The sequence below is a fragment of the Metabacillus indicus LMG 22858 genome (assembly GCF_000708755.2).
In the GTDB taxonomy this organism is placed as follows: Bacteria; Bacillota; Bacilli; order Bacillales; family Bacillaceae; genus Bacillus_P; species Bacillus_P indicus.
Genome location: NZ_JGVU02000002.1, coordinates 859,737 through 913,541 on the forward strand (window position 1 = coordinate 859,737; position 53,805 = coordinate 913,541).

A 53,805-nucleotide genomic window follows, 5' to 3' on the forward strand; every position below is an offset into this window, starting at 1 on the left:
CTTGCCGGCGGAGAGCCTGCTCTTGAAGCACTTGTTCTTGCTGATCCGGCAATGATGCCTTCTGAAATGCCGAAAACAGGAATGGGCGGCACATCTGAAACTGAAACAAACTACTTGCCAGTTGCAGCAGCAGCTATCCTTGGATTAGGTACTTTGATGGTATATGGAATCAAGAAAAAAGCAAGCAGCCATTAAATCGGCTGCCCTGATTCTCCTATTGGCCGGATGTGCACAGACTGGCGAAAACGCCTCACCGGATAAAAAAGAAACGCGTACAGAACAAGCCTCTGCCGTCTCCGTTTCAGCTGAGACTTCAGGGGCAAAGCCTAAACCCGTTCAGCAAAAACAACCCGAAGGAATTAACCCAAGCCGAATTTCTATTCCGTCCCTTAATATCAGTGCAGGCGTCGAATCTGCCGGCCTGAGTGAAGACGGGATAATGGAGCTGCCTTCAAGTGACTCGCTCACTGCATGGTACGAAAACGGCGCGATGCCAGGCGAGCAGGGAAACGCTGTTATTGCAGGGCATGTGGATAACAAAACAGGCCCGTCAGTGTTTTTTAATCTCAAAGAGATCAGCGCCGGAGATGAAATCATCGTTTCCGGAGAAAATGGCGAAGCCCTGACATTTGTTGTACAGGAAATCAATTCGTACCCGTATGATGATGCTCCTCTTCCCGCTATATTCGGGTTCAGTCAGCAGAGAAAGCTGAACCTGATTACATGCACAGGCGAATTTGACCGGAAGAAGAAAACGCATTTGGAAAGGCTGGTTGTCACCGGGGTTTTAAAAGAAGAAAGCTAGACTCATGGACTTGCAGAATTGAAGTCTGTATGAAAACCCCGAACCGATTGATCGGTTCGGGGTTTCTCTGTATTTTAGAATCATTTGCGGCTATACTACACAAATGCTGCCACTTTTTTTCATGTCTTCACGTCATTTGTGGTAGCACTATCCAGAGTGCTGCCACTTTTTCTCGTGTGCTTACTTCATTTGTGGCGCCATTACCCAGAGTGCTGCCGCTTTTCTTCATGTCTTCACGTCATTTGTGGCACCACTATCCAGAGTGCTGCCACTTTTTCTCGTGAGTTTACCTCATTTGTGGCACCATTACCCCGAGTGCTGCCACTTTTTCTCGTGAGTTTACCTCATTTGTGGCACCATTACCCCGAGTGCTGCCACTTCTCTTCATGTCTCCCCTTCGTTTGTGGCTCCACTACCTTTTCTGTCCGTTCTTTTTGTTCAAATCTATTTTCAAAATGAACAAGTGTCGTGAAAAACGTTGAAATTTATACCCTTCCTTTTATTCAGCAGCCAGAAACCTCCTTGCAGACTTAAAAAACAGCAAGGTAAAAAAGATCATGCAAGCAGTGCCGATAAGGACCAGTGAAACACCCGGGAAGGACATAAAAGTGAAGATAACACTTCCGGCAACAACCAGATAAAGAAAACCAAGCATCTTTTTCACATGTGCTTCAGGGAATTTTTTAAGCTGCATGGAACCGGCCGGCGTTCCAATCATAGCACCTATAATGAGAAGGGCGCCGTGTGTGTAATCCAGTTCCGCTCCGCTGAAAAAATATGAGCCTATTCCTGACAGGACAATAACGGATGCTGCGGCAATGCTGGTTCCAATCGCTTTATTCAGTTCCATTTCTCTAACATTTTTTAATAGAGGAGTCATAACAAATCCTCCGCTGACTCCCATCAATGAAGAAACAGCACCGGTAAGAAGTCCGATCAATGGAATTGATCCCTTTTTTTGTTTCTTTACCTCTTTCTCCCTCCGTAAAAATTGATATGAAAACCATCCTAAAATTCCGATATAAGCAAGTGAAATGACAGCCGATGCCGAATGAACCTCCTCAAGCAAGCGGACTGCAGGAGCAGTGGAAACTGCCCCAATCATGCCAAACAGGCCAAGCCTTGCCGCTAAAGAGACATGTATATGTTTAAGACGGAAATGCGTAATCGTTCCAGTTATCGTTGAACCCAATGTAAGCATGAGAGACAAAATGACGGCTTGACTTGGGTCATACCCAAGGATCAACAGAACCGGGGTAAGAATAATTCCTCCCCCAATACCGAAAAATCCGGACATGATGCCAATTGCCGCTCCCCCTGCGAGAAATAAAATGGTTTCCATTTCACGTCACAACCTTTCTCTTTCATTGTATCTCTCTCTTCTTTATAATAGAAATAAATAAATACAATGTAATTTATTACGTTTTATAATTAATGGAGGGTACTATGCAGCTAGACTGGATTCGAACCTATGTAACGCTTGTACAGCTTCGCCACTTTACAAAAACAAGTGAATTCCTTAATCTGTCACAGCCTACAATCAGTATTCACCTGAAGAAACTGGAGGACTTTCTCGGAACAAGTTTAATAAAGAGATCGGCACCAAACCGGCCATTTGAATTAACGGATGCGGGAAAGCACGTTTTTGAAGAAGGAAAAAAAATGCTTGAGATCAGCATGACCATCGAGAGAATAAAAGAGAAAAATAACGAGGTATTATTAAAACTTGGAGCAACGCATACAGTCAGCGACGTCCTTCTTCCTGATTTTGTTAAAAAAATAAAAACCATCTATCCTCATGTGCGTCTGCAGCTCACCATCAAAAATCATGAACAGATTGTTGACGGGCTTAAGCAGCACAAGCTCGACCTCGCCCTAGTTGAAGGAAAACGAGGACTTGAGCCATTTAAAGTGAACGTTATCAGCAGGGATGAACTGCGATTTTATGCCAGTCATCACATTTCAATCAGGACTTCTCCTCTCCTCCTCAGAGAGAGAGGCTCAGGCACAAGAGAATACGCTGATCAATTTCTTCTGTCTGAGAGAATCGATCCTGTTGAAGTGATTGAGGCAGGCAGCCACTATCTCATTAAACAGCTTGCAGTAAGAGGGCTCGGTGCGGCGTTTCTGTCCCATTCTATGGTCAAAGATGAAGTTGAAAACGGAAAGCTCGTTCCCCTTGAATCTCATGTCGTATACCGGCCGTTTTATGCTGTTCATGATGAAATAGCTGCAGCTCCTTTCATAGAAGAACTGCTTCCCTTGCTTCTATATGCATAATTGGTTTATGAAGACGAAAAAAAACCACCAGAACCGGAGAATGACACCTCCGGCTGCTGATGGTTTCCATCACTCTAAAGCACTTTTCTGCAAGAGCTTCCTTACTGAAATAGCCCTGAAAATTTACCATATCCCTCTTTTTCGAGGTCTTCCTTTGGGACAAATCTGAGAGCTGCTGAATTAATGCAGTATCTTAAGCCGTCTGGACCCGGACCGTCGTTAAACACATGCCCTAAATGAGAATCCGCAGATTTGCTTCTTACTTCTGTACGGATCATAAAGTGAGAGAAATCCTTTTTCTCGACAATTTCATAATCTGACAGCGGACGTGTAAAGCTCGGCCAGCCGCAGCCTGCATCGTATTTGTCTGTTGAACTGAAAAGAGGTTTTCCAGAGACGATGTCCACGTAGATGCCGTCTTGTTCGTTGTCGTAGTATTCATTTTGAAACGGGCGCTCCGTTCCGTTGTTCTGAGTGACTTCGTATTGAATCGGCGTCAGTTTTTCTTTCAGGCTGCTTTTATCCCAGTGTTCTTTAATATACGTGTCGCGGCCTGAGCCTTTGCGGTACTGATTATAGCGAACCGGGCTTTTTTGGTAATAGTCCTGGTGGTACTCCTCTGCCGCGTAAAACGTTTTTGCCGGCAGAATTTCAGTCACAATCGGCTTTTTGAAGCGGCCGCTATCTGCAAGTTTTTGTTTTGATTCTTCGGCAAGCTGCTGCTGCCTTTCGTTATGGAAGAAAATAGCTGTGCGGTAGGAATCCCCGCGATCAAAGAATTGGCCTCCAGCGTCTGTCGGATCAATTTGCTGCCAGAATGATTCAAGCAGGCGCTCATACGGAAAGATGTCAGGATTAAATGTAATCTGCACAGCTTCATAATGGCCTGTCGTTTCACTGCAGACTTCTTCATAAGTTGGGTTTTCTTTGTGGCCTCCAGTATAGCCGGAAACGACTTTTTCAATGCCGGGCAGCTCGTCAAACGGCTGCACCATGCACCAGAAGCATCCTCCTGCAAAGGTAGCAAGTTCAAATGTTTTTTCAGTCATCCTGTTTCCTCCTCCTGCACTGTTCTGTGACTTCACCGGCCGCGCAGTCAGAGCTGCTGCCGGGACCGGGTTTGTCCGTTATTTAGCTTCATTATATCATTTCCATTCCATAATCCCAGAATTCTGCTCTCTGGTCCGGGTTTTCCTTGACAAGACAGACACGTTTCTTTACATTAAAATTATTTAATCAGATGAACAGTCTGATTTCAGCTGTTCTCCACCCGGAGGTTTTGTAGTGAAAAAACGCGAAGATAAAATGTATGAATTAGAGTCGCTCATGAGAAGCATTTTCCGCCAGCTGCGGAATGAGATAAACGTTGTCCTCGGAAGCGTTCTGTCAAGGAATGAATTTATCATCTTAAAATCACTGAAAGAAAACGGACCCCTGAATGCGTCGAATCTTGCAAAAGAGCTGGACGTCTCCGCAAGCCATATTACTGCCGTAACAGATTCCCTGCTGTCTAAAGAACTGATTACGCGCAAACGCTCTCCCAGCGACCGAAGAATTACATTAATCGATTTGACCGATGCAGGTCAAACCGTCCTGCACGAGCTTGAAAAGAAGAAAACGGAGTACTTCTCCGAAAGATTCGACTGCTTCTCTGATGAGGAGCTTCAAAACCTTATCCTGCTGTTTGGAAAGCTCGACCGGACAAAACCATGATACATAGTCCTGCCTCCTTCTGGAAAAAATAAATCCATCGACAGAAGGAGGTCCTTTTATGACTGCACCATACTTATGCCCGAACTGCAAGACAAACCGCACCCGCTTTAACCTAATTGAACAGACGCCAAAGTCTGTCAAGCTGGATCCCCAGACAGGCGATGTCATTCAGGAATTTTCTCAGGAAGCCCTTGATCCGTTTCATCTCGCATATAAAGGGCCGCATTATAAAGTGCAATGCGGTGTGTGCGGACTGATTGAAGATGAACTGACGTTTGTAAAGCTTGCCGAATTAAACCAGAAATAAAAAAAACGCTTATTTCTAAGCGTTTTTTTCGTGGTACGGCTTCGTTATGTTCAATCCCGGGCCCAAGCGGCTATTTTCCGTTCTTTTTAATAAATGTCAGCAATGCCTCTGATACTTTATCTGGCTCCTCTAACATTCCCATGTGCCCGCTGTTTTCAAGAAGGACTTCTGTTATATGGTCCCCCCTATGCAAAAAGGTTTTCTCAGTCGGTACAACCTGATCTTTTTTGCCGGCAATCAGCAGGACAGGCAAGTCTTCATTATGAAGGACCTTTTGCCTGTCCGGACGGTTTTTCATCGCGTGCAGCGCGCCTGCTGCCCCTGTTTCAGGTGTTTTATATCCAATCTGCCTCACTGTCTCCATTTCAGCATGGAATGAGTCCATGTTTTCTTCGGCAAACAGCTTTGGCACTAAGTCATTAATAAAGCCTTTCATTCCTTCTTGTTCAATTCTCGCAATACCTTTTTCCCGGCCCGCTTTCCCGTTTTCATCATCCGGGAGCGCTGTAGAATGCAATAGCCCGTAAGAATGGAGCATGTGCGGATATTTTTCAGCAAATGCAAGGGCAATATATCCTCCAAGCGAGTGTCCGATCATTGTGACTTTCTCAATTTCAAGGACGTCAAACAATGTGGCCAGATCATCCGCCATTGATGTGATGCTGTATTCATCTTTCACTGTGCTTGAATGACCGTGTCCTCTTAAGTCACAAGCGATGACTCTGTAGTTCTCAGAGATGTCCGGTATGATTTTGTTAAAATATCCCCTGCTTCCGCAAAACCCGTGAAGCAGCACGATGCAATGGCCCTCGCCATCATCTGAATAAGATAAAGATACGTCTCCGATATTCTGTTCATAATTTGCCATATGATCTACCTCCGGATTTAGACATCAAACCTATATTTTCCCTTCTTGGATTCATTTAAAACTACATTCACATCACTTTTTTGTGACAATCACCCATCTCCTTTCATATGTTAATGACGAATGAATAGATGGGAGTGCGCGCTAATGAACGAACCGAATAAGTATGCCGAAAAAGCGATGATGTATGACCTGCTTGCCTGCTACTATAAATATACAGACCCGCAGAAGCATGTCATGTATTATCAAAAACACTTGAACGCCATGCAGAAATGGATGTACAGCATGCAATATCAGGCAGCCTCGAGAGTTCCGCAGGGAGGCCAGCTTGAGCCTGGCATGTCACGTGTTAGAGTCATCCATGCTTCACCTGATGCCCCGGCAGTTGATATTTATGTAAATGGGAAACTGACCCTCCAAAATGTAAAGTATAAGGAAATCAGCGACTACCTGAAGCTGCCGACCGGCCAGTACCGCGTGGATGTCTACCAGGCAGGAACGACGAACGGCCCTGTACTGAGTGAAATGTATATGCTTCTTCCAGGCATCACGTATACGATCGCTGCCGCCGGAAACCTGAATTCCATCAGGCTGCTTCCGTTTGTGGATAAAACGTTTGTGCCTGCAGGAGAAGCAAGCGTGAAATTTGTCCATCTTTCACCTGATGCACCTGCCGTTGATATTGCGGTTAAAAACGGGGATATACTCTTTAGTAATGTTCAGTTTACACAGGCAACCAAAAACGTGAAAGTTCCTCAGGGAAAATACGATCTTGAAGTGCGTGTTGCCGGCACAGACAATGTCGTGCTGACGGTTCCAAAAGTACAGCTTAAAAATGATACTGCCTACACGATTTTTGCCGTTGGCTTTGCTAATGGTACACCTGAGCTCGAAGCACTTGCTGCAATTGGATAAAAATGTTTAACGTCATGTAAAGATGATAAGCCAATGTAAAAAGCATGTTCAATTTCTGTAAAATCTCTATTTTTCCTCCCGGAATCGATTATGATGAGGTTGACCAGCAGGAATGCAGGTTAAAAAACTTATTCAGACAGGTTACAAGGGAGGAAAAAGAAAATGAAGAAAGACATGCTGTTAAAAGTTGGGGCTTCTTTATTGGCTATCTCATTAATGACTGCTTGTAACGACACAGAAACGGATGCACCTGAGGAAGACAACATGGAAGAAACAGAAGGCACCGAAGAGGAAACAACTACTGAAGAGGGTACTGAAGAAGAAACAACTGAAGAAGCACCAGAGGAAGAAGAAGGCGCTGAAGAAGAAGAAGGTCAATAATTTTACCATAAGCAAAAAGGAGGCTCACAGCCTCCTCTTTGTCCGTTAATTATTTTTCTGCGCTTTCTTTTTTTCATCTTTCAAATGCAGAGAATAAATCGAAGCACTTAGAAAAATGGCACAGTACGATACGTTCATAAATACTTCATTGTACTTTTCTTCTGCATAGGCAAAGTACGCCATTCCCCCAAAATACAAAGAAATCATCAGCCCCGCTGCGCTGATCATCAAAAAAAGATCCTTCAACCCTTTCACCTCTTATCCTCTTTTATCTCCTGGTCAATAATTTTGGCCTGTTCGTTTTCATAGGCCACTGTATAGGAAGCTTTTAACATCTGTTCCGAAGGCTTTCCGCCCGTTTTTGGCTGTACAGTAATGTCTGCATGCACGATGATTTCCTCACCTGATTTTTCTGTTGTGATTGTCTCAATTGACATAGATGAAAAACGGTTAAACTGCTCTTTGAATGCTTCATAGGTCAATTCTGTCTGCAGTTCGCTTCCAAGCAGAGAATAGGCCGTAACATAGTCATGGAAGTCAAGACTCTCTATGTAATAGCTGACCAGATAATCGGCCGTTTCTGACTTTTTATTTTCACTCATTTCTCCTGAATCGTCAAGACCTGTATATGCAGGCAATGACTTCATCGGATTTTGCGCCCATGTTTTGGCAATAGGCAGTATATCCTCAATCGGTATGCTGAAGCCAATTTCCCCGTCTTCCATTCTCGCAGAGTTCATGCCGACGACCTGTCCGGTTTTTCGGTCAATAAGAGGCCCCCCGCTGTTTCCCGGTGCAATAGGTGCAGATATTTGATGTACGCCTTTGTACGTATACGGAGGAAGATCAAAATCTCTGTTTGTTCCGCTGATAATACCTGTTGTCACCGTGTTTTGAAACCCTAAAGGACTTCCAAGAGCCAGAATTTCCTGTCCAAGTTCAGCATCGAATTCTTCTGCGATCCGGACCGGTTCCTGCCCTTTAAGCCCCTCCACTCTTACTAATGCAACATCTGTTTCAGTGCTGATGCCAATGACTTTCCCGTCGTAGCCTTTCGCATCCGTCGTTCTCACTTTAACTTCGTCTGTTCCGGCAACCACATGCGCATTTGTGAGAATGTCGCCTTCCATGTTGAAAAGAAATCCTGACCCAACTGTTCCATCTGCAAGCTCAACCATTACTGTTTTTTTCTGCGTTTCCCTGATAATCTCCTTTAAATCCAGCTGCATTTCTTCCTTTTTTGATTCACGGAGAATAGAAGGCTCAGAAAAGATGTTTTCTGCAGCGTCACTTTTAATTTGAACATATCCTGCTGCCCCTGCTGAAAAGATAAGGAGTGACAGCGAAATGCTGATAATCCAATTCTTTTTCATATACGTCCCTTTCTTATTGGTGCTTAGTGACCGTGTTTTTGCCTGCATGCCATGTCATGCGTTCAATGGCAAACGAAACCTCTTGTTTCACTCCATATGAGATATGTGAGTATTCAGCTTCTTCACCAGGCTTAAGTTCATTTGGAAATACATTTGTTTTTCCTTTTTCAATAAGTGTTCCCTCTTCATTCTTTACAGTAAAATAAATCGTGATGGACTGGACGGGAGCACCTGAAATGTTTTTGACTTTCCCGGTTATATGAGCATCGCCGAATTCGTCTTCTTCCACAGCGGGATTCGACGTTTTCAGGACTTTGTCCGTCCGTTCCTTCTCTTCATTTGCTGCCATGGCTATCTGCTTCAGCCTGTTCTGTTCAGCCTGTTCAAAATGGGTCCGCTCTGATAGAATCTTCTCCTTTAAGGAAAGAAGTTTTTCGTTGTCCCCATCATACTGCAGGGCTTTATCAACAGACACAATGGCTGCATTAAATTGCTTTTCTTCAAGATCTTCTTCTGCAGCTGATGAACCGATCAGAACCATTTTGGCCTTTATCTGTTCTTTCACTTTACCTGCTTCCGCTGCATCTAAAACAGTCACTTCTTTGAGCTTTTCAGAAAGCTCCTCAATCGTGTTAAGCGTTTCTATTTCTTTTTTCACTTCGGCCACTGTCACATTTCTGTCTGCCTGTTCAAGCTCAGCTTTAAGTTTCGCATACAGAGGCGATGAATGTCCGCTGAACGTTTTAGACAGTACGGCTATTTGCTTTGCCGCCTGATCCAGATTTCCTTTTTGGATATGGGCATTGATCTGATCCAGGTCTTCTTTATCCTGAAGAACTCCAAGAAGCAGTTCTTTTTCCTGTTCAAGAATCCGGTAGTCTTCTCTAAGGGCAAGTCCTTTATCTGCAAAATCAAGTGCTTTCTCATACTCTCCTGCAAGGGCTGTATCTTCCGCTTTTTGCTGATAGGAAATCACTTTATCATTAATCGCAGCCTCATGCTTATCCGCTGCCGTCAGAAGCATCCATACAAGACCGATGCTTGCAGCTGGAAGAATAATCAGGGCACGCTTGGATATCCGGTAATGCTTCCATTCCTGCTCGTTCATAAATACTTTTTTTCCGCAAAATGGACAATAATTCGAAAGGGGATCTATTTCTTTTTCACCGCAATAATGACACTCCATGTCCGGCCTCCTTTTCTGAGTACAGACGCCTTATTTCGACTCAATCTCTATTAAGTATACATGGTTCGCTATTTTCGCTCTACTTTCATTCGTGCCGCGAAGCTTCATGATGGCAGGCCTATTTTACTAATAATCAGGTTTATAAGACAGCTTCTTGCGGCTGCATTCTATCTATTACTGTTACACCTGATCACTGTTCAGCTTAACCGGTGTCAATTGACTCATTTTTTAAAAATAAAAAGCACCGTATCCGTTTTAAGATACAGTGCTACTTTTCGAAGTCCGCCGGCACAAAAAGCTTGAACCGGATATCATCATTTTTCAGATTGAATGATTCTGCCTTAGCCTTGAGATTGTTTTTAAACTTCAATTCGGTAATCTGAACGGTAACACTTTCCTTTTTTGGATCAATGTATACATACTCGGGCAGCGGATATGTCTTTTTAATATAGCTCATAACATACGGCACAGGAATCGGCAGCCTGCCGATTGACAGACGTTCAACCTTTAACAGCAGGTTCCCGTTCTCGTTCACCTGAGGCTCAAATGAGAGCGTCAAATCAACATCTTTACCAAAAGCCTTTACCGAACCATACAGGTTTACCTTATCTTCAAGCAGAACCTTGTAATTCAGTTCCTCTGCTTTAGCTTCTTTCACCAGATAATAGTTAATCAGCCGGTTCAGGTCGTTCTTTGAAGAACTGACGGTAAGAGGAATCGTATCCCCTGCTTTGAAATCTGCTGTTTCTGTTTTTGGCTGTTCTGCGGGCAAAAACGGAGATACGGCCAAAAACAGCAGAAATACCAGATTTAATGTGAGCAGTACGATAAATGCGAGTTTCCATTTTCCCATTGATATCATCCAATCCTATTCGTTCTGTTCAGACAAGCTTGTATAAACTCTGTCTGCAATTAATGAATACCCTGTTTCACTGGGGTGAAACTCGTCTACATACAGCAATTTGCCATAAGATCTGGTTGCAAACAAATCTTCTGTCGGAACAAATATAGCATTTCCGTCAGCCATAATCATCCTGTTTGACGCCTGATTCCATTCCTCGACAATCGTATCAATCTCGCTCAGTTCAGGAAGCATGAATTTAAATGGATTGTAAAGTCCTGTATAAACAATAACGGCATCCGGATTTGCGCTGCGGATCGTATTTAAAATTTTCTTAAACCGCTTCTCAAAACGCGGCTGTTCCTCTCTGTACGGCTCAAGCTGAAGATCCATAATATGATTGCGGGTAACTTTCATGATATCATTTCCGCCGATTGTCATCAAAATGATGTCTGCTTCTCTCAGCTTTTCAATCACGTCCCGTTTGCCCAGTACTTTTAATAAGTCATTCGTTTTGTGTCCCCTGACGCCGAAGTTGGATACATCTACTGAGGAAACCTCTTCCTCAAGCTGGAGAAGGTCGCTGACATCCCCTACATATCCACCATTGTTGTCAGCGTCCCCGACTCCTGCTGTCAGTGAGTCTCCTACTGCAACCACGTTTAAATTGCTTTCGATAAAGTCAGAGGGGATAGTTTTTTTCGTATAAGGGTCCTCAGCTGCTTCAGGTTTCATAGCCATATTAGCAGGCTTTGCAGAAAAAACGTCACATCCGGCAAGCATGAGACATAATCCTGTAAGAGCTAAAAACGATTTCCGCATGTTGTTATCCCCCTTTCCTCGTTCTTTTAGCCTATGATTATACCATGCTTTTGCTTACAGTTACAGCGCAGAAATCTGTACAATGTACTCTGTAAATTAAAAATACCCGCATTTTGCGGGCATCAGTCATGAATTTTCTTAGCATCCCCGATGATTTCTTCATACGGCACATTCTCAACGCCGTCATAGTCCTTCATCACTTTGCCGTTTTGGTCTACTAGATAAAAAAGCGTTCCATGTATCACCTGATCTTGTCCTTCAGGCTTCTGAACAATTGTTTTAAAGCTGTTTTTCGCAAAAGCGTCTATGTCGCTCTGTTTATATCCGGTAAGGAAATCCCAGTTATCTAATGACAGCGGATACCTTCCTGCATATTCCTTCAGTTTTTCAGGGGTGTCCACTTCAGGATCAACACTGAAAGAAACAAGCCTTACGTCATCAAGGCCCTCCGCTTTCAGCTGCTTCTGAAGCTCTGTCATATGGGCAGTCATTGGAGGACAAACGGTGTCGCAGCTTGTAAAAATAAAATTCGCCACCCAGACGTCACCCTTCAGATCACTCAGTCCAACTTTTTCCCCGTCCTGATTTGTATAGGAGAAATCTTCAATTTCATAATTGAGCGCCCCCTTAATGCCTCCGGTTCCGCACCCGGTTAAGAGAGTAAGAGATACTATAAGCCACAGCCATTTTTTCATCACGGGTTCACCTTTCCTTATCTTTCAATAAGGGTAGTGTATCAAAACATGCCTGGCATGAAAAGGATTTCATTTCTTTCTCATAATCTTTTGAAAATCAGACACAAATGCCCCGTAATCAAATTTGACGGCAATTCTGTGCACAGGGTAGTCCGCGAGCGTTTTATACGGCCTGAAATCTGCAATGCTCTGGCCTCTGGCATACTCTGATTCTACAATTACTTTCACAGGCTTTTCTACAAAAGTAATCTTTTCTTCCCTGACTGCGCCCCAGAATGCAAGAAGATCGTGAAGCGGGCCGCCTTGAATTTCCGGGTTGTTTTTTTTATAAAAATTCGTATAGTAATCAATCATAGGCTTCAAAATCTGGCCAAACTGATTATCGGTCTCTTTGTAGAATTGATCCAGTTCCTGAATAATCTCATCCGGAATGATGGCGTAATTTGTGACATTCAGCGGAAAAATGGAGACCATATTCGCAAGGGTCAAAACAAGATTGGCTGCTGCAGGATCGCCGTAGAAGTTTGCTTCTGCAACGGGTGTTACATTGCCGGGGTATAAAAAGGCGCCGCCCATGATAAAGATATCCTTCACCCTTCCGACAATGTTCGGAAAAAGAACGAACGCCGTTGCGAGCGACGTAAGACGCCCTACATTTACGATTGTTACATCATAGTTATACGTAACGATCAATGATCGGATCATTTCAAAATTTTCAAAATTGCCATCTGGGAAATCGCCTTCGGGCACAATGGGTCCAAGCCCTTGTTCGCCGTGGATTTCCGGATAGTAGACAGGTATTTCTCCAGTAAGGGGCCTTGCTGCGCCTCCAATAAGGGGAATGTTCTCCGTTTTTGACAGCTTCGCCAAGTATTGCGCTGTTTTTAAAGCCGTCTGCTTGGAAACGTTCCCGTAGTCTGCCACAATGCCAATGATGTCTGTATCATCATCAAAATAACTGAACATCAGCGCCGTGATATCATCCACTCCAAAATCGCCAAAAAACAGCACCTTCTTAGTTCCCATCTCTTCCCCCCCTTTTCTTACTGTATGAGAAGAAATTCAATATTTGTTCAAAAGTTTGGAAGGACTGCCTCATCTGAAATGTGTTAGAGTAAAGGTAATCAAGCAAAGCAGGTGACCGAATTGAAAAAGAAAATACCATTCTTCATGACCGCTTTTCTGTCTTGTTCTCTTATTCTCTCAGGCTGCCAGGAATCTGCCGGCAAGGAAACACATGAAGACCACAGCAGTCATTCAACGTTTAAAAACAACGGAGACATCCGCGAGGAAACCCCTTCAGCGGACATTCTCCCTGGATTTTTGGATAAGCAGCCAGACGAAATCAAAACTCTATATGCAGCGGCAGCCAGACATGAAGATCTGCTGAGCTATATGCCTTGCTACTGCGGCTGCGGCGAATCCGCCGGGCATAAAGATAACGGGGACTGCTTTATCAATGAACGGAAAGAAGACGGCACCATTGTCTGGGACGACCACGGCACAAAATGCGGAGTATGCCTGGAGATTGCAGCTAAAGCCATTATCGAACGCGAAAAAGGCACCTCTGTAAAAGAAGTGCGTCAAATGATTGATGAGCAGTATAAGGAAGGGTATGCAGAACCTACGGATACTAAACTGCCGGGAGTATAAGCAGAGGCAGCTCATTTGTGAGACAACACCCGGGAATAGTGATATTCCCGGGTCTTTTTATAGAAGAGGCTGCGGAGGCTAGTTTGGGGGACCGTAAGAATTCATTGTTGAGCCTGAACCGGACAGAAAACCAGATTGCTCATCCTGTTTAGAATCTTCAGGAAGAGTCATTCCGGATTTTCTGCTGAAATAAATGGCAATAGCCGACAGGATTAAAACCGGGGACAGAATCATCAGCCAAAGCATAGTTGTTTCACCTTCTTTCTATAGGTTAGTACTAATACGGATGAACCGAAAATAAGTTTCAGAATATTCAAAAAGGCGCATGATTGCTCATGCGCCTTTTTTTATCTATTCAGCATAGTACATAAATCCGATAGCTCCGGGACCGGTGTGCGTTGAGATGACCGGGGTAGTGTAATGGACATCAATCGGATAATCTGCGTTCATTTCATGCAGGGCATTTTTTAAGTTGGTCGCAAGCGTCAGTGAATCCGCGTGCACAATTCCGACAGCTTTAACCGTTTTGTTTTTTACATCCTCCGCAAATTGTTTTGCAAGATACTTAACAATTTGTGAGTGGCTGCGCACTTTTGTAACCGGCGTGTATACACCGTCTGCCAGTGAGGCAATCGGCTTGATGTTCAGAAGGGATCCAATCATGGCTTTTCCTCTGCCGATACGGCCTCCCTTTACAAGGTTCTCAAGCGTGTCAACCGTTACAAACAGACTTGTATTGCGGCGGATTTCATCCAATCTCTCAAGAATTTCTTCTTTAGAAGCTCCGTCCTGTGCCATCTTAGCGGCTTCTATCACCTGAAAGCTTAGCGCTCTTGAGATGAACATAGAATCAACAACGGTCACATCTGCATCCGTCATTCCGGCTGCACTCTCTGCAGAACGGACAGTCCCGCTCATGCCGCCTGTCATGTGGATGGAGATGATGATGCTTCCGTCAGATGCCAGCTTGTCATACATTTCCACAAACTTTCCTGCAGGCGGCTGAGAGCTTTTTGGGAGCTCGTCCGCTTTTTTCATCTTTTCAATAAATTCAGCGGGCTGAATATCTACACGGTCAAGGTACGATTTTCCATCTATCACAATCGTCAGCGGAACAACGTTAATCTCATATTTCTCAAGAATGTCCTGACTCAAATCTCCGGTTGAATCAGTCACAATTTTCACTTTTGTCAACGGTATCACTTCCCTATTATTCTTGCTACCTTGTATTATACATTCAAATAAAGATGTTTCAATCGAAATCGCATACAAACTTATGGAAACTGCCAATTTTGCAGGCATCAGACTTTTTTCTGTACACAAAAGACTGTTTTTTCATCATACCAGTCTTTGTTTTTTCTGACAAATATCTGTATAAAATAAGATCGTGCGCGATCTTGCTTACCCTCCCAGATCGTTTCTCGGTTTGCGAGGGTACGATTCACGCCTTTGCTTACCCTCACACATCGTTTTTCGGTTTGCGAGGGTACGATTCACACCTTTGCTTACCCTCTCAGATCGTTTCTCGGTTTGCGAGGGTACGATTCGCGGCCTTGCTTACCCTCCCACATCGTTTTTCGGTTTGCGGGGGTAAGATTCGCGGCCTTGCTTACCCTCCCACATCGTTTTTCGGTTTGCGAGGGTACAATTCGAGACGTTGCTTACCCTCCCATATCGTTTTTCGGTTTGCGAGGGTACGATTCGGGCGCTTGCTTACCCTCTCACATCGTTTCTCGGTTTGCGAGGGTAGGATTCGAGACGTTGCTTACCCTCCCACATCGTTTCTCAGTTTTCCAGGGCATGAATTAAAGATACAGGCTAAAAATGAAAGAGCGCATGCCCGGGGCATGCGCTCTTGTACTATGCATTATGCTTTAGTGTGACTGGCTGATAGATTGCTTCATAATCGGTCCATTTGACGGTTCTTTTTAAGTACTCTTTAAATGAGTAAACAGCGTTTGGTTGCGGTTTTGCAGTGATCTTTCTGAGGAACGACTGCAGACGGCTTTGAACGAGAAATCGGTATTGATTATCTTCCTCCAATACTGGAATATCTGTGATCTTTACCTTATGTCCATTTAACAGCTTGAACTCTAGGCTTTTGAATAACAAGTTATCAATCCTCTTTTTCACCCGTTTCTTATATTATACCCCAACAGCTTTAAGAAATCTGTCTAATTGTGTCAGGAAGAATGAAATTTTTCAGATGAAAAGATGGAACAGGCTGCTGTCTTTTTTCACTTCTGTGTATGGGAATCCTTTGCGGTTCATTCTTTCGATCAGGCCGCTGTAATCTTCCCTTTTTTTCAGTTCAATCCCTACAAAGGCAGGGCCGCTGTCACGGTTGTTTTTCTTTGTATATTCAAATCTTGAAATGTCATCATCCGGGCCGAGCACTTCATCCAGAAATTCTCTGAGTGCGCCTGCTCGCTGAGGGAAGTTGACAATAAAGTAATGCTGCAGGCCTTCGTACATGAGTGACCGCTCTTTCATCTCCTGCATCCGTCCAATGTCGTTGTTCCCTCCGCTTACGATGCAGACAATGTTTTTCCCTTTTATCTGGTCGCGGTAAAAATCCAGGGCGGCAATCGGCAAGGCTCCGGCAGGCTCTGCCACGATCGCATTTTCATTGTAGAGGCTGAGAATGGTCGTGCACACTTTCCCTTCCGGAACAAGTACCGTGTCATCTACAACGGACCTGCAGATGGAAAAATTGGTGTCCCCAACTCTTTTTACTGCTGCTCCGTCTACAAATTTATCAATTTTATCAAGCTCAACCACTTTGCCGGCTGAAATGGATTCCGCATATGACGGAGCTCCTTCCGGCTCAACTCCAATGACCTTCGTTCCTGGGGAAACCTGCTTAAAATAACTGCCGACGCCTGAAATCAGGCCGCCGCCCCCGATGCTTGCAAACACATAGTCCATCTCAGCATCAGCGTCATTTAAAATTTCAAGGGCAATCGTCCCCTGGCCTGCTATCACGTCGAGATCGTCAAACGGATGGATGAAGGATCTGCCTTCGGCCTCGCTGCACTCTCTCGCTTTTTTGTAGGAATCATCAAACGTGTCGCCTGTGAGAATGATTTCAATATGCCCGCGGCCAAAAAGCTCAACTTGTGAAACCTTCTGCCTCGGGGTGGTTGAAGGCATATAGATTTTGCCGTGAATGTTCAGCTGTTTGCAGGAATAGGCAACGCCCTGTGCATGATTCCCGGCGCTTGCACAAACAATACCGTTAGCCGTTTCCTGTTCAGACAGCTGCTTGATCTTGTTGTATGCCCCTCTTAATTTGAATGATCGGACAATCTGAAGGTCTTCTCTTTTCAAATAAACGCTGCATTCATATTTTTCAGAAAGACGCTCGTCTTTTTGGAGAGGCGTGTGGACGATTACATCCTTTAACAAATGGTGCGCCTTTAGGATGTCAGCCACATGAAGTGAGGGTTCAAGATTCATCATTTGTTTCATTCGGAAAATCCTTTCTGCAACTAGAGTTTAATTGAAACATTATATCATGAATATTCAAAATTAAAAGTTATTATTAAAAAATTCACACAATTATTTAACAATGGAGGTTTTATGATGGAGTTTGAATTAAAATCACCAGGCAGCGCCATTCCCTGCCTGGTCACAGCAGACGCAGATAACGGACGGTATATGATCAGGAAAGAGGATACGAGCGGAGAAGTGTTTAACTCCGTGCAAGAACTCAAAGAGTGGATCAGGCTGAACTGGACGGAATCTCAATTTGAAAATCCGAAGCAGTTTACATACATGCTTGAAAATCTTAAAGCGATGGAGCAATAGCTTGCATTTTTATTAATATTCTGTAAAGATGTTTTTATTGGTTCCATTTAGTTGCATTTGGGTGTTATAATGAAACCAATTAGAACATTCAAGGAGCAAACATATGACACTTGAAAAATTGATTGGGGAACACCCGCTGTTTATTGAAAAAAAATCACTTGCAAAAAAAATGGCTGCAAATGATCTGCCCGTCATGCTGGAAGGCCCCGTAGGAAGCGGCAAACAAACATTTGCACACGCGATTCATCTGGCTTCTGAGAGATCTGCCCGCCCTATCGCTTCTGTTAACTGCAGTACATATTCTGAAGCTGCTCTTTATGAGGAACTTTTCGGCTCAGATCAAAGGAGCGGTCTGATCGAATCTGCAGATGGAGGAACTGTTTTCCTTCATGAAATCTCAGGTTTAAGCCTGGACCTTCAGGCTCAGCTTCTGAGAGTTCTTCAGACGAAGCAAACAAAAAGAACAGGTTCTTCAACGTCTGTCCCGTCAGACGTCCGGATCATTGTCTCTTCTTCTCAGGATTTAAAAGCTCTTGTAGAAAATGGAACTCTTCGTCAGGATTTTTATTATCATGTAAATGTACTAAGACTGACGCTTCCTCCATTAAGTGAGCGAAAGACAGACATCCCGCTTCTCTCTGCCTTTTTTATAAAGGAAAGAGGGCATGAGCTGCGCATTGATAAGAGGGTCAGTGAAATTCTTTCAGGGTATCCATGGCCCGGCAATATTCTTGAACTCAGAAACACGATGGACTACTTGCTTACGGTTTGCGACGGCAGATCCATTCAGCTGCATGACCTCCCGAAGGATCCCTTCCTTTCAAAGGAGACGGTGAGCAAAAAAGAACCTAAAAAAACAAAAGATAAGCCCTTGACGATGATGGATAAACAGGAATACCTGTTCATCCTCGAGTCGATCCGGGATTCAAATGAAGACGGGGACCCTGCCAGCAGGAGAACCATTTCCGACAGCAGCAAACAGACAAAAAACCCGCTGACACCCCAGCAGGTCAGGCACAGACTGGATTTTCTCGAAAGAAATGAGTATGTGACAAAGGGCCGCGGACGTGCAGGAACTAAAATAACGCTTGAAGGCCTTGATTTCCTGCAGTCATTGAGCCAGAATCTTGAAACGATTCAAAAGGAGGCAGCTAAAGATGGAATACTCGATTAAAGAAGAAATTGCAAATGCGATCACACATGGAATCGGCGTGCTTCTAAGCATCCCGGCTCTCGTTTACCTGATAATCTATGCCGCTAAATACGGAGATGCATGGCACATTGTCAGCTTTTCCATTTTTGGGGCAACGATGATTCTGCTTTACTTGTTCTCAACACTTCTCCATGCCATTCCGCACAGAAAGGCAAAGGACGTTTTTGAGATACTGGATCACTCGGCCATCTATCTGCTGATTGCCGGAACGTATACTCCGTTTCTCCTTGTTCCGCTTCGGGGAGCGCTTGGATTTACGCTGCTCGGCATTGTATGGGGTCTCGCGATTGCTGGCATTGTGCTGAAGATCTTTTTTGTAAAGCGATTTATCATCCTTTCAACACTTGCCTACATTCTGATGGGCTGGCTCATTATCATTGCGATTAAGCCTTTATATGCCTATTTAAGCCCTGAAGGGTTCGGACTGCTGCTTGCGGGCGGTCTGCTCTATACAATCGGCGCTGTCTTCTACGTCTGGAGAAAGATTCCCTACCACCATGCAATCTGGCACGGATTTGTTCTTGCAGGCAGTGCGGCTATGTTTTTCTGCGTACTCTTTTATGTAACGGATGTGCCATTTATTTAAAAATAGAAACAAAAAACACTCAGGAGGAATTCCTGAGTGTTTTTGCGATGGTCTGCCTTAATTCTTCAGCCGTAGTCTTTAAATCCCGGCCTGTATACTCCTCTGCCTGGACCGGCTTGCAGACAATGACTTTAACTTTTGACGGCTTAAATCTCCATCCGCCCTGTTTTTCCATAATGTCATACGTACCGTCAATCGCAACCGGCACAATCGGAACCCCCGCTCCTGCAGCCATACGGAGAGCACCTGTCTTAAATTCGGCCAGATCGTCCCCTTTGCTTCTTGTTCCCTCCGGAAAAATAATCAGGGAGTGGCCCTCTTTCAGTTTTTCGCTTCCTTCTTTCAAAGACAGCAGAGCCTGGCGTTTATTTTTGCGGTCAACAAAAATGCAGTTCATGACTTCCATCCATTTTGGAAGAAGGGGCAGTTTTTTCACTTCTGTTTTCGAGAGAAATCCTGCCGGTTTTTTAAGCGAACTCATTAAAACCGGTATATCAAAATTGCTTTGATGATTGCTCACAATGAGTACAGGACCGTCCGGCATGTTATGTTCCCCTTCTAGCGTCACCTTGGAACCTGAAGACCTGATTAACGATGCTGCCCAGTTTTTAGGGAGTGTGTGTGCCGCTTCGTCTCTTTTTTCGACGGAAAGACGCGGGTCAAGCTTTTTCACACGGCTGAGTTCCGGCAGGCTGCAGATTAAATAGCCAATTCCGTACAAAACCGTCACTAACATTCTGATCATTAGATTGTTCCTCCTGATGTCCCGATAAGAAGCCTCCCTATTATACGGGAGGCTTTTTTCATTTTCTATTTCTCAAATATGATAAATTCATAATCATACGGATTCTTCTCGTCTTTCGGCCCTTTTTCACGGCTGATGACACGGTAGTTTTCTTCTTTGAATTCCGGAAAAAAGGTATCTCCTTCAAAGGTATCATGAATCTTCGTTATATACAGCCTGTCTGCAAGATGCAGGCATTCTTTGAAGATTTCTGCTCCGCCGATGATGAACAGATTCTTCTCTTGTAGTGACTGGTCACCCAGCACTTCACCCAGCTCATGAATAACCTTTGTGCCTTCCTGAGAGTAATGCTTGTTCCGTGTAAGAATAATATTTTCTCTGCCTGGCAGAGGCTTTCCAATCGATTCAAAGGTCTTCCGCCCCATCAGGACCGGATGGCCGAGCGTCACCTTTTTAAAGTAGGCAAGATCAGCGGGGATTCGCCACGGCAGATCATTGTTGCGTCCGATGAGATGATTTTCATCCATTGCGACAATCATCGAAATCATACGCTGACAGCCCCTTTAATATGCGGATGAGGATCATAGTCTTGAAGTGTGAAATCTTCAAATGAAAAATCAAAGATCGATTTCACGTCCGGATTGAGCTTCATTTTCGGAAGCTTTCTGACATCGCGGGTCAGCTGCAGGTCGACCTGCTCCAGGTGATTTTTATAAATGTGAACATCTCCGAAGGTATGAACAAACTCACCCGGTTCCAGGTCCGTCACATGGGCCACCATCATCGTCAGCAGCGCGTATGAGGCAATGTTGAACGGAACGCCGAGAAAGACATCAGCTGACCGCTGATAAAGCTGGCATGATAGCTTTCCATCGTTTACGTAAAACTGAAAAAAACAGTGGCATGGCGGCAGTGCCATCTTATCGACATCTGCCGGGTTCCAGGCGCTCACGATCAGCCGTCTTGAATCAGGGTTGTTTTTAATCTGATCAATCAGTTTTGCGATCTGATCCACCGTTTCACCATTTGCACCCTCCCACGAACGCCATTGCCTTCCGTATACAGGGCCAAGCTCGCCGTTTTCATCAGCCCACTCGTTCCAGATGCGCACTCCGTTGTCCTGAAGATACTTTACGTTCGTATCTCCTCTCAAAAACCAGATCAGTTCGTGAATAATCGATTTTAAGTGAAGCTTTTTCGTTGTCAGAAGAGGGAATCCTTCGCTTAGGTCGAATCTCATTTGGTAACCGAACGTACTGATCGTTCCGGTGCCTGTCCGGTCTTCCTTTACTGTCCCATTTGAAAGAACATGCTTGCATAAATCCAAATACTGCTTCATTTAAAGACACTTCCTTCGTATTTCATCTAGTGATAATTGTATCGGAAGTCCGCCCCGTTTTCTACCGTTGATTTATAAAGATTCGCGATAAACTGATAAGAAAGCGGCGCCATTTCCTTCAGCTTTATTCTTGTCTCCCTGCTGTAATAATACATCGCAAAGATTTCTGCAAAATACTCTTCCGGAAATCGTTTGAAATAGGTCTGGTCTGAAAACAGCATGCCGGCTTCTTTTTTCCATATATTCAAATAAAGCGGATTGCTTCTGACCCGGGAAAAAACGTTGAGATCTGCAGCATGAGCAAATTCGTGCAGCTCAAGGGACACCGATCCGTGACCCATACCGTATTCACTCATGCCGATTTTCACGTATACTCTGTTATCCTCTGTCATGCCCGGAACGCTTTCCCAGCCTGCTTTTTCACTCCGCCCCTTTGGCGTTAATCCATCCAGATGCTTAAGCCCTTTTTCTTCCGTCAATTTTCCTTCAAACAGCTTAATGACGACACCCTGATCTTTTGCAGCTTTAAGAATGGCAGGATGGATTTGATGAAGGTTTTTCAGCATCTTTTCTGCTTCCTGCTCCTCTATGCTTTGTTCCGGCAAATAAACCATTTCGTTCAGCGGGGAGTCTGCAGGTATCGCTGTTGTTTCCTGAATGAGAGGATGTTCTTTCAGAAGCTGACCGGAGGGGATACTTACGGACGTATAGAAATAAAAGGCAAAAGCTGCTGTAATGGCAAGGCTTGCCAGGATAAGATTTCGTTTCATCACATATGTATACCTCCTTCATTCGTTCTATATACTTATGAAAATAGTAACATACTGAAAAGACCCAGCCCATATACTCTGTCCTGTCACTTTTACGGCGATTCCGCCATATGATGGAAATTATCATGGAAATTAGGTGATCTTGATGAGGATGCTAATAAAGCGGAACATTCCATACAGAGAAAGGCAGCAGCTGACAGAAGAAGTCATTGAAGTTATGACGCTTAAGAGCTACATGGTCCTTGACGGCCTTACTTCAATCGGATTGATTGCGCTGTTTTCAATGCTTTTTATGGGATAGAAAAACAAAATAAAAAAGCCGCACGAATGCAGCTTTTTCACTTTGAAAATTATAAGCCAGTGCTGTTGCTGTGGCTTGATTTTTTGCGGAAGTAGTTAAGAGCGAATGTACCTGCAAACATCACAAGGATGACGATGAAGAATACAGAGTGCTCAATGTGAATGTGCGCTACAGCCAGACCCATTTTAACTGCAATCAGAGCAATAAGAATGTAGGCAGTTGTTTCAAGCTCAGGCACTTTGTCAATCAATTTGAGGAATACGCCGGCAACTCCGCGCATCATAAGTACCCCAAAAATTCCTCCAAGAAGAAGAACCCATACTTCTTCGCTGACGCCGAATGCTGCAAGGACGCTGTCTACAGAGAACGCGATATCCATTAATTCTACTGCAACAACTGTACCCCAGAACGTACCGAAAAGACGGATAAGCAGGCCGTTTTTGTTGATGCCGCCGTGCTCTTCATCACCTTCGGCATTTTCTTTTCGTTTATCCATGAAATATTTAATTGCAAGCCATGCAAGATAGGCTGCACCTAATATTTTTACCCACCACAGTTTAATCAGGAATACCCCGACGCCAATAGCGATGAAGCGGAAGACGTATGCTCCAAGTAAACCGTAAAATAACGCTTTTTTGCGCTGCTTTTCAGGCAAATGTCTTACCATAACAGCCAGTACCAGCGCATTATCTGCTGATAAAAGACCTTCGAGAATAATCAGTGTTCCAATCAGTCCCCATGAAACCGGATCTGTAAGTACCTTAACCCACATATCCCAATCAAAAAAAAGTGCGTATGTTTCAAGCATGCCTTCCAAAATTGCCATTTGCCATTTCCTCCTAAACTTCACATTAACTTTTTCATTATACTGAAAAATAGATTGCTTGTTAAGTATTTTCACCTTTCTTCATGAAAAAGACACTTTTAAGCAGCCTGCCCAACTTAATACGATTGAGCCCGGAAAAGGTTTCAAAAAAAAATATGCACCATAGAGGTGCACAATTTTTATACTGTAGCTTTTGCATCGCGGCCATCCGCTATATCCCTTGCTCTGTGCGCCATTCTGCTTGCTGCGGCAGCGGCAAGTGCAGCCACAAGATCATCGAGAAAGGTATTGACGCGGTTTCCGCCATGTTCATCAAGCGCTTTTATAATGCCGAACTTTTCTTTGTCCAGATATCCGAAATTGGTCAAGCCTATGGAGCCGTACACATTCACGATGGAAAGCGGAATGATTTCATCGATGCCGTAGAGCGGTTCGTCTGTTTCAACAAGATGCTGAAGCGGCTGCGGAAGCAGGTTCTGCTCCGCGAGCTGATCAAGCGCAAGCCCAGTCAGGACGGCATGGACAATTTCCCGCTTGTTCAGAACTCTTTCTACGTTTTCTACACAATCTTCAAGTGTAATGTCAGGGATATATTTCTTCTGCAGCGTCATGACAATCTCTGCGATATCCGTCAGCGCTACTCCCCTGTCATACAGCATTTCTTTTGTTGTTTTCACCATTTCATCAATCGTGTATTTGCCCACTAGACATTGCACCCCTTTAATGTGTCATCCAGTTTGGAGGCATATTCTGATTCCAGTAGATGCTTCCAAGTTCGTGATGCTTCTGAAAAGAATCATGGTGCGTGTGGTAATGAAAGTTAAACCAGTAACCCTGTTTTGGCGGGTGGTCACGGCGAACATGAAATCTTAAGATATCTTCACCGGTTTCTTTGTTATATAGGTGAAAGATTTTTTCGCCCTTCCCGTCAGCAGGCTTTTTAGAAATAACTAGATCCCTGATGTCCTCATCCGAATAGTCTTCCGCATACTCCCTGATGGCTTCTTCCATTTTAGGAAGAATGATCTGCCTGAATTCATCTTCAATTTTAGTGCCGATTTTGTCTCCGAATTTCTCAAAAGACTGAATTTCTGCCGCTTCTAAAAAGGAGGAAATGTGTTCTTCTTTAGACGGGGCTTTCCAGTAAGCGGTTTCATCCTCAAATAAATGTTTTTGCGGAACGTTTAAATTAACAGCAGAATCTTCAGATGAGCGGTTTTCAACTGTCAGGGCTGCAGGAGGCGCAACCATTCCGAAGGTTGCAATTGTAAATAAGATGACAAGCGTTTTACGCATCCATTTGTTCATCATGCCGTGTCTTCCTCCAAGTCTTCCTATAATACTATTATTCTATCATAAATAAATTCTTTATTTATAGAATTTTTTTGCAAAAGCGACCTTCTAATGGTTTTAAATCGGGATGAAAACGTTTAAACTAAAGGGGAAGCTGGAAATAAAAACCTAGAGTGTTTGGAGTGAATCAGAATGGAATCCGTCTTTATTATTGCATCATTCGTGACACTGGCTTATTTTATTTTCACTGAAATTACAGATTGAAAAAAGCTCATGGCTGCTGCCATGAGCTTTTTCGTTTTAACGCTTTTGCTTTTTGGATGCAGAAGATTGTTTTCTTCCTGCCTCAGAAGCCGTTGTTCCCTGTCCTTGTGTTTCAGGTGAACCAAGCTGAGATTTCGATGGATCGCTTTTATGTTTTGACATTGGATGAGCACCTCCTCATCCTATTTTTCACAGATCTTTTGTTTCTATCACACCATAGTGAAATTTTGCTGATTTTCTTTTAAAAACTTGAAAGCCGAGTTGATGAAATGACGGGCTTTTCCAATGATCCTTTAACACAACCCTTTTTGCGGCAACCCTCTTGGCTTCCTTTACGGTGTCCTCCGTTATTGGAGAATACTCACTCAGCGCCCTCAATTGGCCGATTCCATCAGATTCGGTGATAGCTTCTTCAAACATGGGATCGAAGTAAACGACATCGTAAGAATTCGCATCAAGTTCCTTGAGCAAATCAACATGATTCCTGCTTTCAACTTGTATTCTCCGCATGCAGGCATCAAACTCATCCACTCCCGTTTCCCACGTTTCAAGGCCTTTTTCTACGAGATAGGCTACGAGCGGATTCGCTTCCGCTGCTGTTACATTCCCCTTTTCTCCGACTGCATAGCTTGCTGTGATGCTGTCAGAGCCAAGACCAAGCGTGCAATCCAAAAACGTGTCGCCCGGTTTCAGGTCAGCTGCAGCAATTAGGGGATCATGCTCTCCTTTTTGAAGCCTCTTGAGTCTGAACATCGCTGAATTGGGATGAAAGAAAAACGGCTCCATCCCGCCTTTTTTATGCCATTCAAGCCTGTCCTTTCCGACCACTAGCACATCTCCGTGCACTTCTGACAGCGTCTGTACGGACTGTTTCTTCCGGCTGATATAAGCTGCCTTCAGGTCATTCGCTATTCCTTCTGCAAGCCGGATCATGGAAGGATTCGTCCTTCCGGCAGTTGTGACAATCACAGGTTTTCACTCCCATTCAAAGCATAAGCGCCGCGGCCCGTTTCTTCCGGACAGGAGCTCGGGGCTTGCAGACTAGTCAATTTTTCATGACAAAGGGATGCCTGTTTCCAGGCATCCCGAGAATTTTTATTTAGCTGCTTCAAAGGCACCGAGAAGATTTTCCATAATGTTCTCGATCGTGTTTCCTTCGATTTCATGACGCGGGATAAAGTGGACAACTTTATCTCCCTTTAAAAGAGCCATTGATGGAGAAGAAGCTTCCAGCCCTTCAAAGTAGCCTCTCATTGCAGCCGTAGCTTCTTTGTCCTGCCCTGCGAAAACTGTCACAAGGTGGTCAGGCGCATTTTCAGCCTGCATAATCGCCTGAGTGGCAGCCGGTCTTGCAAGTCCTGCCGCACAGCCGCAGACAGAGTTGACTACTACAAGAGTCGTTCCCTGTGCTTTCTCCATGAACGCTTTTACATCTTCTTCAGTCGTTAATTCCTGAAACCCTGCATTTGTAAGCTCTGCTCGCATTGGTTTCACCATTTGACGCATGTATTCTTCATATGCCATTGACATTTGTCATTCCTCCTAAGCCTTCGCATGTAGTAAAAGAATACTACAGGTAGAATGACAATTCAACAGACGGCCCTCAGCGGGTTTTGGCAGGTTCTTTTGCCTCTTCAAATGCATCTGTCACCGCACCCTGTGATGCGCAGGAAACGGTTCTTGCATATTTCCCGAGTACACCGCGGTTTCTGAGAGGTGGAGCCGTCCATGTTAATTTTCTTTCAGCAAGCTCTTCATCAGACACATGCAGATGAAGTTCGCGCTTATCGCTGTCAACCGTAATCAGATCACCATTTTTCACAAGGGCAATCGGGCCTCCGACCTGTGCCTCAGGCGTAATGTGTCCGACAACAAGACCGTGTGTCCCTCCGGAGAAACGGCCATCTGTCAGCAGTGCTACGCTCTCTCCAAGGCCTTTGCCGACAATGATGGACGACAGGGACAGCATCTCAGGCATACCAGGTCCCCCTTTAGGGCCCTCATAGCGGATAATGAGCACATCACCTGCGGTCACTTCGTTTGACATCACAGCTTCTGTCGCTTCAATCTCTGTATCAAATACCTTTGCAGGCCCTGTCATTTTCGTTACTTTCAGGCCGGAAACTTTCGCAACCGCCCCGCTTGGCGATAAGTTCCCTTTTAAAATCACAAGAGGTCCGTCTTTTCTCAATGCCTGCTCAAGAGGATAGATGACGTCCTGTCCTTCTCTCAGGCCTTCCATTTCGCGAAGGTTTTCTTCTACTGTTTTTCCTGTAACTGTCAGACAGTCTCCGTGCAGAAGCCCTTCTTCAAGGAGAAGCTTCATCACAGCAGGTACTCCGCCTGCTTCGTGCAGATCCTGCATAACATATTTTCCGCTCGGCTTCAGATCAGCGATATGAGGCACTTTGCGCTGCAGACGCTCAAAATCCTCAAGCGATAATTCTACGTTGATTGAATGGGCAATGGCCATGAGGTGAAGGATGGCATTTGTTGATCCGCCAAGCGCCATCACGACCGTAATCGCATTTTCAAATGCTTTTTTCGTCATGATGTCTTTAGGGTAAATATCCTGCTCAAGCATACGGTATACGGCCTGTCCAGCCTCATAGCAGTCATTTTGCTTCATTTCTGTTTCAGCCGGATTTGAAGAGCTGCCCGGCAGACTCATTCCCATCGCTTCAATCGCAGATGCCATCGTATTCGCCGTGTACATGCCTCCGCAAGAACCTGCGCCTGGGCATGCATGACATTCGATTTGGTGCAGTCCGTCTTTGTCGATGTCTCCGTTGTTGAATTTTCCGACCCCTTCAAACGCAGATACAATGTCAATATCTTTATCATTTAAGCGGCCCGGTTTAATCGTGCCGCCATATACAAATACTGCCGGCACTTCAGCGCGTGCAATAGCAATCATACATCCCGGCATATTTTTATCGCAGCCCCCGATGGCAACAAATGCATCGAGATTTTCTGCTCCGACTACCGTTTCAATAGAGTCCGCGATGACATCGCGGCTAGGCAGGGAGTAGCGCATGCCTTCTGTTCCCATTGAAATGCCGTCTGACACTGTAATTGTGCCGAAAATCATCCCTGCGCCGCCTGCAGTGTTTACGCCTTTTTTAGCCAGCTGGGCAAGTTTATCAATATGTATATTACATGGAGTTACTTCGCTCCATGTAGAGGCGATGCCAATCATCGGTTTCTGGAAATCTTCATCTTTTAACCCAACCGCACGAAGCATGGCACGGTTCGGCATTCGTTTCATATCGTCGCTGATTACTTTGCTCTTGATTCTCAAATCTTTTTTGCTCACTTACATCACCCCGTTAAATTGGTATTGTTATATACTATAGTCCGAATTCTACTGTATTTCAACAATATTCGAATAATTTCTAAAAATAAAATTTCTGCCATTTTTTATTCAGCTGAAATAGTTTTAGGGAGAAGGCCTATACTAGCTACCAAAGGGGTGACTGCTTTGGAAATTGCGAAAGACATAGGTATTGTAGCGGTTCGAATAGTTACCATCCTCCCGCTTTTATTATTTTTCACTCTTTTTATGGGAAAGCGGTCAATCGGAGAACTGCCGGTTTTTGATTTTTTAGCCATTTTAACACTTGGTTCAGTAGTAGGGGCAGACATTGCAGACCCTGAAATTGAACACCTGCCTACTATCGCAGCCATTTTCATGATTGCGCTTTTGCAGAAGATATTAGCTAAATGGAAAGTTTCAAACAGAAGAATGGAAAATCTCGTAACGTTTGAGCCGAATGTCATTATCGAGAATGGGGTTCTTCTGTCGGATGCAATAAAAAAGAATCAATTCACAATCGATAATGTTCTAGCTCTTTTGAGAGAAAAAGACATCTTTCACCTTTCTCAAGTAGAACTTGCAGTCATTGAAGGCAGCGGTAAACTATCTGTCTTTAAAAAAACAAGCGGCCCTGTCATTAAAGAAGCCGGATTTCCATTAATCGTTGAAGGGAAAGTCTTTGACGAAGTACTTGAATTTTTTGAAACTGACAGGAGTTGGCTGGATGGCGAGTTATTAACGCAAGGTTTTGAATCTACGGATGACGTTTTTTTTGCTTCTATTACTAAGAACAAATTTCTTCAGGTCAGCCCAAAACATGCCCAAGCAGCCAATTATCCTCCTTTCCTAATATAAATCATCAGCAAAAAAAAGCGATTTCTGAGTGAAATCGCTTTTTACTGCTTTTCAGTCAATATAAGAGGCCCATCTTTCGTAATGGCCACAGTATGCTCATATTGGGCTGAAAGTTTTCCGTCAACTGTGCGGGCAGTCCATCCGTTATCGTCCATTTTTGAATACCACGTTCCGGCGTTCACCATGGGTTCAATGGTAATGACCATTCCTTCTCTCAGTCTTAATCCTTTGCCTGGCATCCCGTAGTGCAGAACAGTAGGTTCCTCATGGATGCTCGGACCGATGCCGTGGCCGGTAAAATCTCTCACAACCGAGAAAGATTCACCTTCTGCATAGTCTTGAATGGCATGCCCAATATCCCCAAGCCTGTTGCCGATCACTGCCTGCTCAATCCCTTTATACATGGCCGTTTTTGTGACATCCATTAATTTCAGCGCCTGATCGGACACATTTCCCACTGCATGTGTCCACGCCGAGTCTGCAAGAGCACCGTTTAAATTCACGACAAAATCAATCGTTACAATATCACCATCATTTAGGGGCTGATTTCTCGGGAAGCCGTGGCAGATTTCGTCATTGATCGATGCACACGTGGCAAACTCGTAGCCTTTATAGCCTTTTTGCTCAGGGACCGCTCCGTGGTCAGCAAGGTACTTATCCACGAAGGAATCGATCTCAAGTGTCGTTACACCTGGTTTCAACAGCTTTGAAACCTCTTTATGGCACAAAGCAAGCAGCTTTCCCGCTTCGTGCATCCGGCTGATTTCTCTTTCGCTTTTTAGAATAATCATCGAACGTCTCCTCTTGGAATTGGACCTCTTCTTATGATCTTGCAGTTGCCCTAATCATTATAAAATGAGGGTTATTCGTCAAATATTCATAGTTTGCAGGATGTTTTTCATACAAACTTTCAGCAGGCTTAGGTTCAATCAGTTTATCTATTGAAAAAAAGCGGCTCGTTTCTGTGACGATTTTTTCCAGAGGTTTTCTGTAAAAACTCACATCAAATGTCTGACCTGATTTTTTCCAGGTGTCATGCAAAAGTTCCTCGCTGAAATAGTTTTTGCACTCAAACAGTTTCCAGTCCATAAATGGATGGTGAGTGGAAAAAAGAAGCCAGCCTGATGGTTTTAGAACTCTGGAAAATTCACTTAAAACAGGCCTCCAGTCTTTGCAGTAATGAAGCGTAAGTGAACTGACAATACCGTCAAACGAGGCATCAGCAAAAGGAAGGGTCTCTGAGAGGTCGTGACAGATCATTTTTGCACGCCCTCCCGTTTTCCTGATGGCTGCTTCAATCATATTGGGGCTGATATCAACGCCCGTCACATGCGCTCCTCTTTTCAGCAGCTGATCCGAATACCAGCCGGCAGAACAGCCGGCATCAAGGATACTAGAGCCGTTCAGGTTTTCAGGGATATTAGCCACCATAGCAGGCCTTTCATAATCTGTATTATAAAGACTGTCCGTTTCGGTTTCATAGATCCTCGCAAGTCGGTCAAATGCTTCTTTTGTCTTATTCGGCATATAAGATTTTCCCCCATCGTTTTTTCATCAAGCGCTAAGAAACCGCGCTAAAATAATATGGCTAAAGTCCAGAATGGGTCTTTGCATTTCAGAAAAAAACTCTGCAAAAAGACTAAATCCACTAAGTGATTTAGTCTTTCGGCCGTCTTATTGCTGTCTGCTTTCTGTCATCTGTTTCCAGACGGAGCCTTTTGCCTCTTCTCCGCCTTCAATCCGTTCGATGGCCATTTTCACTTGAAGGCTGACCTCGAATTCAGGATCGTTTTCGGCCTCTTTTAGGGCGCTCAGTGCCCGCTCGTCGCCGACTTCATAAAGGAACATGGCTGCACGCCATCTGACAAGCTTGTTTTTGTCTTTAAGGGCAAGCATCATCTCTTCCATAGCTGCAGGGTCACCGATGTCTGAGAGGCAGTCGCCGGCCGTTCTGCGAACGGTAACCGATTTGTCTTTCAGGGCTTTGTACAGGTAAGGAAGCACAGACGGTTCCTCGATCATCCCCAGATATACTGCCGCAAGTCTTCGGATTGATGCCTTTTCATCTGTTAATGCTTTATTTAAAACAGGAAGATCGCTCTCTTTTGGATCCATTTGCTCGAGATGCGCATAGCGCACCGTCCATTCCGGATCCTCAAGCATGTCCTCTGTCACCGTGTAAGATTTGCGGGATGGAACCGGTTCAGACTTGTCCTTTTTCAAAAGAGCTTCTGTAAGCTTTGTCAGCCGCTCCTCTGTATAGGCTGCCTGCAGCTCTTCCGTGACGTCTTTTCCAATTTCATCAAAGTCGCCATACCTTACTCCCTGTTCCTTCCACTTTCTTTCAAGCACAACGTTGTCTGCGTTCTGCTGCGCAGCAAGAACCGCTTTTTGAAAACGCTCGGGAAGTCCGAACCGTTTTTCTGTCTCGCCGTCAGAAAGCTTAACCTGCATCGGGATGCCGCTGAACATCTGGACGTGGACATTGACCTCGCCGAAATGATCATTGATTTTTGAGCCGGAGTCAGCTTTTTCTTCCGTCTCTTCGCCGAATGCAGCACGGACTTTGGGCAAAATCTCTTTCCAGTCGTATTTGGCATTGCGTTCTACTGCCAGAAAATCCGCCACATGATAGACGCCTTTTACGCCTTCCACTTTAAGAATCTCCTGAATGACGCCCGGTGCACCCTCAGCTGTTTCAGGCTTATAATTGCTGCTTTTCCCGCCCGGCAGCTCCTCATCCAAAATGACTTTCATTGTATTTGGGCTCGGTGTCGGTTCAATTGATTTAATATTCAAGCCATGTCACTCCTTGTTTCGTGTCTGCACCTATTCTAACATAGCTGTAATTGCTCTTTCCATTTAGAGAAACCGTCCCTCACGAGTTCCTTCCCGGCCCTTCCCATTCAAGGTAAAATTGCTTGAGATAGGCAACCATAAACTGATGGCGCTGCAGGGCAAGAACCCTTCCTTCCTCTGTATTCATGAGATCTTTCAGCTTCAGCAGTTTTTCGTAAAAATGATTGATGGACGTAGAACGATCCGAGCGGTATTCTTTTTCCGTCATGCTGCTCCTGACATGCATGTCCGGATCATGGATGAGGCTGCCTTTTGATCCTCCGTAGGAAAAGACTCTTGCAATTCCTATTGCCCCCATTGCATCAAGCCTGTCGGCATCCTGGACGATCTGTGCTTCTATGGAAGAAACCTTCTCCCTGCCCCCTCCCTTAAATGATATCGATGTAATGACCGCCAGAATATCACTGATAGACGACTGATCGAGTCCTTCCTTTTCAAGCAGGGCTGCGACTTCTTCGGTACTCATCCGGATTTCATCTGACAGCTTTTCGTCAATCACATCATGAAGGAGAGCAGAAAGTTCAACAACAGATTGGCTGCACGCGTATTTTTTCGAAAGATTTACAGCCGTCCTTCTTACCCTTTCAATATGGTGCCAGTCGTGACCGGTGCCTTCTTTTTGGAGACGCTCTTTTACGATGTGTTCGATGTTTTCAATGATTTCTTTCAATTTAAGACACTTCCTATTCTTGGAACCAGGATACGCCGGCTACGTCCTCGCCTGTATGTACACCGATTGTTGTGCAGAGCGGCACAAGCTTAACCGGAATTTCGGGAAATTCTTTCGCAAGCGTGTCATGCAGGCGGTCGGCCTTGTCGCGTTTTGAAGTGAACATCACCGCAATTTCACGGATTGAATGTGTTTGACTGCCTTGTTTGATTTGACCTGCTATATACTGAAACGCCTTCTTTTCAGACCGGACTTTTTCTTCGGTAGAAAGCGACCCTGACTTAATGCGGATGATTGGCTGAATGTTTAAAAGACTTCCAAGGTAATATTGAGTTCCGGTCATTCTTCCGCTCTTGTGAAGTCTTGTAAGGTCCCCGATCAGCACGTATGTATGGTGTTTCTCCTTCAGACTCTCAAGCTCTGCAACAATTTGTTCCGTCTCCATGCCTTTTTCGTGCATGCGAACGGCTGCTTTAATAATTCTTGTCAGAGGTTCTGACAAAATGAGAGAATCAATGACCGTAACCGGTATTTCTGCTTCGCCTGCTGCCTGAACAGCAGAAGAGTAGGTACCGCTGAGAAGACTTGACAGGTGGATGGAAATCACTTCGTCATAGTCTTCTGCAAGCTTCCTGTAAAGCTCTGCAAAAGCTCCCGGCGGCGGCTGTGATGTGGTAATGGCATTTTCCGGTTTTTTAAGTAGCGGATATAATTCTTCCGGTGCTAGAGTCACACCGTCCAAATAGTCTTCTCCATTGATGCATACAAGGAGAGGCACCCAGTATATGTCGGGGTGATCCCTGATTTCCTGATCAATGCTTGCCGTGCTGTCTGTTACCCATGCAATTTTTCTCCCCATCATCGTATTCCCCTTTCTCTTTAAGCTTTCAAACCCCTATTCTTAGTATTAGTCGAAAGAGTTTAGGATTCCTCTTTTAAAAACTCATTTAATTTTGGAAACAGACGCAGGGCGTTATCGTAAAAAAAGAGCCCGTGATGTTCCTCGGGAATCAGTTCGCAAAACAGTTCAATGTATGGTTTTATCCCTATAAGCGGCCAGTCTGTCCCAAATAAAAGCCTGTCATAGTGATCGCAGTAGGAAAGCGCATGAATCAGGTGATCAAAGAACCTGGTCTTCTTTTTGGCTGCAATCGTCCTGTCAGTGCCGACAAGCAGTCCGGATAAATCGGCATGCATATTATGGTTTTTATTAATGACCTCAGCACCGTCAAGCACCCAGGGGTCTCCGAGATGCGCCATCATGAACTGGATATTCCGGTGTTCAACTGCCACTTCATCAAGAGTGAGAGGGTGGCTGTATTTGAGAAGACCTCTGTCTGAATATGTATCGCCCGTATGAAAAACAACCGGAAGGCGGAATGCTTCAGCAAGCTCATAGACTGGTCCGTACACTTTGTCATAGGCATAAAAAGGATAGTATCCGAGATAAATTTTAATCCCGGCCGTCTGTGGGTGCTGGAGGGATTTCTCGAGCATCAGAAGATTTTCTTCGCTGAGCTTATACGGATTAATTCCCTGACAGACGAAAAAATTATTGGGCACACTGCCTTCAATGTCGACTCCCATTGGTGTCTCTGCAGCTTTATCCGGAAAAGCACCGCCGGCTGTTTCAGTCACACCCATGGCAATGGCAGCTACAACTCCTGCATCTTCATATTCTTTCTGCAGCCCTTTCAGGGAATAATCCACAAGAGAAACGTCATCCCCTGTTTGCCTAAAGCTTTGAATCTCTGAAATATGCATATGGGCATCAATGATTTTCACTGCACGTTCCTCCTTTATAAACGAAAAGAAGCCGTTATTGGCTTCTTTCCGGCAAATTTACTGCTGCAGCAGCTTCTGAATCGTTTCTTCCATTTCTTTAGGGTCTGTATTTGGAGAAAAACGTTCAACAGCTTTTCCGTCACGATCCACTAGAAACTTGGTGAAATTCCATTTAACAGCCTTTGAACCGAGCAGGCCAGGCGCTTCGTTTGTTAGATGGGTAAACAGCGGATGAGCTTTCGGGCCATTGACATCAACTTTGGCGAACATTGGAAAAGAAACACCATAGTTCAATTCGCAAAAGCTTATAATGTCCTCTTCCGTCCCAGGTTCCTGGCTCATAAACTGATTACATGGAAAGCCAAGAATTTCAAGCCCCTCCGGCTGATACCGTTCGTAAAGCTCCTGCAGCGCTTTGTATTGCGGAGTAAATCCGCATTTGCTCGCTGTATTCACAATCACAAGCACTTTTCCGCGGTACGTATCCATTGATTTTTCATCACCATTAATTGTTTTTACATGAAGATCATAAATACTCATAGTCAGCTTCCTCCTTCAGCTATTTTTTCGAGGGTTGTAATGGCATGTTCTGTCATCGCCATCAGATCATCCACATGATCTTCGCTTATGCTCCGCCCGAACTGAACGTGATAAACATGGCTGTACTCTTTAAACGGTACATCATACATCACCTGGTGACGCACCTTAAAGTTAACTCCCCAGTCTTCTTCTATCATTCGTTTAGCGAACGTAAACTCTTCTGGCCCCTTTTCATGAAAAGTGAGGCCAATTTCGCACGAATGTACATCATTTGTTTTCAAAAGCTCTCCAGAAAGCTCCGGGAGGCTCATGGCGAGCCGGAATACAGCAGCTGCATCCTTTGATTCTTTCAGCTGAAATTGAATCTTATACACCCTTGACATCGCCGCAAGGTCTACAAGATCCTTTCTGCCTGTAACTGAAATGCTGCCGTCAAGATCCGCGTCGTAAACAGCACCTTCAAGGACCGTTTTTAAGTTGTCAAATGCAGTCGGATCAAACATCAGAACAGCCCTGCCGCTTTCCCGTCTGCATCTACCGACATGCCGAGTGCCGCAGGCTTTTTAGGGAGTCCTGGCATTGTCATGATATCCCCTGTCAAGCATACGATGAACCCCGCTCCAATTGAAGGCTTCAGCTCTCTGATTGTAAGCGTAAAATCTTCCGGCCTTCCAATCAGTTCAGGCTGATCAGAAAGAGAATACTGGGTTTTTGCCATGCAGACCGGAAGATTGGACCACCCGTACCCGTCATACTCCTTAAGCTGCTTTTTGGCTTTTGACGAAAATTCCACCGCTTTTGCCCCGTAAACGGTTTTTGCCACTTTTTCAACTTTGGCTTCAATACTGTCGGCAAGATCATATAAATGCGAAAACTGATTTTTATTTTCTGCGATTGTCTGAATGACTTTTTCAGCGAGTTCCATTCCGCCTGCGCCCCCTTTTTCCCATACTTCAGAAAGAGCTGCAGGATGGGAATGAGCCGCGCACCAGTCAAGCAGCGCATCGATTTCTTCATCAGCATCAGATGTAAAACGGTTAATGGCAACCGTATAAGGCAGCCCAAACTGCTGGATGGATTCAATATGCTTCGCAAGATTCGATGCTCCTGCAAGCATCGCTTCTTTATCAGGTTCCTGAAGCTGGTCTTTTTTCACTCCGCCATGCATTTTAAGAGCGCGGACGGTCGCTACGATGACGACTGCAGCAGGTTCGAATCCTCCTGCCCGTGTTTTGATGTGAAGAAACTTCTCTGCTCCCAGATCTGCTCCAAATCCAGCTTCTGTTACAACATAATCACCAAGCTTGGCAGCCATTTTTGTTCCGAGAAGGCTGTTGCAGCCGTGGGCGATATTTGCAAACGGGCCGCCGTGAATGATCGCTGGCGTATGTTCCAGCGTCTGCACGAGGTTAGGCTTCAGGGCATCTTTTAATAGAAGTGCAAGCGCTCCCTGGAAACCAAGCTCTCCGACTGTCACCGGCTCCTTGCTGTATGTAAATCCGACGACGATATCGGCAAGTCTTTTCTTTAAATCGTCAAGGCCCGATGCAAGACAAAGAATGGCCATAATCTCCGATGCGACCGTTATGTCAAAATGATCCTCTCTCGGAGTTCCGTTAACAGGGCCACCAAGACCGACAATGACATTCCGGAGTGCCCTGTCATTTAAATCCATGACCCGCTTCCACGTAATCCTTCTTGGATCGATCCCTTTTTCATTCCCCTGATGAATATGATTGTCCAGTAAAGCTGACAATGCATTGTTTGCCGCTGTAATGGCATGAAGGTCTCCTGTGAAATGCAGGTTGATGTCCTCCATCGGAATGACCTGAGAATAGCCCCCGCCTGCAGCTCCCCCCTTGATTCCCATCGTCGGACCGAGTGAAGGCTCTCTCATGGCAATCACTGCTTTTTTTCCAAGCAGATTAAGCGCCTGGCCAAGGCCCACTGTTACCGTCGATTTCCCTTCTCCGGCAGGTGTCGGATTAATGGCCGTCACGAGGATGATTTTCCCGTCTGGAGCATCTTGCTTTCTTTTAAGAAGATCCAGCGACAGTTTCGCTTTATATTTACCGTATTGCTCAATTTCATCTTCTAAAATATCAAGTTGTCCCGCAATTTCCCGGATTGGTTTTATGACAGCTTCCTGAGCGATTTCGATGTCTGATTTATGTTTCATTTTTAGCACACAGCGCCCTACTTTCTGCTTAATAGATTGATTTCACGCACAATTGTAACACAAAAGCAAATTGAATTATTATTCCAAACTTTCTATAATAGAGAAAACTCTGAAATGTACAGAAAGTTGAGGTTCATTCATGCCTATAAATATTCCATCTGACCTTCCCGCAAAAGAAATTCTTGAAAAAGAAAACATCTTCGTCATGGACGATAAGCGAGCGTATCAGCAGGATATCAGACCGCTGAACATTGTGATCCTGAATATTATGCCCGAAAAACAGAAAACAGAAGTACAGCTGCTGAGACTGCTAGGGAATTCCCCTCTTCAGCTGAACATTACATTTATGAGACCTGAAACCCATACATCCAAAACAACAAAAGAAGAGCATCTGCAGCAGTTTTACACAACTTTTTCAAAAATCCGCCACAAAAAGTTTGACGGCATGATCGTAACAGGCGCCCCAATCGAACATCTTCCTTTTGAAGAGGTTTCATACTGGGACGAACTGAAAGAAATCTTTGAATGGACAAACAATCATGTCACGTCCACCCTTCATATATGCTGGGGTGCCCAGGCAGGACTTTACTATCACTATGGCGTAAATAAATATAGTCTGGAAGAAAAATGTTTCGGTGTGTTTGAACATGTCATTTGTAATGATTCTGTAAAAATTGTCCGAGGGTTCGATGATCACTACTATGTGCCGCATTCCCGGCATACGGATATAAAGAGACAAGATATTGCGGCGGTTGAAGAACTCGACATCATAAGCGAATCAAAAGAAGCCGGCGTATGTCTTGTAGCTTCAAAGGATGCAAAGCACGTCTTTTTGACTGGCCACCCTGAATATGATCTTCACACCCTGCAACAGGAATATGAACGTGACCGGGCTAAAGGAATCCAGACGGCCATTCCGTCCTCTTATTTTCCAAATAACAATCCGTCTGAAAAACCTGTTCAAAAGTGGAAATCCCATGCCCATCTCCTGTTTGCAAACTGGCTGAATTACTGCGTCTATCAGGAAACGCCTTACGAATGGGAATAAGCGATGGTAAAAAATATCACACAAATTGGATTTATTTGTTAAAATTAAGGTGAATTTAATTTAATTTTTATCTAATCTTTATATTTTGTAAATATTCCTGTGATACGCTTTCAAAAGCAGGAACATAAGCGTCCTGTTTATGATTATAGTTGAGGTGAATGCATTGTTAAAAAAACCGAAAGTGTTAATTTTAACCGCAAAATACGGGAACGGACATGTTCAAGTCTCAAAAACACTTGTTAAGCAATGCAAGGACATGGGAATTGAGGAAGTGGTTGTTTCTGATCTGTACGCTGAATCGAACCCTGTTTTTACAGAAATCACCCAATACCTTTATTTAAAAAGCTTCACGATCGGCAAACAGTTTTACCGCATGTTTTATTACGGCGTCGATAAAATTTACAACAAGAAACTGCTGACCCTGTATTTTAAGCTTGGAAATAAAAGGCTTTTTGAGCTGATTGAAAAGGAGCAGCCCGATCTGATCATCAATACATTCCCGATTTTCGTTGTGCCTGAGTACAGAAGACGCACTGGCCACATGATTCCAACCTTCAATGTGCTCACTGACTTCTGTCTTCACAAAATCTGGGTTCACCAGAACATCGATAAATATTATGTGGCAAGCAAACGGGTAAAAGAAAAGGTCATGAGCCTCGGCATTCATCCTGCATCCGTCAAGGTGACAGGCATACCAATTCGTTCTGTGTTTGAAGAAAACCTTGATAAAAATGAAATCTGCCGCAAATACGGGCTTGATCCCAATAAAAAGATTCTGCTTGTCATGGCAGGCGCGCACGGTGTTCTCAAAAACGTAAAAGAACTGTGCGAGTCGTTTATTGAAGACCAGAATCTGCAGACGGTCGTGGTTTGCGGAAACAATGCGGCTTTAAAAGAAAACCTTGAAACGATAACAGGCAAAAATGTTAGAAACCTGAAGCTTCTTGGCTACGTTGAAAGGGTCGATGAGCTTTTCAGAGTTGCATCCTGCATGGTAACAAAACCAGGCGGCATCACGTTAAGCGAGGCCGCAGCTGTTGGTGTTCCCGTTATACTTTTCAAACCTGTTCCCGGACAGGAAAAAGAAAATGCCCTCTTTTTTGAAGAAAACGAGGCAGCTGTTGTAGTCAATCGCTCAGAGGAAGTGTATGAGACTGTCACCAGCCTGCTGAAAGACGATAAAAAACTTAAGAGAATGAAACGCAACATCAAGCGTCTTCACCATCCGAACTCATCCTTAACCATTATGGAAGATATACTCAGAGAAGCTTCTCTTTTTAAAGAGAACAAATTTATTAAGGCTCAATAAGACCTTCCGGATGAAGGGGAATACACCCCCGGAGGCTAAAAAATGGATACAAGCACGCACATCATCATGGGTTTCGGCCTTGCAGGACTCGCATACGTTGACCCTGCTGTCGGACAGAATCCCGAACTTGCTGCTGCAGTGATGGCCGGCACCGTTCTTGGATCAAATGCACCGGATTTTGATTACGCGGTCAGAGTTTTTAAAGGCAAAGGAATGTACACCGAGCATCACCGCGGGTTATCGCACTCTGTGCCTGCATGGTTTATCTGGAGCTTTCTGCTTACTGCCATTATTCTCGTTTTTTCACCTGCCTTATCAGGCCAGGAAGCGATGCACCTATTCGGCTGGACGTTCGCTGCGGTGCTGATCCACGTTTTATTTGATCTTTTTAACGCATACGGCACTCAGGCAGCACGGCCATTCACAAAAAAATGGCTGTCCCTGAATTTCATCCCGCTGTTTGACCCGCTGATTGTCTTTTTGAACATTGCCGGTTTTGCACTTTGGGCCGCTGGAGAAAGCCCTGGTCTTATTTTTTCTGTTATTTACACAATCATATTGGTGTATGTCATTGAACGTTTCTTCAGTTCCAGAAGAGCTCTTGCACAAATCAGAAACGAACTCCGCGAGTCTTCAGTTTTGACTGTCGTCCCTACGATTCGCTGGTCAGTATGGCAGTTTGTGTCTGAAACAGAATCAGGCTTTACCACCGGTGAACTTCGCTCAGGCAAGGTCAGGCCGGTTCATTCGTTTGAAAAAACAAAGCATGGGCTGATATCAGCTGCTGAAAAAGATCAAAACGTGCGGCATTTCCTTAAAAACTCAAAACATGTGCACAGTATCGTTATTCCTGCTCCTTCCGGATATGAAGTCCGCTTTTTTGACCTCCGTTTCCGGACTAAAAATCATTACCCCTATATGGCTGTCTGCCTGTTGGCCCGGAACGGAACGATTCTCTCATCTCAAACAGGATGGATTCACCAGACAGGAAAGCTGCACAGTACCCTCCTTCCCGGTAACTCATCAGGGACAGCAGGTCTCGACGCATAATAAAACCCCCGGAATTCCGGGGGTTTTATCTATTTTGGCCATGATCAGCCTGACGTCGTTTGACTGTAATATACCTCTTCAAATGGCTGAACGACAACAAAGCCTTCACCTTCAAATTTCATCTGTATAGACTCTCCGCTCCCTCTCCCGAATAACGTTTTCAGCGAGATATCGGTAACAAACTCCGGAGTCAGTCCCCCTGACCAGGCAACCGTTGCATTCGGGTCGGTATAAACCGGATCACCCGGTTTGACAATCAGTGTCAGAGGTTCATAATGAGAGGTAATCGCAAGCATTCCCCTGCCTTCAAGCCGCACATTAAAAAGTCCTCCTGAGAGCATACCCGCAATCTTCCTCATCATTTTTATATCCCATGTGATGGAAGGCTCGAATGCAAGCAAATCATTGCCGTTTACAAAAATGGACTCTCCCTGCAGATTTATGATGGAAATCTTTTTTCCCTGGTCAGCTACATAAAGCTTTCCGGCTCCAGTCGCTTTCATAAGAGCCGTCCCCTCGCCTGTCAGCGCCTTTTTAAACATTTTCCCAAGGCCGTGCTCAAGAATTCCTTCTCGTTCATATTTGATCTGACCGCGGTAGGAGACCATCGCTCCGGCTTTTGTCCAGACTTGGCCGTTCAAATTGATCTCAAGCAGCCTCTCGGTTTCAAGCTCAAACAGCCCCTGTCCTTTGTCCTGCTGCTCTGTTTTCTCCACAAACTCTTGAATGCTGTATCTGTTCATCGCTTATCCTCTCCCTTTTTCTGAAGCATGAACAGCCACAAAAATGAAAGTGACTGCTTTAATTCTGCTGAAAGTTTATGGACCATGTCCTCTGTAACTCCCCGTTTGTAAACACCCTGACTGTCGATCAATTCCCAGCCGTTTTCAAGCGCCAGTTTTTCAAATTCCCACGGCATCATGGTGTTGCAGATGACATCTTTTCCATACAGCCTCCCGTAGCTGTTTTCTCTGGGATGCGCTGTCGGTCCGAGAACTGCAATGCACAAATAGCCTTCCTTTTTAACAACCCTTTTTAATTCCTGTAATCCAGCCAGCGGATCGGCTGTCCATTCAAGGCAATTAATCGTCAGCAGTGCATCGGCCTCTCCGCCACCGAATGGCATTGACATGATATTTGCCTGTCTAAACTCAAGCCTGCCTTCTTTTTCGTGCTGCTTTGCAAGCCTGATCATTTCAAGGGACAAATCAGCTCCTGTCACCTTCATGCCCTCCTGCATTAAAAGGAACGACCCATAGCCGTCCCCGCAGCCGATATCAATAACCTTTGATCCTTCACTCACATATTTCTTGAAAAACGGGATGACCGTGCTTCTGCTGCCGGTATCCCACATTTCTTTGCTGCTCTTGTTCCAGAAGGCAGCCCGCTCGTCCCATTTTTTCTCTGCTTCTTTTTCCCAGTCATATGTATTTACCACTTGAATCAGCTCCAATTATCAGCATTCATTATACATTTCTAGGAAACCGCCGGAATTCCTCTCTGCGGAATAAAAGTCGGCAAAGAATAAAGACTAATGTAAGCAGAGATCTCTCTGTATGTGAAAGGAGTGCTTACAATGGAGAAGGAAACCTTTATTGCTGTTCAGAAAAACAGCGACGGCGATCTGTCCGCTTTTAAAACCTCTGGAGGCAGAATTCTTTCCTACGAACAGGCGCTTGCAGAAGCAGGAAGCGGCATAATTGAAGGTGTCAGCACCTTTAAAGGAAAAGGCGGCGGCACATATATCCGAAGCAACCCTGACAACACCAAAGCAAATAACCTTGACGCACTACCACAATTTTAGGAGGAATAGATAATGACAAAAAAATACAACAAACAAGGCAGCGCAAACGGCAACTCACCTGAAAAAGGACACTTCCAGGAAGAATTCGGCCAGGAAATCATCTCAGGAGACAACAGCAAGGGAAACAAACGCAACAAAGACCAGAAATCAAAGACTTCCGGGAAATAAGGATGATAAAACCAGCTGCCAAGGCAGCTGGTTTTCTATCTGCAAAGACTGTTTTAAGGCGTTGTTCGCAGGAAAAATTCCGTTCTCTTAATGGATGGAGTCTATTTGTGGCGTCACTCACCAGAGTGTTGCCACTTTACTTCACGCATGGGAATTGTTTGTGGCGCAACTCACCGGATTGTTGCCACTTTACTTCACCCTTGAAGCCTGTTTGTGGCGCAACTCACCGGATTGTTGCCACTTTTCTTCACGCATGGAGCCTGTTTGTGGCGCAACTTACCGGATTGTTGCCACTTTTCTTCACCCATGAAGCTGTTTGTGGCGCAACTTACCGGATTGTTGCCACTTTTCTTCACCCATGAAGCTGTTTGTGGCGTCACTCTTTAAAATTACACCATTTTTCATCGTGATAGAACCGCTTTGAGGCGCCGCTCACCCGAGCGGCGCCTCTTCTTCTATGCGTAAACCAATTTAACTGCAGCTTTACTCTTCACGATCAGCCTGCTCATTTCTGCCCCTGTCAATCGTAATAGCCGCTGTTTCATTGTTCATATAGAGAGGGATTTGCATTTTGTCCCCGTTGTCATAGAATGCTTCATTGATGCCGTCATTGGCGCGTGATGTTTCTTCGCTTCCAAGGTAAGATGGATATTTTTTATCCTTCATCTTTCTCGCCTCCATTCAGGTATAGTATTTCCTGCCATAAAAAAAAATCTCCTGTTTCCAGGAGATTTTCATGATTATGCGCCAAGCTGTTCTGCCATGATGACACGCTCTACTGCTTCAATAGCTTCTTTTTCATCTTCGCCTTCGGCTGATACGGTAATGGTTGTACCTTTTCCAATGCCTAGTGACATTACACCCATAATTGATTTCAGGTTAACCTTGCGGCCGTTCGCTTCCAGGTTCACATCTGCTGTAAAAGAGTTGACTGCATTGACAAGAGATGTTGCAGGACGTGCATGTATGCCTGACTCGCTTGTAATTTCAAATTTCTTCTGCTGCATCTTTCTTTCCCCTCTCCTCATTCTACAAAGAAATATTATAATCGTTTTTGATCAAAAGGAAACTGTTTTTTAAGCAAGCTTAATGATTTCTTCATTTGTAATGTAGCTGTGCAGATAAATGGTGCAGATTTGCGTGTTCTTTTTTTCTACAATGATGGTGTTCTGAAGGGCATCTTTAATGAGAATCAGCCTTTCATGCTCGAAGTCCAGCAGTGATTCAAGCGTTTCAAGCTGGCTGCATGCCTGCAGAAAACGGTCATCGCTCATTTTTCGGTCTTTTTTAAAAATAACCTGCATGTTTCCAATGTTTGTTTTGTACACGTTTCCCACATCCCTTTACAAGTTATTCCACCTATAATTAAAATATCTGAAATTTCCGTAAAAATCTATAGGTAACTTGACGACAAATTTCCAATAGTGTATATTTAAATCATCATTTAGCTAATAGTTAGTGAAACATCGTTTTTCCAAACTTTGTTTGCGCATACATATTCGCTGATTGATAAAATATTTCCAGGTAGCAACACCTGTGCTACAGTATTAGGAGGATAAAGTACTATGCAAAACGGTAAAGTTAAATGGTTCAACAACGAAAAAGGTTTCGGTTTTATCGAAGTTGAAGGCGGAGACGATGTATTTGTACATTTCTCAGCTATCGAGGGAGACGGCTACAAGTCACTTGAAGAAGGCCAGGAAGTTTCTTTCGAAATCGTTGAAGGCAACCGTGGACCACAAGCTGCTAACGTAGTGAAACTATAATTACAAACGTACATTATAATTGATCATATACGAATGCAAGAAAGAGGCTGAGATATCTCAGCCTCTTTCTTTCGTTAAATCCTGGCTGACAATTAAAAATTCAACAGCCTTTAAGTTTTGCTTAAGCTTCCCTTCGATCCTTTTTACTTCAAACTGGTTAAAGACGCTGCCGTTTTTTGCCATGAACAAAAGCATATCTAAATCGCCATATATTTCGTAAAAAGCCTGCTTTATATCATCATTGATTTTGATTGTTGTTTTCATTGCTGTCACCCTCCCCTGCGGCATAGTCAAAAAGGTTCATCCTAATCTACAGTTATTCTTCAATAAAGAACAAAATCCTTCTTTTTAACGAATATTTATTTTAGAGAAATTTTCATCCAGTTTCTTTCGCCCTATTTTTTCGATGTATATTTTAAGAAGGTTGTCGAACGATAAAGGTGTGGAGGTGAGGACTTGGATCAAATTAATCACACAGGTCTTATCAGCGGTTTTAACAACTTAAAGCAGCTTGAAATGGCAGTTGCTGCTGCACAGAAAATGACGGGCTCGGCAACGATGAGCATGGATCCTGAAGCTATCCAAAACGCAGAAAAAGCTTTGCAGGATGCTAAAGCCATTTATCAGACAGCTGGTGAGACAGGCGTTGATCAGCCGTTTTTAAGCAATCAGAATGAGCTTTTGCTGCAGTGCGAGCATCAGCTTAATGAAGCGAAAAAATAAAAAAATCCGCTGAGTTCAGCGGATTTTTCTCTGTTTTTCTATACAAGTTTTTTGCCGTACTCCTTCATCTTTTGCCCTACTGTGCATTCTCCAATGCAAAATGCATGGGCTGCTTTTTTCCCGCGTTCTTTTCTGAAAAGTTTTTTGAGAAGACAGTCTGAGCAGTATGTATCATTCAGCTCATCAATCTCATGGACGATTTGTCTTTTGTCTCTCTCATTCATCTTGATCACCAGCCGTCCATTCACTTGCAACCTTTATGCCGCTGAGCCCCTGTCCTGCAAGTTTATCCGCCTCGGCATTTTCTTTTCTGGCGACAGGTACGCAGATTGGGCGGATGTTTCTCTTGTTAAGTGCTTTTTCTATTTTATCAAGCCAGCGGGAGTATGCTTCCTCGTAGCAGGGCCACTCTCCCGAAAGCTGATTGAGAACGACCTGCGAGTCTCCTTTAAACGTGACGTCCTGATGCTGCACGCCGAGCTCTTCAAGCTTTTGGACCAAAAAATAAAAGGCCATGTATTCTGCTTCATTGTTAGAAAGAGCCTCCGCCTTTTGACTGTATCTCATTCTTGATCGTTTACCGTTTATTGTATAGTAGATAACAGCTCCAAGGCCCGCTTCTTTTGAGAGCTTATTATAATTTCCGTCAAAAAAAGCTTCTACATCCGTTGGTTCATGCGCAACTTCGAGTCCCAGCTTCTTAAGTTCTTTAAGTGTCCATGAAGTGCCCCTGGAATCAATAAACTCAAGTGACTGGGCTCTGCCTGTTTTTTCGGCATCTTCTCCGATACTGATGGCAGTCTCAAGATCGGTCTCATCCGAACTGAACAGGACGCTCTGCTTTTTCGGGGTTTTGTACATCCACTGAATGTGATATTTCACCATTTTCACTCCTGACTTCATGGTTCGTGTTATCCTGTAGTCTTGCTTGTACCGGCAATTGTATTCAATGTGCTATAATCATATTCGGCTTAATGCATAGTAAGGGAAAAGTCTTCACAAAAAAACCTTCCTAAATTATATCAGCAAGGAGATTTTATATGCCAAACGAATTATTGTGGATCGGATTTGCATTCATTAATTTTATCATTGTTCTGCTATTTTATAAACTTTTCGGCAAGAGCGGATTATTTGTCTGGATCGGATTTTCGACCGTTGTAGCCAACCTTCAGGTAGTCAAAACGATCGAGATCTTCGGATTAACGGCCACGATGGGGAATATCATGTATGGTACTGCCTTTTTAGTGACCGACATCATCAATGAAAAATACGGGGAAAAAGAGGCCAAAAAAGCCGTCTGGCTGGGTTTTGCAACATTGATTTCCCTTACCGTCATTATGCAGGGTGTACTCATGTTCCAGCCTGATGAAACGGACTTTGCACAAGGGGCATTAAAGACGATTTTTGATATGATTCCCCGTATTGCCATCGGGAGCCTCGCAGCCTTTATTATCAGCCAGTATACAGATGTGGCAATTTACTCATGGCTCAGACGGAAGTTTCCATCTGACAGGCTGCTGTGGGTCAGGAATAACGGAAGCACGATGATCAGCCAGCTGCTTGACACCCTTATTTTCACATCAATTGCCTTTTTGGGCGTCTATCCGTTTGACATCTGGATTCAGATTTTCATCACGACTTATCTGATTAAATTTGTCGTTGCTATTATTGATACACCATTTGCGTATCTGGCCAAAAGAATAAAACCTGCGGAATGAGGAGAGGAAGAAATGATTGAAGTATATGTGGATGGTGCCAGTGCCGGAGACCCGGGCCCTTCCGGAGCAGGCATCTTCATAAAAGGGCATGGCAAGGGAGAGCAGTTTGCCGTGCCGCTTGGAACAATGACGAATCATGAAGCGGAGTATCATGCATTGATAAAAAGCCTTGAGATCTGCAGGGAGAAAGGGTTTTCCATCATTTCAGTCAGGACCGACTCCCAGCTTGTCGAGCGGGCTGTTGAAAAAGAGTATGTGAAGAACCCTTCCTTTGTACCGCTGCTCGAGAGAGTTCTTGAGCTGAAAAACGGATTTGATCTTTTTTTCATTAAATGGATTCCAAGCAAGCAGAACGCGGTTGCTGATGAGCTTGCGAGAAAAGCGATCCGGATGAATGGCAGTGATAAAGCATGAAGATTAAATCATCTCTCACAGCCGATCTCAGCCTGCTTCTTGTGGCATGCATTTGGGGGTCTACTTTTGTTATTGTTCAAAAAGCGATTCAGTTTATGCCCCCTCATTTTTTTAACGGCGTCCGGTTTTTCCTTGCTGCTTTGCTTGTCGCTTTGATTGGCAGGAAAATGACGCGTCTAGCTCCTTCGAAACGTTCAATTGCCGCCGGTGTCACATTGGGTCTGTTTCTCTTTCTCGGCTACGCTTTTCAGACAGTCGGCCTTTTGTATACGACTTCTTCTAAAGCAGGATTTATTACGGGCCTGAGCGTGATGATTGTTCCCCTGCTTTCCATATGGATCCTTAAGGAAGCGGCAAGGAAAACAGTTTATGCCGCAGCAGCGGTTGGCACAGCAGGTCTGTATTTTTTGACATTCAGCGGCTTTTCATCATTTAACCAGGGTGACTTGCTCGTTTTCTGCTGTGCTCTTGCCTTTGCCCTGCATATTTTGTTTACGGGAAGGTTCTCGGGACAGCACGATGCCTGGCTTTTGACCATCGTCCAATTATTTACCGTTTCTATTCTGAGTTTTTCAGCGTCAGGTCTTTTTGAAAATGTGCCGGATGCGGGAAAAATGCTGACAGCGGACGTGATGTTAGCCCTGTTTATTACAGCCTTTTTTGCAACAGCTTTTGCTTTTTTTGTCCAGACAAAGCTTCAGCAGTATACGACAGCATCCAGGGTTGCCCTCATATACGCATCAGAGCCTGTATTTGCAGCGCTGACTGCCTACTTCTTCGCAGGTGAGCGGCTCTCTTCAGCCGGTATATTCGGCTGTGTACTCATTCTATCTGCGATGCTGATGGCGGAATGGAAGCCTGCCCGAAAAAAAGAATCAATTGTTTCCCATTAAAAAAATCCCGGAGATCTCCGGGATTTTTTAATTTAAAATGTTCAGTTCCCTTGCAACCCGCAGCGCCTGGCTGCGGTTTCTTGCCTTTTCTTTTGTCAGTCTTTCTAGAAGAGAGACAAAAAAAGCGCCGTCAAATTCTTTTTGTGCTTTTAATGTCAGCTCGATTGCAGCTATGACCAGCTTATCTTCTGCGCCAGTATAGTGCTTTCCAAATTCAATAAATCCGAGGGCATCTTCCTTAAAGTGAAATCCCTTATCCTGTAAATGCTGCAAATAATCTGTGACTGATTGTATCGTATGTAGCAAGCATACCCCGCCTTAGCATGTTCTAATAGCCAATATCCTTAATTTCATCAGATTGAAATGTGATAACCAGAGGATCTTTATTCTGTGCTTCCTTCAGCATTGCTTTTGCAACCGTTTTCGCATGTATAGGCTTCATCGCTTTTAGTTTGCCTATAAAGACAAAACCGAAAAGTTTAAACAGCCACTCACCCAGTTTTTCCCCCATCCGGAATTCCTGTCTGTCTCCAAGCAGAAGAGAGGGCCTGAACAGAATAACTGACGGAAGGCCAATGTTTCTGAGTGCATCCTCCATTTGTCCTTTTACCCGGTTATAGTAAAAGAGCGAATCTCTGTCAGCACCTATTGCAGAGACAGCCAGCACCCGTTTCACTCCCTGCTGTTTTGCAAGCTTTGCCGCCTCCACTGAATATTCGAAATCAACTTTATAGAAAGCTTCTTTTGATTTTGCTTTTTTCATGGTTGTGCCAAGACATAAGAAGAGGTCATCCACCTCAAATTCATGTTTGCTTGCTGAAAGATGATTAAAGTCGACGACGATGTTCTTATGCTTATCGTGTTTGCGGTCCAATGCTTTCCTTGTAACCGTCTTCACTTCTGAATAATGCTTTGATGAGAGCAGCAGCTCAAGCAGCTCCGTGCCGATGAGGCCGCTTGCCCCGACAATCATTGCTTTCTTCATGATTTGTCACTCCAATCTTCTTCGGATCATAAAGGAAACGGGATCAAAAACAAAGGGCTTGCTCCCGTTTTGGGGCCGGTTATGTAAAAGAGAAGAGAGGTCATATTGCCTCTCTGGAATTCAATGCATCTGATAAAAAGGTATGAAGCCCTCTAAGCTCCATTTCTTCAATTAACCGTGCAGCACGGCTGTGCTCTGCATCAAATACAGCTTCTTCAAGGGTGCATTCAACAGGTACATCGCACGCAATTTCTGCAAGCCGTCTTGATAGATGAAGCATGTCCAAATCCTGCTCAATCTTTGACCGCTGGGCTTTCGTCAGCTCTTCAAGCCGCTCAAGCAGAACATCGATAGACTTGTACTTTGCAATCAGCTTGTAGGCCGTTTTCTCTCCGATGCCTTTCACTCCGGGATAGTTATCGCTGCTGTCGCCCATGAGTCCTTTCACATCCACAAGATGAGCTGGAAGAATGCCCGTTTCTTCTGTAAAGAAATCCGGCGTATACACTTTATATTGGCCAATTCCCTTCTGCATTAGAACGACCTGTATGTTTTCATCAAGCAGCTGCAGAAGATCGCGGTCGCCCGTCAGAATGGAAATATTCATTTCAGCAGAATAAAGCTTTGCAATGGTCCCGATGCAGTCATCCGCTTCATACCCGACAAGGCCGACATTCGGAATGTTAAAAGCTTCTGCAGCCTTTTTGGCAAGGTCAAATTGCGGAAGCATTTCAACAGGAGCTTCCGGACGGTTGGCTTTATAGTGATCAAAAAGCTCTGATCTGTATGTTTTGCTGCCCATATCCCAGCAGCAGATGACATGGGTCGGCTGAAAATGTTTAACGGAAGCGAGCAGATGCTTCAGGAAGCCGTTTACTGCATTTGTCGGCACGCCCTTGCTGTTTATCATAAAGTTGCCGTAAACGCTTGTGGCGTAGAAAGCTCTGAATAAGAGAGCCATGCCGTCAACGATCAGCAAATGTTCTTTTTTGTTATTCATATAGAGATCAAACTCCTATTCTAAAAAATACGCTGTCTCTATCATACCATAATTATGTCCGCGGGAAGAAAGGGAAAAACATGAAAAGGGCCGTTCTATAGAACGGCCCCCTGCTTTATTACTTCTCTTTTTTGCTGTTCATTTTTTTCACTTCAGTTTCTGCGTATGAAGCGAATTCTTCATTATAGCCCTTTGCATTGTTGTTGCGCTGTGCGTTGGCATTCCCTTTTTTCGTTTTTCCCAAAGCTGACACCTCTTTTCAGTTAGGTTAGCTTTAGTATCTTCAGGGAACAGCTGCCTGACACGAAGAAGTTATTGGCTGTCCTGGCCGAACTTTCTTTGCACATATTCTTTGACCATTTCCTCTGTAACGTGCTGTCTCGTTGGAATGATGCCCCCTTTTGCAAGTTCGTTGATCTCAGCTGTGACTTCATTTATGCCATTCACTGAAAAAGGCTTGGATTGTCTGCACTGCATAACCGCTTTTTCAATCAGCGCCTCTCTTTTCTCCTCTAATGCCGCAAACTTTGTAACGATGGCATTTTGCTTTTTGCTGTGTGCCGTAATGGCTTCATGTACGTTGCTCATCTTGTTGATCTCCTCTTTTTTCCATTAGTTTTTTTACTGATTCCTTTGGACTCCAGCAATCAAAGGAATAATCAGGTTTTGTTTCAAATCCGAGCCGGCTGCAGCGGTAAATCATCCGCCCTTCAGCCCGGAAGCTTTGAAAGTGTATGCAGGCGGCGCATACCTGATAGGGTGACTTCATGACTGGACACCTGCTGCAGAAAGAATCTTCTCAAGCATCTCATTACTCCGCTCATAGGACGAGACATCCTCAAGCGTGTATGCTGACAGAAGCACTTCATAGAACGACTCTGTCTGGAGAACAAGATTCCCGTTAAGCTCCTTGCTTGCTTCCCTCAGCTTTTCTCCATAGTAAGCCTTAAACTGATGTTCGCTCTCTGTCAGCTGAATTGAAACAGGAAGTGCAAGCTTTTCCTGAAGCTCTTCGCTTATTTGCTTTTTCTCGTTTTTCTCAAAAAAAGCCTTCGTATTTTTAAATTTCTTCAGCGGCTGTTTTTCTTCATTTGTTACATGTTCTTTCAAAGACGTTCTGATTTTAGGTGTCTCAATCTTCTGTAAATCCGGCATGGAAGTCCGGAGCTGTCCATTGTGCATCAGCATTTCTCTTGCCGCCTGTTTGAAAGCATCAGATAAAAGACTGTGCACGTACTTTTCAAGCCTCAGAGTAACAGCCTGCAATTCCTGCAGAACATAAAACTGAAGGGACGCAAGGAGATCCTGATAGCAATCTTCCAATACTTCTTTCGGGGATTTGGAACCGCCAAATGCTCCCGGATGAAAGGCTTCTTTGAACAGATCCGGGAACCTGAGCATCGTCCGCTGCTTCACATAGAACAGCTGCTCTTTCACTTCCTGCTCCAGCTGTTTCTCCCTGAGATTTTGCGTTTCCGCATTCAGCATGGACAGCACCTTTTCTCTTTGAGCTGTCAGCGTTTTTATTTCCAGTTCTCTTTTCTCCTGATCGCTGTCTGCTGCATCAAGGACCGACTGCAGCTGCTGCTTTGCAATCGAAAGCTCAAGCTTTGCAGACTGAATCATGGAGGCAGAAAGATCGTGGTTCATAAAGTGATGGAATTCCTCTTTCATCACCCCGAATTCAGACTGGAGAGGATCTGCCGTTTTAGCAAGTTCCTGCATGCTTGATATCCCGTAAAGACGGGGATGCCGTATCTCGTGAGTCAAAAGCTGGTCCCGGATATAGTCTTTCACCAGCTCAATTTCTTCATTGCTTCCTGCAAGGTCAATGGCATTGATGATAAAAAACATTTTATCCATTGAGAAGGTGTCTTTCACCCTTCCAAGCTGCTTCAGAAACTCTCTGTCTCCTTTTGAAAACGGATGGTTATAGTAGGTGACAAACAAAATGGCGTCCGCATTTTTAATGTAATCGAATGCTACTTCTGTATGTCTTGAATTAAACGAATCTGCTCCAGGAGTATCGACGATCGTAATTCCGCTTTGCGTCAGCGGGCTGTCAAAATAGATGACAACTTCTTCAACCGTGCACGCTTTTTCCTCATTGGCCACATATTCTTTGTATTCTTCCCTGTTTGCAGCAATCGTTTTGCCGCTGATGGAACCTATCTCTGACAATGCCTTTTGATAGAGGGGCAAAAGAGACTTCAGCCTCTCGCTGTCCCCTTTCATACCAGCAAGTTTCATGCGGGCATCTTCAGCTGAAACTGCCTCTATGGAGAAAATATCTGCAATTTCCTCAAGAAATGCACGTTCAGTTTTAAATTTCACTTCAATCATCCCGTGCGGTTTATCCTTTGTAACTGGTTTGATTTTATTAATTGCAGCCGTTGTCGGCGTTGGTGATGAAGGCAAGAGCTTTTCACCAAGCAGCGCATTTGCAAAGGATGATTTCCCTGCGCTGAATGCTCCAAACAGGGCAACAGTAAACGACTTGTTCTGAAGGGACTCTGCTTTCGTCTTTAGAGACGATGAAAGCTGCTGAAAGCCCGGAATGCCGGTCAGTACATTTGATGCTGCAGCGATCTGCTCTGCAAAAAAAGCCTGATCAGCCGTTTGATCCTGGACTTGTGTCTTTTCAGCAGATTCCTTTTCGCTTTTCCTGCTAACGGACTGCTTTTGCTCAAGCGTTCCTTCTGAAGCCATTTTTTCAGGATGCTTCCTTATCCACTCGGCAAGGTCGAGATCTGGTAGCTTTTCCTGTGCGGCAAGCTCCATCACGTCATTTTTCAGCTGTTCAAAACCAATCAGCCTGCGGTACTGTTCGTTTAATGCCTCAAGTTTCTCTGTTCGTTTCGACACGTCTGAAGATAATGCTTGAAGCTGAACTTCGTTTTGATCCTTCACATGCTGTTCCATCTGTTCGATAAGAGGCATCACCTGTTTTTTTGCGTCTTTTTTTACCGATTCACTTAAATCATTGGAATAGGTGAGTGTATACTGCGCGTTGGCCGTAGCCCCTTTTTGAACGGAAGTGTGCAGAAGTGCAGCATCTGTCTTGATTGAAAAATCCTGAAGCTTCTGCAGAAAATCAGGGCTGCTGATTTCATGCTCTGCCGCTTTTTTCTTCAGCAGTTCATTCACGTGCCAGGCAATTTGAGACTGCAAGTGAGCTGAAATGTCCTCAAACAGTTCCGTTTCCCGTTTTTTCTGTTCTTCTGCTGTTTTTGCTTTTGAGAAGAACAGCCCCACTTTAAAGCCCGGCAGTGACGCTTCAATAAACCGTTCAGCCTTTGACCTTGTCTCGAATGGAATCAGATTGGCATTTTTAAGAATATAGTCCAGCTGATCACGCAAGTCTGCTGAAACAGAGCTGATGCTGTCAGAAAGATTCTTTAATGCAGCCTGGGATGTGTCCAGTTCTTTTTGAACACTGCCGATTTGCGAGAGAAGTTCATCTGCTGAAATCTCCTTCAATTCAAGATCTTCTTCCTTTTGGCCGAGATAGTCTGAAGATAATGAGATCAGCGTGTTTTGGGCATTCTCTTGTACAAGACCCTCTTTAGAAATCATTTCGCTGATGAGACTTTTTACGGAAGAAAGCTGATTATGCTCATGGTCTAAAGCCGTAAGTGACGTATAGAAAACATGGTCTGAAGGCAGTCCCGCCGCCTCGAACGTCATTTCAATCTGAGCCCTGAATGCAGAGAAGGCCACTTCCTCTTCCCTGTGTTTAT

At 44.4% G+C, this 53,805-nt stretch carries 71 protein-coding genes (2 of these 71 running past the window's edge); 23 read left to right on the plus strand and 48 right to left on the minus strand.

Annotated features, from left to right (window positions below; genetic code table 11):
* Together AZ46_RS07505 and AZ46_RS07510 are read left to right on the plus strand one after the other, a co-directional pair.
* On the plus strand, positions 1-195 hold the 3' end of the coding sequence (locus tag AZ46_RS07505; protein WP_029280508.1) for a DUF4397 domain-containing protein. It extends 612 nt beyond the left edge of the window; 195 of the gene's 807 nt are visible here — the last part of the coding sequence; its start codon lies off the left edge, out of view; the stop codon is at positions 193-195.
* The gene (locus AZ46_RS07510) at positions 164-805 is read left to right on the plus strand and encodes a class F sortase (RefSeq protein ID WP_051865349.1); all 642 of its coding nucleotides are present in this window, start codon (positions 164-166) and stop codon (positions 803-805) included. The genes AZ46_RS07505 and AZ46_RS07510 overlap by 32 nt, the downstream gene beginning before the upstream one ends.
* A 499-nt stretch (positions 806-1,304) precedes the next feature.
* Here the strand turns inward: AZ46_RS07510 and AZ46_RS07515 are convergent, their stop codons facing one another.
* Positions 1,305-2,147, minus strand: a complete 843-nt coding sequence (locus AZ46_RS07515) for a sulfite exporter TauE/SafE family protein (RefSeq protein ID WP_051865351.1) — start codon at positions 2,145-2,147, stop codon at positions 1,305-1,307.
* Between the two features lie 104 nt (positions 2,148-2,251).
* On the opposite strand from AZ46_RS07515, the gene AZ46_RS07520 reads away from it, so the two are divergent.
* Positions 2,252-3,085, plus strand: a complete 834-nt coding sequence (locus AZ46_RS07520; protein ID WP_029280504.1) for a LysR family transcriptional regulator — start codon at positions 2,252-2,254, stop codon at positions 3,083-3,085.
* Positions 3,086-3,186: 101 nt separating this feature from the next.
* On the opposite strand, the gene msrA is transcribed toward AZ46_RS07520, so the two are convergent.
* The gene (gene msrA / locus AZ46_RS07525) at positions 3,187-4,134 is read right to left on the minus strand and encodes a peptide-methionine (S)-S-oxide reductase MsrA (protein WP_029280502.1); all 948 of its coding nucleotides are present in this window, start codon (positions 4,132-4,134) and stop codon (positions 3,187-3,189) included.
* A gap of 235 nt (positions 4,135-4,369) precedes the next feature.
* Here msrA and AZ46_RS07530 point away from each other — a divergent pair, with 235 nt between their 5' ends.
* Complete coding sequence (locus AZ46_RS07530; RefSeq protein ID WP_029280499.1) at positions 4,370-4,798, plus strand: MarR family winged helix-turn-helix transcriptional regulator; 429 nt, start codon at positions 4,370-4,372, stop codon at positions 4,796-4,798.
* Between the two features lie 58 nt (positions 4,799-4,856).
* Positions 4,857-5,105: a hypothetical protein gene (locus tag AZ46_RS07535; protein WP_029280497.1), complete on the plus strand. Its 249-nt coding sequence runs from the start codon at positions 4,857-4,859 to the stop codon at positions 5,103-5,105.
* 70 nt (positions 5,106-5,175) lie between these two features.
* Here AZ46_RS07535 and AZ46_RS07540 read toward each other — a convergent pair whose 3' ends face one another.
* Entirely contained in the window at positions 5,176-5,973 is a 798-nt protein-coding gene (locus tag AZ46_RS07540; protein WP_029280495.1) for an alpha/beta fold hydrolase, read from the minus strand.
* A 144-nt stretch (positions 5,974-6,117) separates the two neighbouring features.
* Here AZ46_RS07540 and AZ46_RS07545 point away from each other — a divergent pair, with 144 nt between their 5' ends.
* Together AZ46_RS07545 and AZ46_RS07550 are read left to right on the plus strand one after the other, a co-directional pair.
* The gene (locus AZ46_RS07545) at positions 6,118-6,885 is read left to right on the plus strand and encodes a DUF4397 domain-containing protein (protein ID WP_029280494.1); all 768 of its coding nucleotides are present in this window, start codon (positions 6,118-6,120) and stop codon (positions 6,883-6,885) included.
* Positions 6,886-7,047: 162 nt separating this feature from the next.
* Positions 7,048-7,266 carry a hypothetical protein gene (locus AZ46_RS07550; protein WP_029280493.1) on the plus strand — a complete coding sequence of 73 codons (219 nt, stop codon included), beginning with the start codon at positions 7,048-7,050 and terminating at the stop codon, positions 7,264-7,266.
* 45 nt (positions 7,267-7,311) lie between these two features.
* Here AZ46_RS07550 and ypmT read toward each other — a convergent pair whose 3' ends face one another.
* The 7 genes from ypmT to AZ46_RS07585 form a co-directional block, all read right to left on the minus strand.
* Entirely contained in the window at positions 7,312-7,512 is a 201-nt protein-coding gene (gene ypmT, locus AZ46_RS07555; protein ID WP_152554730.1) for a protein YpmT, read from the minus strand.
* Positions 7,513-7,517: 5 nt separating this feature from the next.
* The gene (locus AZ46_RS07560; RefSeq protein WP_029280489.1) at positions 7,518-8,639 is read right to left on the minus strand and encodes a S1C family serine protease; all 1,122 of its coding nucleotides are present in this window, start codon (positions 8,637-8,639) and stop codon (positions 7,518-7,520) included.
* A 13-nt stretch (positions 8,640-8,652) separates the two neighbouring features.
* The gene (locus AZ46_RS07565) at positions 8,653-9,825 is read right to left on the minus strand and encodes an FxLYD domain-containing protein (protein ID WP_029280487.1); all 1,173 of its coding nucleotides are present in this window, start codon (positions 9,823-9,825) and stop codon (positions 8,653-8,655) included.
* Positions 9,826-10,093: 268 nt separating this feature from the next.
* Entirely contained in the window at positions 10,094-10,678 is a 585-nt protein-coding gene (locus AZ46_RS07570; protein ID WP_029280485.1) for a YpmS family protein, read from the minus strand.
* 15 nt (positions 10,679-10,693) lie between these two features.
* Entirely contained in the window at positions 10,694-11,488 is a 795-nt protein-coding gene (locus AZ46_RS07575) for an SGNH/GDSL hydrolase family protein (RefSeq protein WP_029280484.1), read from the minus strand.
* A gap of 122 nt (positions 11,489-11,610) precedes the next feature.
* A complete protein-coding gene (locus AZ46_RS07580) occupies positions 11,611-12,183 on the minus strand; it encodes an SCO family protein (protein WP_029280482.1) in 573 nt (190 codons plus the stop codon).
* Positions 12,184-12,252: 69 nt separating this feature from the next.
* A complete protein-coding gene (locus AZ46_RS07585) occupies positions 12,253-13,209 on the minus strand; it encodes a nucleoside hydrolase (RefSeq protein ID WP_029280481.1) in 957 nt (318 codons plus the stop codon).
* Positions 13,210-13,353: 144 nt separating this feature from the next.
* Here AZ46_RS07585 and AZ46_RS07590 point away from each other — a divergent pair, with 144 nt between their 5' ends.
* The gene (locus tag AZ46_RS07590) at positions 13,354-13,836 is read left to right on the plus strand and encodes a PCYCGC motif-containing (lipo)protein (RefSeq protein ID WP_029280479.1); all 483 of its coding nucleotides are present in this window, start codon (positions 13,354-13,356) and stop codon (positions 13,834-13,836) included.
* 78 nt (positions 13,837-13,914) lie between these two features.
* Here AZ46_RS07590 and AZ46_RS21895 read toward each other — a convergent pair whose 3' ends face one another.
* The 4 genes from AZ46_RS21895 to ilvA all read right to left on the minus strand — a co-directional run bounded on the left by AZ46_RS21895 (position 13,915) and on the right by ilvA (position 17,307).
* Positions 13,915-14,082 (minus strand): hypothetical protein, encoded by a 168-nt coding sequence (locus AZ46_RS21895; protein ID WP_161781204.1) that lies wholly within the window; start codon positions 14,080-14,082, stop codon positions 13,915-13,917.
* Between the two features lie 105 nt (positions 14,083-14,187).
* Entirely contained in the window at positions 14,188-15,030 is an 843-nt protein-coding gene (locus AZ46_RS07595) for a DegV family protein (protein ID WP_029280477.1), read from the minus strand.
* A 666-nt stretch (positions 15,031-15,696) separates the two neighbouring features.
* The gene (locus AZ46_RS07600; protein WP_029280475.1) at positions 15,697-15,948 is read right to left on the minus strand and encodes a DUF2535 family protein; all 252 of its coding nucleotides are present in this window, start codon (positions 15,946-15,948) and stop codon (positions 15,697-15,699) included.
* Between the two features lie 90 nt (positions 15,949-16,038).
* Complete coding sequence (gene ilvA, locus AZ46_RS07605) at positions 16,039-17,307, minus strand: threonine ammonia-lyase IlvA (protein WP_029280473.1); 1,269 nt, start codon at positions 17,305-17,307, stop codon at positions 16,039-16,041.
* A 114-nt stretch (positions 17,308-17,421) separates the two neighbouring features.
* Between ilvA and AZ46_RS07610 the strand changes: the two genes are divergently transcribed.
* The 3 genes from AZ46_RS07610 (at position 17,422) to trhA (ending at position 19,445) form a co-directional block, all read left to right on the plus strand.
* Complete coding sequence (locus tag AZ46_RS07610) at positions 17,422-17,646, plus strand: hypothetical protein (protein WP_029280471.1); 225 nt, start codon at positions 17,422-17,424, stop codon at positions 17,644-17,646.
* A gap of 103 nt (positions 17,647-17,749) precedes the next feature.
* Positions 17,750-18,820, plus strand: coding sequence for a sigma 54-interacting transcriptional regulator (locus AZ46_RS07615; protein ID WP_029280470.1), 1,071 nt, complete (start codon positions 17,750-17,752; stop codon positions 18,818-18,820).
* On the plus strand, positions 18,804-19,445 hold the full coding sequence (gene trhA / locus AZ46_RS07620; protein ID WP_029280469.1) for a PAQR family membrane homeostasis protein TrhA: 642 nt from the start codon (positions 18,804-18,806) through the stop codon (positions 19,443-19,445). The genes AZ46_RS07615 and trhA overlap by 17 nt, the downstream gene beginning before the upstream one ends.
* Positions 19,446-19,464: 19 nt before the next feature.
* On the opposite strand, the gene AZ46_RS07625 is transcribed toward trhA, so the two are convergent.
* The 4 genes from AZ46_RS07625 to AZ46_RS07640 form a co-directional block, all read right to left on the minus strand.
* Positions 19,465-20,190, minus strand: a complete 726-nt coding sequence (locus AZ46_RS07625; protein ID WP_029280467.1) for a lysophospholipid acyltransferase family protein — start codon at positions 20,188-20,190, stop codon at positions 19,465-19,467.
* 65 nt (positions 20,191-20,255) lie between these two features.
* Positions 20,256-20,738 carry a dihydrofolate reductase gene (locus tag AZ46_RS07630; protein ID WP_029280465.1) on the minus strand — a complete coding sequence of 161 codons (483 nt, stop codon included), beginning with the start codon at positions 20,736-20,738 and terminating at the stop codon, positions 20,256-20,258.
* Positions 20,735-21,529, minus strand: a complete 795-nt coding sequence (locus AZ46_RS07635; protein ID WP_029280463.1) for a thymidylate synthase — start codon at positions 21,527-21,529, stop codon at positions 20,735-20,737. The genes AZ46_RS07630 and AZ46_RS07635 overlap by 4 nt, the downstream gene beginning before the upstream one ends.
* A gap of 26 nt (positions 21,530-21,555) precedes the next feature.
* Complete coding sequence (locus tag AZ46_RS07640) at positions 21,556-22,299, minus strand: anthrax toxin lethal factor-related metalloendopeptidase (RefSeq protein ID WP_328286781.1); 744 nt, start codon at positions 22,297-22,299, stop codon at positions 21,556-21,558.
* Positions 22,300-22,444: 145 nt separating this feature from the next.
* Here AZ46_RS07640 and AZ46_RS21900 point away from each other — a divergent pair, with 145 nt between their 5' ends.
* Entirely contained in the window at positions 22,445-22,600 is a 156-nt protein-coding gene (locus tag AZ46_RS21900; RefSeq protein WP_158001626.1) for a hypothetical protein, read from the plus strand.
* A gap of 49 nt (positions 22,601-22,649) precedes the next feature.
* On the opposite strand, the gene AZ46_RS07645 is transcribed toward AZ46_RS21900, so the two are convergent.
* The 7 genes from AZ46_RS07645 to ilvD all read right to left on the minus strand — a co-directional run bounded on the left by AZ46_RS07645 (position 22,650) and on the right by ilvD (position 28,299).
* A complete protein-coding gene (locus AZ46_RS07645) occupies positions 22,650-23,426 on the minus strand; it encodes a TerC family protein (protein ID WP_029280460.1) in 777 nt (258 codons plus the stop codon).
* A gap of 179 nt (positions 23,427-23,605) precedes the next feature.
* Positions 23,606-24,130, minus strand: a complete 525-nt coding sequence (locus tag AZ46_RS07650; RefSeq protein ID WP_029280458.1) for a phosphatidylglycerophosphatase A family protein — start codon at positions 24,128-24,130, stop codon at positions 23,606-23,608.
* 16 nt (positions 24,131-24,146) lie between these two features.
* The gene (locus AZ46_RS07655) at positions 24,147-24,734 is read right to left on the minus strand and encodes a YpjP family protein (RefSeq protein ID WP_029280456.1); all 588 of its coding nucleotides are present in this window, start codon (positions 24,732-24,734) and stop codon (positions 24,147-24,149) included.
* A 285-nt stretch (positions 24,735-25,019) separates the two neighbouring features.
* On the minus strand, positions 25,020-25,145 hold the full coding sequence (locus AZ46_RS21725) for a YuzL family protein (protein ID WP_152554731.1): 126 nt from the start codon (positions 25,143-25,145) through the stop codon (positions 25,020-25,022).
* A gap of 27 nt (positions 25,146-25,172) precedes the next feature.
* Positions 25,173-25,952 carry a class I SAM-dependent methyltransferase gene (locus tag AZ46_RS07660; protein ID WP_029280454.1) on the minus strand — a complete coding sequence of 260 codons (780 nt, stop codon included), beginning with the start codon at positions 25,950-25,952 and terminating at the stop codon, positions 25,173-25,175.
* Positions 25,953-26,078: 126 nt separating this feature from the next.
* Positions 26,079-26,513, minus strand: a complete 435-nt coding sequence (locus AZ46_RS07665) for a BrxA/BrxB family bacilliredoxin (protein WP_029280452.1) — start codon at positions 26,511-26,513, stop codon at positions 26,079-26,081.
* Positions 26,514-26,586: 73 nt separating this feature from the next.
* Positions 26,587-28,299, minus strand: a complete 1,713-nt coding sequence (ilvD, locus tag AZ46_RS07670; RefSeq protein ID WP_029280450.1) for a dihydroxy-acid dehydratase — start codon at positions 28,297-28,299, stop codon at positions 26,587-26,589.
* Between the two features lie 156 nt (positions 28,300-28,455).
* Here ilvD and AZ46_RS07675 point away from each other — a divergent pair, with 156 nt between their 5' ends.
* Complete coding sequence (locus AZ46_RS07675) at positions 28,456-29,154, plus strand: DUF421 domain-containing protein (protein ID WP_412768600.1); 699 nt, start codon at positions 28,456-28,458, stop codon at positions 29,152-29,154.
* A 41-nt stretch (positions 29,155-29,195) separates the two neighbouring features.
* On the opposite strand, the gene map is transcribed toward AZ46_RS07675, so the two are convergent.
* The 9 genes from map to AZ46_RS07720 form a co-directional block, all read right to left on the minus strand.
* Positions 29,196-29,945, minus strand: a complete 750-nt coding sequence (gene map / locus AZ46_RS07680) for a type I methionyl aminopeptidase (RefSeq protein ID WP_029280446.1) — start codon at positions 29,943-29,945, stop codon at positions 29,196-29,198.
* Between the two features lie 31 nt (positions 29,946-29,976).
* Positions 29,977-30,681, minus strand: a complete 705-nt coding sequence (locus AZ46_RS07685; protein WP_029280444.1) for a class I SAM-dependent methyltransferase — start codon at positions 30,679-30,681, stop codon at positions 29,977-29,979.
* A gap of 147 nt (positions 30,682-30,828) precedes the next feature.
* The gene (locus AZ46_RS07690) at positions 30,829-31,953 is read right to left on the minus strand and encodes a conserved virulence factor C family protein (protein ID WP_029280442.1); all 1,125 of its coding nucleotides are present in this window, start codon (positions 31,951-31,953) and stop codon (positions 30,829-30,831) included.
* A 79-nt stretch (positions 31,954-32,032) separates the two neighbouring features.
* A complete protein-coding gene (locus AZ46_RS07695) occupies positions 32,033-32,683 on the minus strand; it encodes an HD domain-containing protein (protein ID WP_029280441.1) in 651 nt (216 codons plus the stop codon).
* Between the two features lie 13 nt (positions 32,684-32,696).
* Positions 32,697-33,542, minus strand: coding sequence for a DegV family protein (locus AZ46_RS07700; RefSeq protein WP_035319153.1), 846 nt, complete (start codon positions 33,540-33,542; stop codon positions 32,697-32,699).
* 62 nt (positions 33,543-33,604) lie between these two features.
* Positions 33,605-34,468, minus strand: a complete 864-nt coding sequence (locus AZ46_RS07705) for an amidohydrolase family protein (RefSeq protein WP_029280438.1) — start codon at positions 34,466-34,468, stop codon at positions 33,605-33,607.
* 57 nt (positions 34,469-34,525) lie between these two features.
* Entirely contained in the window at positions 34,526-35,008 is a 483-nt protein-coding gene (locus tag AZ46_RS07710) for a glutathione peroxidase (protein ID WP_029280436.1), read from the minus strand.
* 2 nt (positions 35,009-35,010) lie between these two features.
* Positions 35,011-35,511, minus strand: a complete 501-nt coding sequence (locus tag AZ46_RS07715) for a hypothetical protein (protein WP_029280434.1) — start codon at positions 35,509-35,511, stop codon at positions 35,011-35,013.
* Entirely contained in the window at positions 35,511-37,187 is a 1,677-nt protein-coding gene (locus tag AZ46_RS07720) for a formate--tetrahydrofolate ligase (protein ID WP_029280432.1), read from the minus strand. Before AZ46_RS07720 ends, AZ46_RS07715 begins: the two co-directional genes overlap by 1 nt.
* Positions 37,188-37,326: 139 nt before the next feature.
* Here AZ46_RS07720 and metA point away from each other — a divergent pair, with 139 nt between their 5' ends.
* The 3 genes from metA to AZ46_RS07735 all read left to right on the plus strand — a co-directional run bounded on the left by metA (position 37,327) and on the right by AZ46_RS07735 (position 40,594).
* A complete protein-coding gene (metA, locus tag AZ46_RS07725) occupies positions 37,327-38,235 on the plus strand; it encodes a homoserine O-acetyltransferase MetA (protein ID WP_029280430.1) in 909 nt (302 codons plus the stop codon).
* Positions 38,236-38,398: 163 nt separating this feature from the next.
* Positions 38,399-39,544, plus strand: a complete 1,146-nt coding sequence (locus AZ46_RS07730; RefSeq protein WP_029280429.1) for a diglucosyl diacylglycerol synthase — start codon at positions 38,399-38,401, stop codon at positions 39,542-39,544.
* A 42-nt stretch (positions 39,545-39,586) separates the two neighbouring features.
* Entirely contained in the window at positions 39,587-40,594 is a 1,008-nt protein-coding gene (locus AZ46_RS07735) for a metal-dependent hydrolase (RefSeq protein WP_029280428.1), read from the plus strand.
* Between the two features lie 44 nt (positions 40,595-40,638).
* Here the strand turns inward: AZ46_RS07735 and AZ46_RS07740 are convergent, their stop codons facing one another.
* Complete coding sequence (locus AZ46_RS07740; protein ID WP_029280426.1) at positions 40,639-41,337, minus strand: AIM24 family protein; 699 nt, start codon at positions 41,335-41,337, stop codon at positions 40,639-40,641.
* Positions 41,334-42,032, minus strand: a complete 699-nt coding sequence (locus tag AZ46_RS07745) for a class I SAM-dependent methyltransferase (protein ID WP_235728210.1) — start codon at positions 42,030-42,032, stop codon at positions 41,334-41,336. The genes AZ46_RS07740 and AZ46_RS07745 overlap by 4 nt, the downstream gene beginning before the upstream one ends.
* Positions 42,033-42,170: 138 nt before the next feature.
* On the opposite strand from AZ46_RS07745, the gene AZ46_RS07750 reads away from it, so the two are divergent.
* The gene (locus AZ46_RS07750; protein ID WP_029280422.1) at positions 42,171-42,398 is read left to right on the plus strand and encodes a DUF3892 domain-containing protein; all 228 of its coding nucleotides are present in this window, start codon (positions 42,171-42,173) and stop codon (positions 42,396-42,398) included.
* A 12-nt stretch (positions 42,399-42,410) separates the two neighbouring features.
* A complete protein-coding gene (locus AZ46_RS22165; RefSeq protein WP_168713766.1) occupies positions 42,411-42,566 on the plus strand; it encodes a hypothetical protein in 156 nt (51 codons plus the stop codon).
* 483 nt (positions 42,567-43,049) lie between these two features.
* Here the strand turns inward: AZ46_RS22165 and AZ46_RS07755 are convergent, their stop codons facing one another.
* From AZ46_RS07755 to AZ46_RS07765, 3 genes are all read right to left on the minus strand, one after another.
* Entirely contained in the window at positions 43,050-43,232 is a 183-nt protein-coding gene (locus tag AZ46_RS07755) for a hypothetical protein (RefSeq protein WP_029280420.1), read from the minus strand.
* A gap of 74 nt (positions 43,233-43,306) precedes the next feature.
* On the minus strand, positions 43,307-43,573 hold the full coding sequence (locus tag AZ46_RS07760; protein WP_029280418.1) for a phosphocarrier protein HPr: 267 nt from the start codon (positions 43,571-43,573) through the stop codon (positions 43,307-43,309).
* 69 nt (positions 43,574-43,642) lie between these two features.
* Positions 43,643-43,894, minus strand: a complete 252-nt coding sequence (locus tag AZ46_RS07765; protein ID WP_029280417.1) for a hypothetical protein — start codon at positions 43,892-43,894, stop codon at positions 43,643-43,645.
* Positions 43,895-44,131: 237 nt separating this feature from the next.
* Here AZ46_RS07765 and cspD point away from each other — a divergent pair, with 237 nt between their 5' ends.
* Positions 44,132-44,332, plus strand: a complete 201-nt coding sequence (gene cspD / locus AZ46_RS07770; RefSeq protein ID WP_029280415.1) for a cold-shock protein CspD — start codon at positions 44,132-44,134, stop codon at positions 44,330-44,332.
* A gap of 57 nt (positions 44,333-44,389) precedes the next feature.
* On the opposite strand, the gene AZ46_RS07775 is transcribed toward cspD, so the two are convergent.
* Positions 44,390-44,596: a hypothetical protein gene (locus AZ46_RS07775; protein ID WP_029280413.1), complete on the minus strand. Its 207-nt coding sequence runs from the start codon at positions 44,594-44,596 to the stop codon at positions 44,390-44,392.
* A 192-nt stretch (positions 44,597-44,788) separates the two neighbouring features.
* On the opposite strand from AZ46_RS07775, the gene AZ46_RS07780 reads away from it, so the two are divergent.
* Complete coding sequence (locus AZ46_RS07780) at positions 44,789-45,055, plus strand: DUF2564 family protein (RefSeq protein WP_029280411.1); 267 nt, start codon at positions 44,789-44,791, stop codon at positions 45,053-45,055.
* Between the two features lie 38 nt (positions 45,056-45,093).
* Here the strand turns inward: AZ46_RS07780 and AZ46_RS07785 are convergent, their stop codons facing one another.
* On the minus strand, positions 45,094-45,279 hold the full coding sequence (locus AZ46_RS07785; protein WP_029280409.1) for a zinc-finger domain-containing protein: 186 nt from the start codon (positions 45,277-45,279) through the stop codon (positions 45,094-45,096).
* Complete coding sequence (locus AZ46_RS07790; protein WP_029566005.1) at positions 45,272-45,937, minus strand: reverse transcriptase-like protein; 666 nt, start codon at positions 45,935-45,937, stop codon at positions 45,272-45,274. The genes AZ46_RS07785 and AZ46_RS07790 overlap by 8 nt, the downstream gene beginning before the upstream one ends.
* A gap of 158 nt (positions 45,938-46,095) precedes the next feature.
* On the opposite strand from AZ46_RS07790, the gene AZ46_RS07795 reads away from it, so the two are divergent.
* The 3 genes from AZ46_RS07795 to AZ46_RS07805 are packed head-to-tail and all read left to right on the plus strand — an operon-like array spanning position 46,096 to position 48,080.
* The gene (locus AZ46_RS07795; protein ID WP_029280405.1) at positions 46,096-46,773 is read left to right on the plus strand and encodes a queuosine precursor transporter; all 678 of its coding nucleotides are present in this window, start codon (positions 46,096-46,098) and stop codon (positions 46,771-46,773) included.
* A 12-nt stretch (positions 46,774-46,785) separates the two neighbouring features.
* Positions 46,786-47,187: a reverse transcriptase-like protein gene (locus AZ46_RS07800; protein ID WP_029280403.1), complete on the plus strand. Its 402-nt coding sequence runs from the start codon at positions 46,786-46,788 to the stop codon at positions 47,185-47,187.
* A complete protein-coding gene (locus tag AZ46_RS07805) occupies positions 47,184-48,080 on the plus strand; it encodes a DMT family transporter (protein WP_029280402.1) in 897 nt (298 codons plus the stop codon). Before AZ46_RS07800 ends, AZ46_RS07805 begins: the two co-directional genes overlap by 4 nt.
* 27 nt (positions 48,081-48,107) lie before the next feature.
* Here AZ46_RS07805 and AZ46_RS07810 read toward each other — a convergent pair whose 3' ends face one another.
* The 6 genes from AZ46_RS07810 to AZ46_RS07835 form a co-directional block, all read right to left on the minus strand.
* Entirely contained in the window at positions 48,108-48,386 is a 279-nt protein-coding gene (locus tag AZ46_RS07810) for a DUF6123 family protein (protein WP_087946326.1), read from the minus strand.
* 22 nt (positions 48,387-48,408) lie between these two features.
* Positions 48,409-49,065, minus strand: coding sequence for an NAD(P)H-binding protein (locus AZ46_RS07815; RefSeq protein WP_029280399.1), 657 nt, complete (start codon positions 49,063-49,065; stop codon positions 48,409-48,411).
* 100 nt (positions 49,066-49,165) lie between these two features.
* Positions 49,166-50,065, minus strand: coding sequence for a 5'-3' exonuclease (locus AZ46_RS07820; RefSeq protein WP_029280397.1), 900 nt, complete (start codon positions 50,063-50,065; stop codon positions 49,166-49,168).
* A gap of 118 nt (positions 50,066-50,183) precedes the next feature.
* The gene (locus AZ46_RS22435; RefSeq protein ID WP_087946327.1) at positions 50,184-50,309 is read right to left on the minus strand and encodes a hypothetical protein; all 126 of its coding nucleotides are present in this window, start codon (positions 50,307-50,309) and stop codon (positions 50,184-50,186) included.
* Positions 50,310-50,377: 68 nt separating this feature from the next.
* Positions 50,378-50,653, minus strand: a complete 276-nt coding sequence (locus AZ46_RS07825) for a YpbS family protein (protein ID WP_029280395.1) — start codon at positions 50,651-50,653, stop codon at positions 50,378-50,380.
* Positions 50,654-50,830: 177 nt separating this feature from the next.
* Positions 50,831-53,805: the 3' portion of a dynamin family protein gene (locus tag AZ46_RS07835; protein WP_029280391.1), read on the minus strand. 601 nt of this gene lie beyond the right edge of the window; the window shows 2,975 of its 3,576 coding nt (coding positions 602-3,576); the start codon falls outside the window, past its right edge; its stop codon occupies positions 50,831-50,833.

What these genes read in the sequence shown, in the direction of transcription:
- AZ46_RS07805 (WP_029280402.1), top strand. Translation starts at nt 47,184, where the DNA reads ATGAAGATTAAATCATCTCTCACAGCCGATCTCAGCCTGCTTCTTGTG.
- AZ46_RS07580 (WP_029280482.1), bottom strand. Translation starts at nt 12,183, where the DNA reads ATGAAAAAATGGCTGTGGCTTATAGTATCTCTTACTCTCTTAACCGGG.
- AZ46_RS07760 (WP_029280418.1), bottom strand. Translation starts at nt 43,573, where the DNA reads ATGCAGCAGAAGAAATTTGAAATTACAAGCGAGTCAGGCATACATGCA.
- AZ46_RS07520 (WP_029280504.1), top strand. Translation starts at nt 2,252, where the DNA reads ATGCAGCTAGACTGGATTCGAACCTATGTAACGCTTGTACAGCTTCGC.
- AZ46_RS07585 (WP_029280481.1), bottom strand. Translation starts at nt 13,209, where the DNA reads ATGGGAACTAAGAAGGTGCTGTTTTTTGGCGATTTTGGAGTGGATGAT.
- trhA (WP_029280469.1), top strand. Translation starts at nt 18,804, where the DNA reads ATGGAATACTCGATTAAAGAAGAAATTGCAAATGCGATCACACATGGA.
- AZ46_RS07755 (WP_029280420.1), bottom strand. Translation starts at nt 43,232, where the DNA reads ATGAAGGATAAAAAATATCCATCTTACCTTGGAAGCGAAGAAACATCA.
- AZ46_RS07535 (WP_029280497.1), top strand. Translation starts at nt 4,857, where the DNA reads ATGACTGCACCATACTTATGCCCGAACTGCAAGACAAACCGCACCCGC.
- AZ46_RS07720 (WP_029280432.1), bottom strand. Translation starts at nt 37,187, where the DNA reads ATGAAACATAAATCAGACATCGAAATCGCTCAGGAAGCTGTCATAAAA.
- AZ46_RS07750 (WP_029280422.1), top strand. Translation starts at nt 42,171, where the DNA reads ATGGAGAAGGAAACCTTTATTGCTGTTCAGAAAAACAGCGACGGCGAT.
- AZ46_RS07775 (WP_029280413.1), bottom strand. Translation starts at nt 44,596, where the DNA reads ATGAAAACAACAATCAAAATCAATGATGATATAAAGCAGGCTTTTTAC.
- AZ46_RS07570 (WP_029280485.1), bottom strand. Translation starts at nt 10,678, where the DNA reads ATGGGAAAATGGAAACTCGCATTTATCGTACTGCTCACATTAAATCTG.
- AZ46_RS21900 (WP_158001626.1), top strand. Translation starts at nt 22,445, where the DNA reads ATGAGGATGCTAATAAAGCGGAACATTCCATACAGAGAAAGGCAGCAG.
- AZ46_RS07710 (WP_029280436.1), bottom strand. Translation starts at nt 35,008, where the DNA reads ATGAGTATTTATGATCTTCATGTAAAAACAATTAATGGTGATGAAAAA.
- AZ46_RS07795 (WP_029280405.1), top strand. Translation starts at nt 46,096, where the DNA reads ATGCCAAACGAATTATTGTGGATCGGATTTGCATTCATTAATTTTATC.
- AZ46_RS07740 (WP_029280426.1), bottom strand. Translation starts at nt 41,337, where the DNA reads ATGAACAGATACAGCATTCAAGAGTTTGTGGAGAAAACAGAGCAGCAG.
- AZ46_RS21725 (WP_152554731.1), bottom strand. Translation starts at nt 25,145, where the DNA reads ATGTCAAAACATAAAAGCGATCCATCGAAATCTCAGCTTGGTTCACCT.
- AZ46_RS07655 (WP_029280456.1), bottom strand. Translation starts at nt 24,734, where the DNA reads ATGAACAAATGGATGCGTAAAACGCTTGTCATCTTATTTACAATTGCA.
- AZ46_RS07735 (WP_029280428.1), top strand. Translation starts at nt 39,587, where the DNA reads ATGGATACAAGCACGCACATCATCATGGGTTTCGGCCTTGCAGGACTC.
- AZ46_RS07515 (WP_051865351.1), bottom strand. Translation starts at nt 2,147, where the DNA reads ATGGAAACCATTTTATTTCTCGCAGGGGGAGCGGCAATTGGCATCATG.
- AZ46_RS07645 (WP_029280460.1), bottom strand. Translation starts at nt 23,426, where the DNA reads ATGGCAATTTTGGAAGGCATGCTTGAAACATACGCACTTTTTTTTGAT.
- AZ46_RS07640 (WP_328286781.1), bottom strand. Translation starts at nt 22,299, where the DNA reads ATGAAACGAAATCTTATCCTGGCAAGCCTTGCCATTACAGCAGCTTTT.
- AZ46_RS07550 (WP_029280493.1), top strand. Translation starts at nt 7,048, where the DNA reads ATGAAGAAAGACATGCTGTTAAAAGTTGGGGCTTCTTTATTGGCTATC.
- AZ46_RS07565 (WP_029280487.1), bottom strand. Translation starts at nt 9,825, where the DNA reads ATGGAGTGTCATTATTGCGGTGAAAAAGAAATAGATCCCCTTTCGAAT.
- AZ46_RS07590 (WP_029280479.1), top strand. Translation starts at nt 13,354, where the DNA reads ATGACCGCTTTTCTGTCTTGTTCTCTTATTCTCTCAGGCTGCCAGGAA.
- AZ46_RS07685 (WP_029280444.1), bottom strand. Translation starts at nt 30,681, where the DNA reads ATGCCGAATAAGACAAAAGAAGCATTTGACCGACTTGCGAGGATCTAT.
- metA (WP_029280430.1), top strand. Translation starts at nt 37,327, where the DNA reads ATGCCTATAAATATTCCATCTGACCTTCCCGCAAAAGAAATTCTTGAA.
- AZ46_RS07665 (WP_029280452.1), bottom strand. Translation starts at nt 26,513, where the DNA reads ATGTCAATGGCATATGAAGAATACATGCGTCAAATGGTGAAACCAATG.
- ilvA (WP_029280473.1), bottom strand. Translation starts at nt 17,307, where the DNA reads ATGAAACAAATGATGAATCTTGAACCCTCACTTCATGTGGCTGACATC.
- map (WP_029280446.1), bottom strand. Translation starts at nt 29,945, where the DNA reads ATGATTATTCTAAAAAGCGAAAGAGAAATCAGCCGGATGCACGAAGCG.
- AZ46_RS07700 (WP_035319153.1), bottom strand. Translation starts at nt 33,542, where the DNA reads ATGGGGAGAAAAATTGCATGGGTAACAGACAGCACGGCAAGCATTGAT.
- AZ46_RS21895 (WP_161781204.1), bottom strand. Translation starts at nt 14,082, where the DNA reads ATGCTTTGGCTGATGATTCTGTCCCCGGTTTTAATCCTGTCGGCTATT.
- AZ46_RS07610 (WP_029280471.1), top strand. Translation starts at nt 17,422, where the DNA reads ATGGAGTTTGAATTAAAATCACCAGGCAGCGCCATTCCCTGCCTGGTC.
- AZ46_RS07635 (WP_029280463.1), bottom strand. Translation starts at nt 21,529, where the DNA reads ATGAAGCAGTATTTGGATTTATGCAAGCATGTTCTTTCAAATGGGACA.
- AZ46_RS07825 (WP_029280395.1), bottom strand. Translation starts at nt 50,653, where the DNA reads ATGAGCAACGTACATGAAGCCATTACGGCACACAGCAAAAAGCAAAAT.
- AZ46_RS07545 (WP_029280494.1), top strand. Translation starts at nt 6,118, where the DNA reads ATGAACGAACCGAATAAGTATGCCGAAAAAGCGATGATGTATGACCTG.
- AZ46_RS07630 (WP_029280465.1), bottom strand. Translation starts at nt 20,738, where the DNA reads ATGATTTCGATGATTGTCGCAATGGATGAAAATCATCTCATCGGACGC.
- AZ46_RS07575 (WP_029280484.1), bottom strand. Translation starts at nt 11,488, where the DNA reads ATGCGGAAATCGTTTTTAGCTCTTACAGGATTATGTCTCATGCTTGCC.
- AZ46_RS07510 (WP_051865349.1), top strand. Translation starts at nt 164, where the DNA reads ATGGAATCAAGAAAAAAGCAAGCAGCCATTAAATCGGCTGCCCTGATT.
- AZ46_RS07540 (WP_029280495.1), bottom strand. Translation starts at nt 5,973, where the DNA reads ATGGCAAATTATGAACAGAATATCGGAGACGTATCTTTATCTTATTCA.
- AZ46_RS07560 (WP_029280489.1), bottom strand. Translation starts at nt 8,639, where the DNA reads ATGAAAAAGAATTGGATTATCAGCATTTCGCTGTCACTCCTTATCTTT.
- AZ46_RS07615 (WP_029280470.1), top strand. Translation starts at nt 17,750, where the DNA reads ATGACACTTGAAAAATTGATTGGGGAACACCCGCTGTTTATTGAAAAA.
- AZ46_RS07800 (WP_029280403.1), top strand. Translation starts at nt 46,786, where the DNA reads ATGATTGAAGTATATGTGGATGGTGCCAGTGCCGGAGACCCGGGCCCT.
- cspD (WP_029280415.1), top strand. Translation starts at nt 44,132, where the DNA reads ATGCAAAACGGTAAAGTTAAATGGTTCAACAACGAAAAAGGTTTCGGT.
- AZ46_RS07820 (WP_029280397.1), bottom strand. Translation starts at nt 50,065, where the DNA reads ATGAATAACAAAAAAGAACATTTGCTGATCGTTGACGGCATGGCTCTC.
- AZ46_RS07815 (WP_029280399.1), bottom strand. Translation starts at nt 49,065, where the DNA reads ATGAAGAAAGCAATGATTGTCGGGGCAAGCGGCCTCATCGGCACGGAG.
- AZ46_RS07625 (WP_029280467.1), bottom strand. Translation starts at nt 20,190, where the DNA reads ATGATCAGAATGTTAGTGACGGTTTTGTACGGAATTGGCTATTTAATC.
- AZ46_RS07715 (WP_029280434.1), bottom strand. Translation starts at nt 35,511, where the DNA reads ATGTTTGATCCGACTGCATTTGACAACTTAAAAACGGTCCTTGAAGGT.
- msrA (WP_029280502.1), bottom strand. Translation starts at nt 4,134, where the DNA reads ATGACTGAAAAAACATTTGAACTTGCTACCTTTGCAGGAGGATGCTTC.
- AZ46_RS22165 (WP_168713766.1), top strand. Translation starts at nt 42,411, where the DNA reads ATGACAAAAAAATACAACAAACAAGGCAGCGCAAACGGCAACTCACCT.
- AZ46_RS07785 (WP_029280409.1), bottom strand. Translation starts at nt 45,279, where the DNA reads ATGAATGAGAGAGACAAAAGACAAATCGTCCATGAGATTGATGAGCTG.